The organism is Streptomyces sp. NPDC091682 (assembly GCF_044756625.1).
GTDB lineage: Bacteria > Actinomycetota > Actinomycetes > Streptomycetales > Streptomycetaceae > Streptomyces.
The window spans coordinates 1-55717 of record NZ_JBIVTH010000020.1; the positions used below are offsets into that span (position 1 = coordinate 1).

Here is a 55717-nt window from a genome sequence, read left to right on the forward strand (position 1 = left end):
GAGGCGCTACCACCGGGCACAGCCGAGACATGCCCGCACGCGCCGAGCCGAGGAGACACCCCACCACGGCCCCCCGGACCGACCCGTGCCGACAAACCCGCCGCATCGAGCCCCGCTCACCCACTGTGGCGCGGGCCCGCATTTTCAGCCTCGCCGGCGTTTGAGGCGCGGGTCCGGGCAGCGCCCGGCACGGATCCGGACCCGCCGCACAAAGCCGAGCCGCCCGCAGGGCAACGGTGCGGGTCCGGACCCGCCGCACACCGCCGAGCAAGCCCGCAGGGCAATCGCACGGATATTCGAATTGCTCTATGGTGGAGACCGGGGGAGGTGTTCATTCGAGCGAAGCAGGAGGCCGCGGGTGCCCGGTTTTACGCATCTGCACACCGTTTCGGGGTTCTCCGTGCGCTACGGAGGCGCACACCCGCAGCGGCTGGCAGAGCGCGCCGCCGAGCGGGGCATGGACGCCCTGGCCCTGACCGATCGCGACACCCTCGCGGGCGCGGTCCGGTTCGCGAAGGCGTGTGCGCAGGCGGGCGTCCGGCCGTTGTTCGGAGTGGACATGGCGGTTCCGCCCGCGCCGGGCCCGGTCGGGTCGGGGGGTCCGACCGGGTCCGGCGAGGCCTCGTACCGGCGGCGCACCCCCGTCAAGGGCGGGGCCTTCGTCGACGAGTCCGCCGCGCGCGCCGTCTTCCTGGCACGGGACGGGGCCGCCGGCTGGGCCGAGCTGTGCCGGATGGTCACCGCCGCCCACGCGGGGGGCGCCGAGGTTCCGCTGGTGCCCTGGGAGGCCCTGCGCGGGGAGGGCGTCTTCGTCCTGCTCGGGCCCGGCTCCGAGGTGGGGCGGGCCCTCGCCGCGGGCCGCCCCGATCGGGCCGCCCGGCTGCTCGCGCCGTGGCGGGAGGTCTACGGCGACTCCCTGCGCCTGGAGGCCGTCCACCACGGCCGCACCGGTACCGGGCCCGGCTCGCTCCGGCTGGCCGCCCGTACCGTCGGCTTCGCCGCCGAGCAGGGTGTGCCGGCCGTGCTGACCAACGCCGTCCGCTACGCCGACCCCGGCCAGGGCCCGGTCGCCGACATCCTCGACGCGGCCCGCCGGCTGGTCCCCATCGACCCGCGCAACCCGGCGTACCCGCTCGACAGCGGCGAGCGCTGGCTCAAGGGACCTGCCGCCATGGCCGAGGCCGCCGACCGGATCGCGCAGGCGGCCGGCCTGCGCCCCGCCGACGCCAGGCGCCTGCTCGCGGAGACCCGGCGCACCGCCGAGGCCTGTTCCGTGGACCCCGAGGACGACCTCGGCATGGGTTCCGTCCACTTCCCCGAGGCCCGGCTCGTCGGCGCGGCCCGCCGCAGCGCCCAGCGGGTCCTCACCTCCCGGGCCTCGGCGGGCATGGTGGTGCGCGGCTACGCGGGCGACCGCGCGTACTGGGAGCGGATGCACCAAGAGCTCGACGTCATCGCCTACCACGGCTTCGCCTCGTACTTCCTGACGGTCGCTCAAGTGGTGGACGACGTGAGGGAGATGGGGATTCGGGTGGCCGCCCGGGGGTCCGGCGCGGGTTCCCTCGTCAACCACCTGCTCGGGATCGCGCACGCCGACCCCGTCGCCCACGGCCTGCTGATGGAGCGGTTCCTCTCCAAGCGGCGGCGCGTCCTGCCCGACATCGACATCGACGTGGAGTCCGCCCGCCGGCTGGAGGTGTACCGGCGGATCATGGACCGGTTCGGCACCGAGCGCGTCGCCACCGTCTCCATGCCCGAGACCTACCGGGTTCGGCACGCCATCCGCGACGTCGGCGCCGCCCTGTCCATGGACCCGGCCGTCACCGATCGGCTCGCCAAGGCCTTCCCCCACATCAGGGCCCGCGACGCCCGTGCCGCGCTGGAGGAACTCCCCGAGCTGCGCGACGTACGGGGGGAGTCGTACGGGCGGCTGTGGGAGCTCGTGGAATCGCTGGACGCGCTGCCGCGCGGGATCGCCATGCACCCGTGCGGGGTGCTGCTCTCCGACGCCTCGCTGCTCGCCCGTACGCCGGTGGTGCCCACCAGCGGCGAGGGCTTCCCCATGTCCCAGTTCGACAAGGACGACGTGGAGGAGCTCGGGCTGCTCAAGCTGGACGTGCTGGGCGTGCGGATGCAGTCCGCGATGGCCCACGCGGTCGCGGAGATCCGGCGCGGCACGGGGCGGGAGCTCGACCTGGACGACCCGGCGCAGGTGCCGCCGGGCGACCGGGCCACGTACGAGCTGATCCGCTCGGCCGAGACCCTGGGCTGCTTCCAGATCGAATCGCCGGGTCAGCGGGACCTGGTGGGGCGGCTGCAGCCGGCCACCTTCCACGACCTGGTCGTCGACATCTCGCTGTTCCGGCCGGGGCCGGTGGCCGCCGACATGGTGCGGCCCTTCATCGAGGCCCGGCACGGGCGGGCCCCGGTTCGCTTCCCGCACCCGGACCTGGCCGACGCGCTGCGCGAGACGTACGGGGTGGTGGTCTTCCACGAGCAGATCATCGAGATCGTGCACGTCATGACCGGTTGCGGGCGGGACGAGGCGGACCGGGTGCGGCGCGGGCTGTCCGACCCGCAGTCGCAGCCGCGGATCAAGGTCTGGTTCGCGGCGAAGGCCGCCGAGCGCGGCTATCCGGTGGAGGTGATCGGCCGGACCTGGGAGATCGTGGAGGCCTTCGGGTCGTACGGCTTCTGCAAGGCGCACGCGGTGGCCTTCGCCGTGCCCACGTACCAGTCGGCTTGGCTGAAGGCGCACCACCCGGCGGCCTTCTACGCCGGGCTGCTGACCCACGACCCGGGGATGTACCCGAAACGGCTGCTGCTGGCGGACGCGCGGCGGCGGGGCGTGCCGGTGCTGCCGCTGGACGTGAACCGGTCGGCGGCCGCCCATCATATCGAACTGGTGTCCGATGACGGGGTGTGGGGGCTACGGCTCGGACTGTCCGACGTCCACGGCATCAGCGGGGCCGAGGCGGACCGGATCGAGGCGGGGCAGCCGTACGCCTCCCTGCGCGACTTCTGGGACCGGGCGCACCCGGGCCGCCCGGTCGCCGAACGGCTCGCGCAGGTGGGGGCGTTGGACGCCTTCGGCGCCAACCGGCGGGACCTGCTGTTGCACGTGTCAGAGCTGCACGGTGCGCAGCGGGCCGCAGGCGTGCGCGGTCCTCAACTCCCCCTGGAGGGCGGCAGGTCCACGGCTACCATCGGACTGCCCGACCTGACCGAGGCGGAACGGCTCAGCGCCGAACTGGGCGTCCTCGGCATGGACGCCTCGCGGCACCTGATGGGGGACCACCACGCCTTCCTGGCGGAGTTGGGGGTGATTCCGGCGCGTCGGCTGCGGGACACCGAGCACGGACAGACCGTGCTGGTCGCAGGGGCCAAGGCGGCCACCCAGACCCCGCCGATCCGCTCCGGGAAGCGGGTCATCTTCACGACGCTGGACGACGGGACGGGCCTGGTCGACCTGGCCTTCTTCGACGACAGCCACGAACGCTGCGCGCACACCGTCTTCCACTCCTTCCTGCTGCTGGTGCGGGGCGTCGTGCAGCGGCGGGGCCCGCAGAGCCTGAGCGTGGTCGGGGCGGCGGCGTGGAACCTGGCGGAGCTGGTGGAGCTGCGGGCGGCGGGCGGCCTGGACGCGGTCGCGGCCCGCCTCGCCGAACCGGCCGGCAATGCCTCCGGCAATTCCTCCGGCGACGGCATTGGCGACGGCTTTGGCGACGGCTTTGGCGACGGGGCCGACGGGAAGCCGGCGGCGAAGGGGCCCGGCCGCACGATCCGCATGTCCACGGGGTACGAGATGAACCCCTGGGCCGACCTCCAGCCGCCGGGCACCGGCCCCGCGACCGGCCGCAAGCTGTGGCACTCCAGCCCGGGGAGCGCGGGATGACCGCCGGGGCGGCCGGAACCGCCGCGCCCGCCGCCGAGCGGGTCGTGATGTGCCTGCGCCCGTACCCCGCCGACGGGGGCCCGCTCGGGGCGCGGGAGTACGCCGGGGTGCTCGCACTGCTCGGGGGCATCACCCCGGCCGTGCAGGCCCTGGCGCCCGATGCCGTCCTCGCCGAAGTCCGGGGCGCACTGCGCTACTTCGACTGCGACGCGACCCGGCTGGCCGCCGTGATCCGGGTCCGGGCCCTCGCCCTGTACGGCGTGGACGCCGCCGTCGGGGTGGCCGGCAACCCCATGCTGGCCCGGGCGGCGGCCCGCGAGGCCCGGCCCGGGCAGACCCTGGTGATCCCCGGGGAGCCCGCCGCCGTACGGGAGTTCCTGGCGGGCAAGCCCGTCACCGCCCTCGACGGGGTCGGGCCGAAGGCCGCCCGCACCCTGTGCTCCTACGGCCTCGATTCCGTCGGCCGGATCGCCGCCGCCCCGCCCGCCGCCCTACGGCGGATCCTCGGCGCCCGGCTCGGCCGCGAGGTGCACGAGCGCGCCCTCGGGATCGACCGGACCCCCGTCCGGCCGGGAGCTGCCGCCCGCGCCGTCACCGCCGAGCGGCTCTTCGATCTGGACGAGCTGGATCCCGTACGGCACCGGCGGGCGCTGCTCTCGCTGACGGAGGAGCTCGGCGCGAAGCTTCGTACACAGGAACGGGGTCGGGGTCAGGTCTGCCGCGCACTCTCGCTCACCGTCCGCTGTGCCGACCGCACCACGCTCACCCGGACGCGCACCCTGGCCGAGCCCACCGCGCACTCGGCCGCCCTGACCGCCGCGGCCTACGCCCTCTACGCGGGCCTCGGCCTCCAGCGGGCCCGGGTCCGCGCGCTGTCCCTGCGCGCCGAGGACCTGACCTCGGCGGAACGGGCCGCGCGGCAGCTCAGCCTCGACCCCGAGGACGAGAAGGCCCGACGCCTGGAGGCCGTCACGGACCGGGTCCGCGCGCGCTTCGGGCCGCACGCGATCGCCCGCGGCACGCTGGCGGCCTGACGGTCCGTCCGGCGCCGTACCGGCAGTCGCCCGGGCGACGCGCGAGTTTTTACTGACGCGTAACTTCCCTGTATTGCTACTCGCCCGTAATTTAGCGGCAGCAGCTCCCCCTTGTGATCCGGATCACGGGACGAACCCCCACGCTCATCCCCCTGAGTCGACCCGCGAGGAGATCACCCGATGCTGCCCTGGAGACGTCTGCTCCGCCCACTCGCCGTCCTCGTCCTCACCGCCGCCGCACTCGTCGCCCCCACCGGCGCAGCGCAGGCCGCGGCCGCCCCCAGCAGCGGCTGGAACAACTGGTCGTGCAAGCCGTCCGCCGCGCACCCGCGCCCCGTCGTGCTCGTGCACGGCACCTTCGGCAACTCCTGGGACAACTGGCTCGGCCTCGCCCCGTACCTCGTGCACCGCGGGTACTGCGTCTACTCGCTCGACTACGGTCAGCTGCCCGGCGTGCCCCTCTTCAACGGGCTCGGCCCCATCGACAAGTCCGCCGGACAGCTCGACGTCTTCGTCGACCGGGTCCTCGCCGCCACCGGCTCCGCCAAGACCGACATCATCGGGCACTCGCAGGGCGGCATGATGCCGCGCTACTACCTGAAGTTCCTCGGCGGCGCGGAGAAGGTCAACGCGCTGGTCGGGCTCGCCCCCGACAACCACGGCACCACCCTGCTCGGATTCACCAAGCTCCTGCCCTACTTCCCCGGGGCCGAGGACCTGATCAGCACCGCGACCCCGGGCCTCGCCGACCAGATCGCCGGATCCGCCTTCCTGCAGAAGCTGAACGCGGGCGGGGACACCGTGCCCGGGGTGAAGTACACGGTGATCGCGACCAAGTACGACGAGGTGGTGACGCCGTACCGGAGCGGCTTCCTGGAGGGGGCGAACGTACGCAACGTCGTGCTCCAGGACCTGTGCTTCCTGGACCTCTCGGAGCACGTCGCCATCGGCCTCACCGACCGGATCGCCTGGCACGAGGCGGTCAATGCCCTCGACCCGGCCAACGCCGAACGGACCACCTGCGCCTCCGTCTTCGACTGACGGGGCGCAGGCGGTCCGGCACGGACGGGGCCTAGCGGCCGTGGCGGCCCGTCGTCGTACGCGCGGTGCGGCGGCGGGCGGCTGCGAACAGCGCGGCCGCGCCGACGGCCAGGGCGGCGGCCCCGGCGATCGCGATCGTCGGGGTGGCGCTGTTGCCGCCCGTCTCCGCGAGGTTGTCCTTGGCCGGGGCCGGCGAGGGGGAGCCGGCCGCGATCGGGACGGCGGCGGAATCCTTCGTGCCGTTCGTCTTCGGGTCGTTGTTGCCGTGGCCGTTGTGCTCCACCGTGGACTTGCCGGCGCCGTCGGAGATCTGCTGGTCGGTCGGGGCCGAGGGCTTGTCCGCCGGCTTGTCGGACGGCTTGTCGCCGGGCTTGCCGCTCGGCTTGGCACCCGTACCCGTACCGGTGCCGGTGGTCGGAGCGGTACCGGAGCCGCCGCCGTTGCCGTTCCCGCCGTTCCCGCCGCCCGTGCCCCCGTTGTCCTTGCCGAAGACCACGTCCGAGCAGGTGTAGAAGGCCTCCGGGCTGTCGGAGCGCTGCCAGATGCTGTAGATCAGGTGGCGGCCCGACTTGTTCGGGACGGTCCCGGAGAAGACGTAGTCGCCGTTCTGCATGCCCGGGTCGGTGACCTTCGCGAACGGTGCCGGCTCCAGGTCGGACCAGGCCAGGGGCTTGGTCGGGTCGTAGCCGTCCTTCGTCACGTACAGCTCGAAGGAGCCCTTGTGCGGGGCCGTGCCCTTGTAGCGGAAGGTGTGCGCCCCGGCGGCCATCGGGCTGGCCGGCCAGTCGGCACGGGCCAGGTCCAGCCCCCGGTACTTGTCGTTGCCGGCCGAGCAGAGCTGGCCGTTCGGGATCAGCGACCGGTGGTTGCCGGCAGCGTTGGCGATGTTCACCGCGTTCCAGTCGTAGAACGCCTGCGTGCCGGAGGCCGCGACCGCCGCCTTGCACGCCGCCGACTTCGGGGACTCCGGCCCCTCGGCGTAGCACGCGGCCACCCGGCTGACCGGGTCCGTCATCGAACCGTGGGCGACCGCCGGAGCCGCCGCGTACGCGGCCAGCGCGAGCGGGGCCAGGGCGGCGGAGGTGATACGCGTCAGCGTGACGGCGGTGCGGCGGCGGCGTGCGGGCATGGGTGATCTCCTTCGGGCACAAGGCAGGGGCGTGCCGGCGGAATCGGGCTCCGCGGTGCGCCGCCCCCCGGCGGCGCGACAACGGGCCCTTCCTGTCCTGGCCCGGCCAAGCTAGCCGCCCCGACCACGCCTTTTGCCCCCTCGAGCCCGCCGCAGCGGATCCTTAGGGCCCCCTTAAGCCGGGGACAAGCGCCGCCTCAGGAAAGGAGGTCTCTCACCTGTGCGGGTGTCCAGTTGCCGGCGGCGCCGGGGCAGGACGCGAGGTAGCCGGCGATGTCCTGCTCCTCCCAAGGGCCGGACTCCAGGAGGCCGGAGGCCAGGTAGCGCAGGTAGGCGCCCGACGGGTTGAGCACCTCGACGTCCTGGAGGCTCCACGGCGCGGTGAAGGTCAGCAGGGGGATTCCCTCGATCGTGCCCGGGCAGATCAGGGTCTCGTACCGCCCCGGGCCCAGCTTGTCACGGCCGTCCCGTAGGGCCGCCGTCAGGTCCAGGTCCGCCCCCGGCTCCGCGTACATCTCCTGGGCGGCGATGTCGGACATCTGGCCCACCGTCACCAGGTGCGCCCGTCCGCGCGTGCGCCCGGGGGCCGTGGGGTCGTAGAACGCCCGGCCCCCCGTCCACACCGGAGACTCCGTGGCGAAGTACAGGCGGCCTTCCAGCTCGACCGCGATCGAGCGTTCGGGCGCCCTGTGGTCCCGGCAGCCCGGGTACGTGCGTGCCGCGCCCGGCGGGGTCCCGCCGACGATGTACGTGGCGAGGCGGTCCATGTGCATGTTGGACCCGTAGGAGGCGTACCAGACCCTCTCGAGCACGGGGATCGCCCCGACGAGCGGGGTGGCGGTGTGGACGGACACGCTCAGCTCCTCGCAGCCGGGGGTAGGGGATCGGGGATCCGGAATCTCCCCTGTCATATGCCTATCGGGTCGCTGGGGCCCGTGCGTATGGTGTGGCCCCGGACCATCCCGGGCCCGGCGCCCTCCCGGCTCCCCACGGGAGGGCCGCCGCGCGCCCCGCCTCCCGCCTCACCGGACTACGGGAGGAGCGCGGAAAGGCCGGCCGCGGACCGGGCCTGGTCGTCCAGCGCGTCGAGGGCCCGTACGGCCTGGGCCGCGGCCTCCGGGTCGCTCTCGGCGAGCCCGCTCTCGGCGAACTGGTCCTCGTCCAGCCGCAGCACGGAGCTCCCGTCCGCCGAGACCCATAGGTCGAGGTCCAGGTCCTCCACGAGGATCTCCCCGCTCTGCACCAGAGCCGGGCGCGTGACGTCGCAGTACCAGCCCTTGAGGTCACCGCCAGCGGTCCACACCTCCTTGACCGCGTACCAGCGGGTCCGCCAGAAGTGCTCGACGAACACGTCGCCCGGCTCGAAGCGCACGAAGCCGAAGTCCCGTACGCCCTCCGCCGCCCAGGGGGCGCGCACCGAGATCCGGTCGCCGTCGTCGGCGACCTGCGCCGCCGGGTAGCGGATCTTGGTCCGTCCGGCCTTGGTCAGGACGACGGTCAGCTGTGCGGTCACGGGGTCTCCAGCTTCTTCGTGTAGCGCGTCTCGGTCGCGCAGATCTCGTAGCCGAACCAATCGTTGATGGCGAGCATCGGGTCGTTGCCCGCGTCGTTGCCGGTGAATGCCTCGGTGTACCCGGCCGCGCGGGCCCGGTGCAGGGAGGCCGTCTTGGCGAGCTTGGCCAGCCCCCGGCCGCGGAAGGCGCGCAGGGTGCCGGTCATCGCCGAGGCGTAGCGGGTGGCGCCGTCGGTCTGCGCCGCGGTGAAGGAGGCCACGACGCCGTCGACCAGGGCGACGGTGGTCAACTCCTTGTCGAGGGTCGGGCTGTTCCAGGTGTGCGCGAGCCAGTCCTCGTAGTCGTCGAACTCCACCGCGACATCGCTCGGTTCGTCGGAGGTGGTCTCGGCGTCAGCCTCGAACAGTGGCCGCGGGTCGGCCGCGAAGGCGGAGCCGGGGCGCAGTTCGACCCCGGCCGGAAGGTCCCGCGGAAGCTCGGGCAGCGTGGCCGCCGCCAGGTCCAGGCGCAGGAAGTGCGCCGACCGGCTGGGGAGGTACCCGCGCCGCTCGGCGAAGGCGCGCGGGGCGGGCTCGTCGAGCACCCAGGCGAACACGTCCACCGCGTCCCGCGCGGCGAGGTGCTCCTCGGCGGTGCGGAGCAGGAGGGCGCCGGCGCCGAGGCCGCGGTGGGCGGGATCGACATAGACGTTGACGTACGACTGGCCGGGCTCGGGGCTGTCGTACGCGATGCCGACCTGGGCGGCGCCGATCACCCGGCCGTCCGCGGTCTCGGCGACGAGGATCCGGTGGTGTTTCGCCGGGTGGGCGGAGGAGAGCTCGAAGGCCACGCTCTCAGCGGTGATGATCATGAACGGCAGGGCGGCGCGGCGTACGCGCGCGACGGAGCCCGCGTCCGAGGGATCGCCGGGGCGGAGATCACGGATCGATACGGTCATGGGGCAGACGCTACGTGCGCCTTCGCGACGGGCGCCTCCCAATTAACCGCCGATGAGGGACAATCACCCGCGTGACCTCGACAAACCTGAAGATCACCATCGACGGCTCGGCCGGGTCGGCCGCCCCGTACGAACAACTGCGCGCGCAGATCGCCGACCGGGCCCGGTCGGGGAAGCTCCCGGCGGGCTTCAAGCTGCCGACGGTACGGGGCCTCGCGGAGGAGCTGGGGCTGGCTGCCAACACGGTTGCGAAGGCGTACCGGGCGCTGGAGGCGGATGCGGTGATCGAGACGCGGGGCCGGAACGGGACCTTCATCGCGGCTGCCGGGGACGCGGTGTCCCGCGAGGCGGCCGCGGCGGCCCAGGCGTACGCGGACCGCGTCCACCGGCTCGGCCTGACCCAGGCCGAGGCCCTGGACGCGGCCACGGATGCCCTCCGGGCCCGGTACGCCGCGAAGTAGCCGGCCCGCGGGCCGGCTGCCGGGGGCTCCCCCCCGGGACCCCCGCGCCTCAAACGCCGGCGGGGCTGGATCTTGTCCCCGTCGCAGGTGGCAAGGGCGCGCACCGCCGGAGGCTAGAGGTACAACCCGGCCTCCGGGGCGTGCGGCTGTGGCGGCAGGATCGCCGCCGGGCCCGTGCCGCGGCGCAGGGCGAACAGCTCCGCCAGGCTGGCGCCCTCGCGGGAGACGCCCTCGTCCGTGCCCAGCCAGTCCACCGCCTCCCGATGGGTCAGCCGGCCGACCTCGATGCGGGCCAGGCAGCGCCCCGGGCGGACCACCGCCGGGTGGAGCCGCTCCAGGTCCTCGTTGGTGGTGACCCCCACCAGGACGTTGCGGCCCTGTCCCAGCAGCCCGTCCGTCAGGTTCAGCAGCCGGGACAGCGCCTGCCCGGCCGTGTGGCGGGCCTCGCCCCGGATCAGTTCGTCGCAGTCCTCCAGCAGCAGCAGCCGCCAGCGGCCCTTCGCCGTGCCCTCGTCCTCGCCGATCGCGATGTCCATCAGGTAGCCCACGTCGTTGAACAGCCGCTCCGGGTCCAGGACGCAGTCCACCTGGCACCAGTCGCGCCAGGACCGGGCCAGCGTGCGCAGCGCGGAGGTCTTGCCCGTGCCGGGCGGCCCGTGCAGCAACAGCAGCCGGCCCGCGATGTCGTCCGGGGTCACCTTCATCAGCCGGTCCATCGCCCCGGCCACCGGCGCGGTGTAGTTGGGCCGCACCTCCGCCCAGGTGCCGGCCGCGATCTGGCGGGTCGTCCGGTACGGGCCGCGGCGCGGGGAGACGTACCAGAAGCCCATCGTGACGTTCTCGGGCTGGGGTTCGGGCTCGTCCTGCACGCCTTCCGTGGCCCGGCCGAGCACGCCGGCGGCGAGTTCGTCGCTGACCGCCGTCACGGTGACGTCCGCGCCTCGGCTCCAGCGCGAGACGAGCACGGTCCAGCCCTCGCCCTCGGCGAGGGTGGCGCTGCGGTCGCTGTCGCGCGCCGAGCGCAACACCGTGGCCCCCGGCGGCAGGAGCGTGGCCTCCGCCTTGACCCGCTCGATCGACACGCTGTGCGAGTACGGCTGCTCGCCGGACGCGAACCGGCCGAGGAAGAGCGCATCGACGACGTCCGACGGCGAGTCGCTGTCGTCGACGTTGAGCCGGATCGGCAGCGCGTCCTGCGGGTTGGCTGACATGGCGCCCATGATCCGGCACGCGGTGGCCCCGTGCACCCGTGTTTCGCCGGATCGGGTGCCCAAGTTCCCTCTTCAAACGCCATCGGAGTGAAGGTTCGGGTCGCAACTCTGCCCCGAACATTCTTGGCATGGACACTTCCGGCCATTCTCGGCTGCTTGTACCACGGACTCAGGAGTAACCCCCACAAGGAGCCGCACACATGAGCATGAACCTGTCGCGCTTCGCTGCCCTGACCTCCTCCCTCTTACTCGCCGCGGGCGCCACCCTGTTCGGCGCGGGCCAGGCGGCCGCCACCGCCCGGGCCGACTTCGGCTACGTCGCCCTCGGCGACTCGTACTCCTCCGGCGTCGGCGCCGGCAACTACGACGGCGCGAGCGGCAACTGCAAGCGCACCAACCGCGCCTACCCGGCCCTGTGGGCCGCCGCCCATTCCCCCCAGACCTTCTCCTTCACCGCCTGCTCGGGCGCTCGTACGGGTGATGTCCTCGCGAGCCAGCTCACCCCGCTCAACTCCGGCACCGACCTGGTCAGCATCACCATCGGCGGCAACGACGCCGGCTTCTCCGACGTCATGACCACCTGCGTCCTCCAGTCCGAATCCACCTGCATCAGCCGCGTGAACCAGGCCAAGGCCTATGTGGACTCCACCCTCCCGGGCCAGCTCGACCAGGTCTACAACGCCATCGACAGCCGCTCGCCCGGCGCGCACGTCGTCGTCCTCGGCTACCCCCGCTTCTACAAGCTGAACGGCACCTGCACCACCGGCCTGACCGAGGGCGAGCGGGCCGCCATCAACGGAGCCGCCGACCACCTCAACGCCGCCATCGCCAAGCGAGCCGCGAACCACGGCTTCACCTACGCCTCGGTCGTCGGCACCTTCACGGGTCACGAGATCTGCTCCAACAGCGCGTGGCTGCACAGCGTCAACTGGCTGAACATCGGCGAGTCGTACCACCCGACCGCGGCCGGACAGTCCGGCGGCTACCTGCCGGTCCTCACGAACGCCGCCTGATCGGCCCGGTCCGGTTCGCCGGTCTCGGGAGTCGCCGGAGCCGCCGGAGTCGCCCGGGCGCTCGCCGTCGGCGAGGCCGGTGACGGACTCGGTCCGGGGGAGGGGGCCCCGCTCGTCGGGGTCTCCTTCCGGCACGTCACCGAGGTGGCCACCCACTGGGTGGCCACCTCGGCCGCTCCCCGCACCTCCAGTCGGACCGCGTCCGCGAAGACCCCGTCCGGTTCGTGCGTGAGCTCCGTGTGCTCCAGTCGCCGGCTCTTCGGCCCGCCCTCCTCGTACGTGACGGAGCGCCAGTCGGGGCCGGACGTCCGCCCGCTCCGCGTGGCCCAGCGGTACTCCAGCACGACCGGGGTGCGCTCCACCTCGACGGTGGCCGTGAAGGCGGGCGCGTGCTCGGCGGGCGGCGGGCAACTGCCCGAGTAGGAGGAGCGCACCGTGTCCACGTACACCGAGACGTGTTGCCCCGGCGTGGCCGGGGCGGACACCGACGCCGACGCCGGGGGAACCGCCGAAGGGGTCGTGGTGACGCTCTGGGCGGTGGTGGTGGCCGAGCCGGTCGGGGCGCCGCCGTTCCCGCCGCCCTTCCCACCCGTGTCCTCGCGGTCCTTGAGCAGCAGCCACCCCACCGCGACGAGGGCCAGCAGCATCAGCACGATCCCGATCGTCAGCACCAGCCCGGCGCGGCCCTCGCGCGCTCCCGGACCGGACGCGGGCAAGGGCGGCGGCGTCCCGTACGGCTCCGCGTGCGGTGACCCGGGCCGTGATCCGTACGGAGCCCCGTGCGGTTCGTGTGCCCCCTGCCCGTGGTGCGCCGCCGTCGTTGCCCGCCCGTCCGGCCCCGACGCCGGCCTGCCGGGGGCCCGTACGGTCCCGCCCGCGCCCACCACGCGCAGCATCCGGGCCGCCTCCGCCGCGGGCAGCCGCTCGGCCGGGTCCTTGCGCAGCAGCCCCTCCAGCACGGGCTCCAGCGCCCCGGCCCGGCGCGGCGGCGGCAACTCCGCGTCCACCACGGCCCGTAGCGTGTCCAGCGCGGTGGCCCGCCGGAAGGGCGAGACCCCCTCGACAGCGGCATAGAGCATGATCCCGAGCGCCCACAGGTCCGACGCGGGTCCCGGATCGCGCCCCATCGCCCGCTCCGGGGCCAAGAATTCGGGGGAGCCGACCACTTCGCCCGTCATGGTGATCGCCGAGGAGCCCTCCAGGGTCGCGATCCCGAAGTCGCCCAGCACCACCCGGCCGTCGTTGGCGATCAGGACGTTGCCCGGCTTCACGTCCCGGTGCAACACCCCCGAGTCGTGCGCGGAGCGCAGCGCGGCGAGCACCTGTTCGCCGATGTGCGCGGCCCGCTGAGGGGCCATCGGCCCCTCGGCCTCCAGTACGTCCGCCAGCGAGAGCCCGCGCACCAGCTCCATCACGATCCAGGGGCGCCCGCCATCGGACGCCACGTCGTAGACGGTGACGACCCCGCGGTGCGAGACCCGGGCCGCGGCCCAGGCCTCCCGCTCCAACCGCCGGTACAGCCGCTCCAGTTCGGCGGGTTCCAGCCCGGCCGGCGCCCGTACCTCCTTGACGGCGACCTCGCGGGCCAGCACCTCGTCCCGGGCCCGCCACACGACGCCCATCCCACCCCGGCCGATCGGTTCGAGCAGCCGGTAGCGGCCCGCGATGACACGATCGGAGTTCGATTGGTCACTCACGTGCGCCCCCGAGTGTGCTCCCGTGCGCCCGCGTGTCATCGGGCGATCACTCCAAGTTAGCGCAGTGCGAGCCGTGTGACCCCTGTCGTGACGGGACTCGTGCAGAGGCCTTTCTCAGCGTGACGTCTGTGCGGAGAGTAATCGGCGACTCCGTTGAGTAATCGTCAACTCCCCGTCGCCGCAGGGGTAATTCACACCACCGGGATACCCGGGGGCGATGCGGGGGCGATAGGGTTAACCTGCCCGGGCCGGGTGCCCTCGTACGGGTGGGGAGAGATCATGGAACAGATAGCAATGCGCAGCAGGCCGCCACGCGTGCCTGCCATCACCTGCGGCAGTAGTGCGACCAGTTCGCGCCTCGACCGCCACCTCGCCGTGCTGGGCGGTCCCGCCATCCCGCACCGGGAAGCGGCCGAGGCGACGCTGCTGATGCGCGAGCTCACCTCCCGCGACCACACGCACCGTCTGCGGAGCCGGAGTGCGCGCGTCTCGCTCTTCGCGCCGCTGCGTCGTCTGCGTCGCACGCTCTTCGGCAGCCGCCGCTCGTAACCTTCCCCGTACCGCAGCCGTCGGCCCCCGGGCCGCCGGCTCCCCGGCCCTACCCGATCACACCGTCCCGGCGCAGGTCCGAGATCTGTGCGTCCGCCATCCCCAGGGCGCGCAGCAGGGGCTCGGTGTGCTCGCCCAGCGCGGGCACCGCACCCATGTGCGGTGCCGCGCCGCCCGGCAGTCCGATCGGCGGCAGCAGGGCCCGCAGCGGACCGACCGGTGAATCCACCTCCTGCCAGCGGTCCCGGGCCGCGAGTTGCGGATGCCCGGCCAACTGGGCCACCGAGTTCAGTCGCGCGCACGCGATGCCCGCCGCCTCCAGCCGCTCGATCGCCCCGTCCGCACGGAGCCTGCCCAGCGCCTCTGCCACCACCGCGTCGGTCTTCTCCCGGTTCGCGGTGCGCGCCGCGTTCGTCGCGTATGCCGGATCTTCTGCCAACTCGGGTCGCTCCAATACCTGTTCGGCCAGCCGCCGCCACTCGCGGTCGTTCTGCACCGATAGCAGCACCCGGTCCCCGTCGGCCGTCGCGTAGGCGTCGTAGGGTGCGATCACCGCGTGCGCGAGGCCGGTGCGCACGGGCTGCTCCCCGCCGTGCATCGTGTGGTGCAGCGGGTGGCCCATCCACTCGGCGAGCGCGTCCAGCATGGACACCTCCACCCTGCCCCCGCGCCCGGTGACCCCACGGCGCAGCAGGGCGGCCAGGACCCCCGAGAAGGCGTACATGGCCGCCGCGATGTCCGCCGCCGGGATGCCCGCCTTGACGGGTTGCTCCGGAGTGCCGGTCACCGAGACCAGGCCCGCCTCGCACTGGACGAGCATGTCGTAGGCGCGCTTGTGGGCGTACGGGCCCTCGGGGCCGTAGCCGGAGACGTCCACGGCGACCAGCCGGGGGTAACGCGCGCACAGCGCGGCCGAGTCGAGCCCGAGGCGGGCCGCGGCCCCCTGCGCGAGGTTCTGCACGAAGACGTCCGCGTCGGCCAGCAGGCCGTGCAGGACCTCGCGGCCGCGCGGGTCCTTCAGGTCGAGGGCGATCGACTCCTTGCCCCGGTTGGCCCACACGAAGTGCGAGGCGAGGCCGTGCGCGGCCGTGTCGTAGGCACGCGCGAAGTCGCCGCCGTCGGGGCGCTCGACCTTGATCACCCTGGCGCCCAGGTCGGCGAGCTGACGGGTGGCGAAGGGGGCCGAGATGGCCTGTTCGACGGCGACGACGGTGATGCCGTCCAGGGGGAGCGGTTCGGTAGCCATGCGCCCTGCCTACCCGGTCGGACGGGCCGCTGTCACCACACCGGCGGCGATGCGCGCCATTGGTCACATGAGGCGGCCGCTGCGCGGGCGGTCACCGGCCGCGCGCGAACCTGCCGGTCGCCAGCGGCACGAACAGCGCGAGCAACAGCCCCGACCACAGCAGCGCCCCGGCCACGGGATGGGCCGCGGGCCAGGCGGCGCCCGCCGCGGCCCCGCCCCCGGCGTTCCCGCACAGTGCCCGTACGGCGGTGGCGACGGCGCTGATCGGGTTCCACTCGGCGACCGCGCGCAGCCACCCGGGCAGCCCCGCGGTCGGCAGGTACGCGCTGGAGAGCATCGGCAGGACGAAGGTGGCGCTGCCGAGCTGGCCGGCCGCCTCCTCGCTGCTGCTCAGCAGGCCGAGGTACGTGCCCACCCATGCCGTGGCGAAGCGGAACAGCAGCAGCACGCCCAGGGCCCCCAATGCACCGGGCAGGCCGTTCTCGATGCGCCAGCCCATCGCCAGCCCCACCAGCATCAGCGGCACCATCGACACGCCGGTGGTCAGCAGATCGGCGGCCGTTTGCCCGAGCGGTACGGCGGTGCGGCTCATCGGCAGGGTCCGGAAACGGTCCATCACCCCGCGGTGGGCGTCCTGCGCGGCCGTGAACATGCCGGTCATCAGGCCGTTCGCGGCGGTGGCGGCCAGTAGCCCGGGGACCAGGAACTCCCGGTACTCCGCGCCCGGCATGGCGAGCGCGCTGCCGAAGACGTAGCCGAAGAACAGCAGCATGGTGATCGGCATGGTCTGGGTGAGGATCAGCAGCGCCGGGGCGTGCCGGGCCTTTTGGAGCTGGCGGGTGAGGACGGCTCCGCCGTCGGACAGCAGGGTGCTCATGCGGCGTGCTCCTGATCGGCGCTGGCGCCGGCGTTGGGGACGTCGGCTGGGGTGTCGGCTTCTTCGGCGGCGTCGAGGGACCGGGCCCGGGTGAGGCGCAGGAACACCTCGTCGAGGGTGGGCGGGCGCAGGGCCGCGTCCGTGACCGGAACCCCGGAGGTGTCGAGTTCCCGGATGATCCGCGGCAGGGTGAGGGCGTCGTCGAGGACGGTGACGCCGACGGTCAGCCGCTCCTCGTCGAGCGCGGGCCGACCGCCGGTGAGCCGGTCGAGTACGGCGGCGGCGCGGGCGAGCGCCCCGCGCTCCGCGACCGTGACCTCGGCGCGCGCGCCGATCCGGGCCTTCAACCGGGCCGGGGTGCCGGTGGCGGCGACCCGGCCGCGGTCGACGACCACGATCTCGCCGGCCAGCCGGTCGGCTTCCTCCAGGTACTGGGTGGTGAGCAGCACCGTGGTGCCCCCGGAGCCCTCCCCGACGAGTTCCCGCACCGCCGTCCAGATCTGCTCGCGGGCCGCTGGGTCCAGGCCGGTGGTGGGCTCGTCGAGGAACAGCACCCGAGGGCGGGTGACGAGCCCGGCGGCCAGGTCGAGGCGCCGCTTCATGCCGCCGGACCAGGTGGTGGTCACCCGGTCCGCGGCCTCGCCGAGTCCGAAGCGCTCCAGCAGCTCGTCCGCGCGGGCCCGGCCCGCGCGGCCGCGCAGCCCGGCCAGCCGGGCGAAGAGCCGGAGGTTCTCACGGCCGGTCAGGTCCCCGTCGACGGAGGCGTACTGGCCGGTGACGCCGATGGCGCGGCGGACGGCCGCGGGATCCCGGGTGACGTCGTGGCCGGCGACGAGGGCGTGGCCGCCGGTGGGTGCGGTGAGCGTGGTGAGGACCCGGACGGCGGTGGTCTTGCCCGCGCCGTTGGGGCCGAGGAGGCCGCAGACCGTGCCCTCGGGGACGGCGAGATCGAGGCCGCGCAGGGCGTGGACCTCCCCGTAGCTCTTCTCCAGACCCTCACTAAGTACAGCGTACGTAGTTGTCATGTGCGCCACCGTACCTCACTACGTACGATGTACGTAACTAAGATGGTGGGGAGACGACGAGGTGATCTGAGCCATGACAGCCGGCGGGCGACCCGCTGAACCCGAAGTGATCTGGTCCCGCCCCCAGCGGGCCGGCCGCGGCCCCAGGCCCGCGCACAGCCGCGAGTCCATCGCGTCCGAGGCGGTGCGGATCGCCGACGAGGAGGGGATCGAAGCCGTCTCCATGCGGCGCGTGGCGGCCGGGATCGGCGCGGGGACGATGTCCCTCTACAACTACGTGCCGCGCAAGGAGGACCTGTACGAGCTGATGGTCGACGCGGTCAGCGGGGAGTACGAGTTCCCCCGGCCGACCGGTGACTGGCGGGCCGACCTGCTCGCGCTGGCCCGCGGGACGCGCGCGCTGATGCACCGCCATCCCTGGCTGCCGCGCCTGCTGAGCCCGGTCTACGGCTTCGGCCCGAACGCCCTGCGCTACCTGGAGTACAGCCTGGACTGCCTGGCTCCGCTCGACGTGCCGGACGGCGAGAAGCTGGAGCTCGTCGCCGCCGTCAACGGGACCGTCGCGACGCACGTGGCCAGTGAGCTGGCGCTGGCCGAACGGGCCCGGTCGCTGCCCTGGGGCGAGGCGGAGGAGCAGCGAGTGCGGACGGCCTGGCTCGGCTCCCGGCTGGCCACCGGGGAGTACCCGAGGTTGGCGGCGGCCCTCGGTGGTGGTGGCCCGGTCCCGGGTGCCGGGCTGGACATGGACGAGGTCTTCGGCCGCACGGTGTCCCGGCTGCTGGGGGCCTGGGGGGCGTAGGTCCGACGTCCGGCCGACCCGGCTCAGAGGAGGGCGAACTGCCCGCCCGGGCCTTCCTCCTGGTGGTCCAGTACCGAAGCCGGGTGCCGGGCCCAGGTCGGCGGCGGCAGCACCCCGGCCGTGCGCAGCGCGTCCACCGACAGCCCCGGACCTGCCTCGAACGCGGCCCGCTCGGGGGCCAGTTCGGCCAGCAGCGCCAGCGTGGTCACCAGGGCCAGCAGCTCCGAGGTCCAGCTCTGCGGCCACTCGGCCGGCCCCAGCGCGGCCAGGCCGTCGGCGCCTTCGCCCCGGTGTGCGGTGCGGGCGGCGAACCAGGCCGGGAGCACCTGCACGCCCTGCGCCTCGTACTCCCAGGCCCCGGCCGGCACGGGGGAGACCGTCCCGCTCCCGAGGCTCAGCGTCTCGTTCTCGGCGTCGTACGCGAGCTCGCGCGGCCAGCCCGCGACCGCCGAGCGGACGTACGGGCGGCGCCCGCCGGGCAGCCGGGGCGGCTCTCCGCCGCGCGCGCCGCGCAGCTGCACGCCCAGTAGTCGGTGCCCCAGCTCCAGTCCGGCCCGCCAGCGCTCGGGATCGGCGGCGAGCGGGACCTCGTACCCGCGCGGGCCCGGGCGGCCCGCCGCGAGGATCCAGCCCAGGACGTCCTCGGGGGAGACGCGGCAGCCGTGGCGCGCGCCGAGCAGGGCCAGCAGACTGGGGGCGAGGTTCGGCTCGGCGCCGCCGGGGCGCCGGTGCAGGGGGCGGATCCGGCCGAGGCGGCCGATCGGGAGGTGTGCGGTGACCAGCGGATCCGGGGTCAGGGCGAGGAACAGCTGGTGCTCGTCCCGCACCCGCCAGAGCTCGGGGCGGGCCGCGTCGATGAGTCGCTGGTCGGGCAGCAGCCACTGCTCGTCGAAGGGCTCGCGGAGCACCCGTACGGGGTCGGGGCAGGGGCCCGGGGCGTCGGCGAAACGGGCCGTGGCCGCCGAGCGCTGCCCCGGCAGGGCGGCCGCCCCGGCGCCGGGCCTGCGGCTGCGGCTCGGACGGAACAGCCGCTCCTGCTCGGCGCCTTCGGAGCCGGTCAGGGCGGCCCAGCGGGTGCGCAGGGCTGCCGGATCGGGTGCGGCCACCCAGTCCCGTCCCAGGCGCAGGCCGCCCACGGACCAGGGCATCAGATCATCGAGCAGCGGTACGTCTTCGCTCACGCCGCCGATGGTAGCGACGGGATCCGATGGCCGGGCTGCGTCCAGGCCGAAGAGCTAGGCTCCTTATGTACACATATGTGCGGTATCGACCGAGGAGGCGGTCATGAGTCAGTACGACGAATACACGACCCCGTCACAGGCCGAGGGCGAGCGCCTCGACGAGGACATGGACGAGACCCAGCGCAAGCAGCGGCACCCCCAGACGATGCGGACCACACCGTCCCAGGCGGAGGGCGAACGCACCAGGGAGGACGACGAGAAGTAGTCACGGCGCGGCGCCAGAAGGGCGTCGGGGGCCGTGAGGGGGGCCATCGGGGGACGTCGGTGCGTCGCTGGTGGAGCGCCCGGGCGCCGTCAGTGCGCGTCGACCGTCACGGTGAAGGAGAACCGGTCGCCCCGGTAGCGGATCCGGGCCACGTCCACCACCCGGCCGTCCTCGTCGTAGGTGACGCCCGTGTAGTGCAGGATCGGGCTCAGCAGCGGCACCTGGAGCAGCTCGGCCGTCTCCGGGTCGGCCAGCCGGGCCTCCACCGTGTCCGTGATCCGGCTGATCCGTACCCCCACGATGTCCCGCAGGACCTTCGTCATCGGCCAGCGTTCGAGATCGGCGAGATCCACCGTCTCGGCGAATTCCGGGAGGACGGCGTTCTCGGCCCAGTTGGTCGGCTCACCGCTCTCCCGGTCGTGGCGCAGGCGGCGGTAGGTGATCACCTCGGCCGTGTCCGGGAAGTGCTCCAGCAGCTCCCCGGACACAGCCGTGCGGCCGTGCCCGAGGATCGTCGTGCGGTCGCCCGACTGCTGGGCCACGATCGCGTCGACCGAGCCCAGGAGCCGGACCGGGGTGCTGCGCAGCGCGCCCGGCTCGATGAAGGTGCCGCGCCGCCGGTGCCGGCTGATCAGCCCCTCGCCCTCCAGCTCCTTGAGCGCCTGCCGCATGGTCAGCACGCTCACCCCGTAGTGCCCGGCCAGCTGCTCCTCGGTGGGCAGGCGCAGCGAGGCGTCCGGGGTGCGCCCCAGTATCGAGGCGCGCAGTGACTGTGACACCTGGTACCAGAGCGGCAGCTTCCGGTTCAGTACCAGAGAGTCGGGGGCGAAGGCGGTCACGGGTGGTTCTCCGAAGGCTGGACAGGGGGGAGGTGCGGCGCATGCAGGGTACGGCGCATGCAGCGTATGCAGTGCAGGTCAGGCGCGGAAGTGGCGCTGCAGACCCTGCCACACGTCGTCGTAGCCGCGCTGGAGGTGATCGGCGCCGGCCGCCTGCGCGGTGGCGGTGATCGGCCAGCGGGTCTCGAACATGAAGGCCAGGCCGTCGTCGATCTTCTGCGGCTTCAGCTCGGCCGCACTCGCCCGCTCGAAGGTCTCGTGGTCGGGTCCGTGCGCGGACATCATGTTGTGGAGCGAGCCGCCGCCGGGGACGAAGCCTTCGGCCTTGGCGTCGTAGGCCCCCTCGATGAGGCCCATGTACTCGCTCATCACGTTGCGGTGGAAGTAGGGCGGACGGAAGGTGTCCTCGCCGACCAGCCAGCGCGGGGCGAAGACCACGAAGTCCACACCCGCCAGTCCCGGGGTGTCGGAGGGCGAGGTCAGGACGGTGAAGATCGACGGATCGGGGTGGTCGTAGCTGATCGAGCCCAGGACGTTGAAGCGGCGCATGTCGTACACGTACGGGACGTGGCTGCCGTGCCAGGCGACCACGTCGAGGGGGGAGTGGTCGTAGGTGGCGGACCAGAGGTTGCCGCAGAACTTGTTGATCACCTCGGTCGGACGCTCGATGTCCTCGTACGCGGCGACGGGGGCCTGGAAGTCCCGTGCGGCGGCGAGGCCGTTGGCGCCGATCGGGCCCAGGTTCGGCAGCTCGAAGGGCTGGCCGTAGTTCTCGCAGATGTAGCCGCGGGCGTCGGCGTCGAGCAGCTCGACGCGGAAGCGGACGCCGCGGGGGATCAGGGCCATGTCGCCCGGGCGGGCGGCGAGCAGGCCCAACTCGGTGCGCAGGAGCAGCCCGCCGCGCTCGGGGACGATGAGCAGTTCGCCGTCGGAGTCGCTGAACACCCGGTCGGTCATGTCGGCGTTGGCGGCGTAGAGGTGGATGGCCATGCCGGCGCGCTGGGCGGCGTCGCCGTTGCCGCCGAGGGTCCACAGGCCGGAGAGGAAGTCGGTGCCGGGGGCCGGCTCGGGCAGCGGGTTCCAGCGGAGCCGGTTCGGGTCCGCCACGGACTCGGTGAAGGGCGCCGAACGCAGGGCCCCGTTGTCGATCCGGGTGAAGGGCGGGTGCGCGGCCGAGGGGCGGATCCGGTAGAGCCAGGAGCGGCGGTTGTGGGTGCGGGGCTCGGTGAAGGCGCTGCCGCTGAGCTGTTCGGCGTAGAGGCCGAGGGGGGCGCGCTGGGGCGAGTTCCGGCCGATCGGCAGTGCACCGGGGACGGCCTCCGAGCTGTGCTCGTTGCCGAAGCCGGTGAGGTACTCCAGTGCCTCTGCCGTCTTCCTGGCTTGCTCGCTCATGTGCTGCTCTCCCGCTCCGTCGAAGGAATCCTATGGCTGACAGTAGGATTCCGCGGCCCGCACGTCAACGGCGGATCCGTGCCCGGTGCAGAGATCGGCGGGAAAGGGTGGGAATGGGGGAGGGGCTGCGGGTGGGGGTGGGGGTGGGGGGTGCGGATGGGGGGCGGGGCGGGGCGGGTGCGGTGATCGGGTGAGGCGACCGGCACCGCCGGTCGGCACCGGCGGTCGAAATCGGCGGACGGGAACACGGATTCGGTCGAAGGGGATCCCAAAAGATGAACATTGCTCTACTCTCACGCGCATGTCGTGGACCCGCAGGTTCCCTGCCGTGCCGGCGGCGCTCCTCGCCGCCCTTCTCGCCCTCCTGTCCCTCCTCGTCGCGGCACCCGCCGCCAGCGCACACGAGGAGCGCCCGGTCACCCTCCCGGACGGCTCCGGATCGGTACCCGAGTATCGCGCCGCTGAGCCCGACCTGATCGTCTGCAAAACCGACCGGCCCGCCTTCGAGCGCCGGATATCCGCCTTCCCGGACGAGCTCAAGCAGCGCAACCTCGCCCTGTACGAGCGGTGCGAGAAGAGCGGCTACCGACACCTGCAGGAGGCCGTCGACGCCGTCGACCGGCCCGGCATGAACATCGCGATCCTCCCCGGCCTGTACGAGGAGGAGCCCTCGCTCCCCGCACCGACGGGGGAGTGCGCCGCGCTCAAGGCCCCCCAGTCCTCGCTCGGGTACCAGATCCTGTCCTACGAGCAGCAGGTGCAGTGCCGTCACAACCAGAACCTCGTCGCCATCCTCGGCAAGACGAGCCTGCAGATCGAGGGCACGGGGGCGTCACGGCTCGACGTGGTCGTCGACGCCAAGTACCAGAAGCTGAACGCCATTCGTGCGGACAAGTCCAACGGGATCTACTTCCGCAACTTCACCGCCCAGCGCACCACCTTCAACTCGCTCTACGTGCTCGCGGGCGACGGCTTCGTCATCGACGACGTGCTGACCCGCTGGAACGACGAGTACGGTTTCCTGACCTTCGCCAGCGACCACGGGCTCTACAAGAACTGCGAGTCGTACGGGAACGGCGACTCCGGCATCTACCCGGGCAGCGCCTCGAACATCAACGACGGCCGCGGCTACGAGGTCCCCCGGTACTCCATCGAGATCACCGGCTGCCGCAGCCACCACAACATGGTCGGCTACTCCGGCACCGCGGGCGACTCGGTGTGGGTGCACGACAACGAGTTCGACCAGAACATGGGCGGCGCCTCGATGGACAGCGCCTTTCCCGGCCACCCCGGACTCCCGCAGAACCACGCCAAGTTCGAGCGGAACCTGATCCACGACAACAACCAGGACTACTACGGGTACGTCGCCGACGGCACCTGCGCCAAACCGCCGATCGAGCGCGGCTACGAGCGCGGCGTCGTCTGCCCTCAGATCTCCATGCCGCCGGGCACCGGCATCATCACCGCGGGCGGCAACTGGAACCTCTACGAGAACAACTGGGTGTACGGGCACCAGCGTGCAGGCTTCTTCCTCAGCGCGGTCCCCGCCTTCATCCGCGGCGAGGAGGCGTGGTCGAAGCAGACCGACACCTCCCACCACAACCGGTACGCCGGGAACGTCATGGGCAAGGACAAGTCCGGCGCCGCGCGCCCCAACGGCATGGACGTGTGGTGGGACGGCCAGGGGCGCGCCAACTGCTGGCAGGACGGACCCGACGGCTCCACCCCCGGCACGGTCCCGCAGTGCGGTGACCGTCGGGGCGAGGTCTCGGGGGCGTCCGCCCGCCTGGTCGGCGAGCCGGTCAAGCTGGCCCAACTCCTCGTTTGCGCGGACTACAACGTCCAGGCGCGCAAACTCCCGTCCGGCTGCGACTGGTACGGCGCGCGCGGACTCGAGCGGGTGGAGACCCAGCTCGCGCTGGCCGTGGCCGCGGTGCTGCTGCTCGTCGGCGGCGTCCTGTGGTGGCGCCGCCTGCGCGGCTCCCGCCTGGGCACGGCCGCCACGCTGGCCGGGCTGGCGGGTCTGGTCCTGGACGTGGCGGGCTCCACCATGTCCCTGACCGCCACCTTCGTCCCGGCGCTCGCCCTCCTCCTGCTCGGCCTGTGGTGGACGGGCGCCGGCCTGGTCCTGCGCCCCACCCGCCCCTGGCTGGCCCGCCTGACCCTGCTGCTGGCCGGGCTCACCCTGCTGGACGCCTTCGACAAGGCCGTCCTGATGATCCCCTGGACCCCCCTGAGCCCCGCCTGGGTACGGGCCCTGGTCGCCGTGATCTGGGTCCTGTGGGCGGTGGTGGCCTCGGCCCGCCCGGGCACCCCGGCCCGCCCGTCCGGCCCGGGCGGCGACCCCGCGGGCGACCGCGCCCCGGTCCCCGCCGGCCCCGCCCCGGCGCTGAGGGCGGCCGCCACCGAGCCCCCGGCGGCCCCGACGACCCCGGACCCCGCGCCGTGACCCCCGCCCAGGCCGCCCCGACCACAGGAGGCCAGCCGTGACCGACCGGCCCGACGACGACCACCGGTGCGACGCCTGCGGTACGCCGCCCCGCGCGGCCCGCAGGCTCGCCCGAACCGCCCGAACCGCGGCCATGCTCGCCCTCGCCCTGCTCCTTGCGGGCGGCGCGGCGACGGGCTGCGGCGGGCGGGCCACCACCCACCACAAACCCGGCACCAGCCACGAGCAGGCATCCGGAGGCGTGGGCACCCTGCTGACGACCACCGACGCCACCGGTCACCGGCTCCGCGAGGTCCCGGCCCAGGGCGCGCCGGAGGTCCAGCTGACCGTCCGCCCGGACTCGGAGGATGGCTGGAACCTCCAACTGGCAGTGAAGAAATACCGCTTCACCCCCGACAGCACCGGCGGCGCCGCCCTCCCGGGCGCGGGCCACGCCCACCTGGAGCTCGACGGGCGCAAGCTGGCCCGGCTGTACGGCCCCTGGTTCCACCTGCCCGCGGCGCAGGTCCCTGAGGGCACCCACACCCTGACCGTCCGCCTCTACGCGGACGACCACACCGCCTGGGCGGTCTCGGGCAAGCCGGTCGAGGGCACGGCCCAGCTGACCGCCACCGCCCCGGGCCAGCCGGGCGGACACAGCCACGGGGACACTCCGCCGCCGGGCCAGACCCCGGCGCCGGAGCAGGCCGACCGCACGGTCACCATCACGGTCCGGGACGGCAAGGTCAGCCCAGCTCCCGCCCGCACTGAGCTACGGCGCGGAGAGCGCGTGGCCCTGCGCGTCACGAGCGACCGCGCGGACACCCTGCACGTCCACGGCTACGACAAGGAACTCGCCCTGCCGGCAGGCCAGGAGGCCACCCTGATCCTGACGGCCGACCGCACGGGCCTCTTCGAGGTCGAGACCCACGAGTCCAGCCTCGTCCTCACCCAACTCCTCGTCCGATGACCCCACCCCGCCCCGAACCGAGCCCCCAACCCAGCCCCGCACCCCGACCTGAGCTCGGGCCGACGCCTGCGCACCCGGCCCAGCCGGCACAGGGCCCTGTGCCGGCACCCGGCCCCGTGCGCGCATCGGGCCTCATGTCCGCGCACGGCCCCGGAGTGGTGCCCAGGCCTGCGTGGTTCGGCGGTCCGTTCGCGTTCCGGCTCGGCGCCCGGTCCCGGCCGTCCGCACCCGGGCCGGAGTCCGGGCGGACGGGCCGTGTCGCCGACGGGACCGCGCTCCGGGCGGGGAGATGGTGAGCCCGCTCGGGCCGGATCTCGCCCCGGGCGCCACCGAGGGGAGCCACGGCCAGGGCGTGGTCCTTCACCCGGCCGATCCGTTCACCTCGCTCGCGCACGGGATCGGGTCCCAGCACGATCTGCCGATCTCTCCCTTCTACGCCTTCGCCGGCGCTTTCGCCGCGCTGTTCGTCTCCTTCCTCGCACTCGGCCTGCTCTGGTCCACCTCCCGCTTCCGCGGAGCGCGCTCGGGCCTCGCCCTACCCGCCGCCCTCCAGAGGGTGGCGGACGCGCCCGCCGTCCGGACCGCCCTGCACGGACTAGGACTCGCCGTCGCGGCGGCCGTCCTGCTCCACCTCCTCCTCGGGCCCGACGATTCCGCGCGCAACCCCGCTCCCGGCGCCGTCTACGTCCTCCTCTGGGTCGGACTCGTACCCGCCTCCCTCCTCCTCGGCCCCGTCTGGCGCCTGCTCAACCCGCTCCGCACCCTGCACCGCCTGCTCTCCCGCTTCCTGCCCCGCCGCGGCGCAGGCCGCCCCCTCCCCTCCCGGCTCGGCCAGTGGCCGGCCGCTGCCGGCCTGTTCGGCTTCACCTGGCTCGAACTCGTCGCTCCTGATCCCGCATCAACCACCACCCTCCTCATCGCCATCACGGCCTACGCCACCGCCCACCTCCTGCTCGCCGCCCGCTTCGGCGAGCGCTGGTTCGACGAGGGCGATGCCTTCGAGGCGTACTCCGCCCTCTTGGCGCGGCTCGCCCCCCTCGGCCGTCGCAGCGACGGCCGCCTCGTGCTCCGTAACCCCTTCCACGGACTCGACGCGACACCCGAGCGGCCCGGACTCGTCGCCACTGTCTGCGTCCTCCTCGGCTCCACCGCCTACGACGGCTTCTCCGACAACCCCTCGTGGATCAACGCAATACAGACCTCCCCCCTCGGCCGCATCCCCACGGCCACACTCGGACTGCTCGGTTCCATCGCCCTCGTCGCCGGCCTCTACTGCCTTTGCGCCGCCGCCACCCGCCTCGTCAGCGGCCCGCACCCCGGCCCGCTGACCGCCTTCGCGCACTCACTCGTACCGATCGCGCTCGGCTATCTCATCGCCCACTACTTCTCCCTCCTGGTAGTCGAAGGACCACGCACAGTAAGCATGGCACTCGGCACTGACAACGCCCCCGAACCCGTGCCACCCCTGGGCCCGGGCGGCCTCGCCGCCCTCCAGGTCATCGCCGTCGTCACCGGTCACGTCCTCGGTGTCGTCGCGGCCCACGACCGGTCCGTGCGGCTCTTCCCGCCGGCGAAGGCGGTGGCCGGACAGCTACCGCTGCTGGTGCTGATGATCACTTACACCGTCGGAGGGCTCAGTCTTCTGCTGAACTGAGACCCCCGAAGAACCGAGAAGCGAGGAGCGGCATGATGGACCCCGTGCCCCCCGTCCACTCCCTGCGCCGAGCGCCGATCCAGCAGCGCAGCGCCGACCGGCTCGCCCGGATCCTCGACGCCTGCGCCGAGCTGCTGGACGAGACCGGGTACGAGAACCTCAGCACCCGTGCCGTGGCCCAGCGTGCCGGTGTGCCGATCGGTTCCGTCTACCGCTTCTTCGGGAACAAGCGGGCCATGGCCATCGCCCTCGCCCACCGCAACCTGGACCGCTACGTCGACGGCATCGCGGACCGGCTCGCCGAACTCCCGGCCACCCACTGGCGGCCCGTCGTGGACGCGGTGCTGGACGAGTACCTGGCCATGAAGCGCAGCGTCCCCGGCTTCGCGCTCGTCGACTTCGGCGTTCCCGCCCCTCCGGCCGAGGGGCCGGAGGCGGATCCCAACCACCAGGTCGCCGCCCGGCTGACGGAACTGCTCTCCGCGCATCTCGTCCTGACCCCCGACGCCGCCCTGGAGCGGGCCGTCCTCGTCGCGGTCGAGGCCACCGACGCGCTGATACAGCTCGCCTTCCGGGCCGACCCGGCCGGGGACCCCGGCATCGTCGCCGAGACCCGCGCGATGATGCACGCGTACCTGGCCGGCGTGCTGGACTGACCCCTTCCGGGTCCGGCGCCGGTCCCGGCTCGCTGCCGCTGCCGCTGCCGGGTCGAGGGTGGTGCGGGTCGAGGGCGGTGCTGGTCGTCACCCGTACCCACTCGTGCCACACACCCCTCCCGTCCGTGCGTACCGGTCGGTATGCTCGATGTGTTCCGTGTGCCCGTGCCCGTGCCGCAGACCGCCGCCCCTGGAGGGCCCATGTCACGCACCGCCCTGCGCATCTGCCCCCTGTGCGAAGCCACCTGCGGCCTCACCCTCACCCTCGCGGACGGCGCGGTCACCCGAGCCCGCGGTGACCGCGAGGACGTCTTCAGCCGCGGCTACATCTGCCCCAAGGGGGCTGCGTTCGGAGCGCTCGATTCCGACCCCGACCGGCTGCGGGGCCCCCTCGTCCGCCGCGACGGCCGTTTGCGGGAGGTCACCTGGGAGGAGGCCTTCGAGGCCGTAGCGGCCGCCGTCCCCGCCCTGGTACGGGAGTACGGGGCCCAGTCGGTCGGGGTCGTCCTCGGCAACCCGAACGTCCACACCATGGCCGGCGCCCTCTATCCGCCCCTGCTGCTCAAGAGCCTCGGCACCCGCAACCTCTTCACCGCCAGCACCCTCGACCAGATGCCCAAGCACGTGTCCAGCGGGCTGCTCTTCGGCGACCCCTTCGCCATTCCGGTCCCCGACCTCGACCGGACCGACTTCCTGCTGCTCCTGGGCGCGAACCCGGTCGAGTCCAACGGCTCCCTGTGCACCGCCCCCGACTTCCCGGGCCGACTCAAGGCCCTGCGCGCCCGCGGCGGCACCCTGGTCGTCGTCGACCCGCGCCGTACGCGCACCGCCGCGCTCGCCGACCGTCACCTCGCGCCGCGCCCCGGCAGTGACGCGCTCCTGCTCGCCGCCCTCGCGCACACCCTGATCGAGGAGGAGCTCGCCGACCCCGGAGCGCTGGAAGAACAATGCGACGGCATCGGGGAACTCGGCGCCGCGCTCGGGAGTTTCACCCCCGAGGCCGTCGCACCCGCATGCGACCTCACCGCTGCCGAGATCCGCACCCTCGCCCGCGAGCTGGCAGCCGCACCCACCGCCGCCGTCTACGCCAGGATCGGTAGCTGCACCGTCGAGTTCGGCACGCTGGCGAGCTGGCTGGTCGACGTACTGAACATCCTCACCGGCAACCTCGACCGGCCGGGCGGAGCCTTCTTCCCGCTCTCCGCGACGGCCTCCGCGGGCCGCCCCGCGGGCCCGGGCAAGGGGTTCGCCCTCGGCCGCTGGTCGAGTCGGGTCGCCGGCCACCCCGAGGTCAAGGGCGAGCTGCCGATGGCTGCCCTCGCGGAGGAGATCGAGACCCCGGGTGACGGGCGGATCCGGGTCCTGCTGGCCATCGCCGCCAACCCGGTCCTGTCCGCACCCGACGGCGATCGGCTGGACCGGGCGCTGGCCGGGCTGGACTTCATGGTCTCGGTCGACCCCTACCTGAACGAGACCTCACGCCATGCCCACGTCGTCCTGCCACCGCCGCCGCCCTCACAGAGCGCGCACTTCGACTTCGCGTTCAACGGGTTCGCCGTGCGCAACCAGGCGCGCTACTCGCCCGCCGCCCTCCCGCTGGCGGACGGACGCATGGACGAGTGTGAGATCCACGCGCGCCTGATCCTCGCGGTTTCCGGCCTGCACGGAACGCCGCCGGGGGCGGTGGACGAGCGCGTCATTGCCGACAGCCTGGCCCGGGCCGTCAACGATCCCCACTCACCGCTCCACGGCGGCGACCCGCAGGAGTTGGCCCGCCTACTGACCGGCCGTACCGGCCCCGAGCGACGCCTCGACCTGATGCTGCGCACCGGCCCGTACGACCTGACGCTCGAAGATCTGCGGCAGGCGCCGCACGGCATCGACCTCGGTCCGCTACGGCCCCGGCTCCAGGGCGTGCTGAAGACCCGCAGCGGCAGGATCGAGTTGCTCCCGGACCCGATCGCGGCCGAGCTCCCCGGGCTGCGCGCGGCGCTCACCGACCGCCCCGCCGCCCTGGTGCTCGTGGGCCGCCGCCATCTGCGGTCCAACAACAGCTGGTTGCACAACGTTCCGGCCCTCACCGGAGGTTCCAACCGCTGCACCCTTCAGGTCCATCCGCAGGACGCGGACCGGCTCGGCCTCGTCGACGGAGGGCACGCCAAGATCACCGCCGACGGTGGGAGCCTGGAGGTGCCCGTCGAGGTCACCGACGCCATCCGCAGCGGTGTGGTGAGCCTTCCGCACGGCTGGGGACACGACCGGGCCGGCGCGCGGCTATCGGTGGCCGCCGAGGCGCCCGGGGCGAACGTCAACCAGCTGCTCGACGGCACCCGCATGGACCGGCTGTCCGGCACCGCGGTGCTCAACGGCTTCCCCGTAGAACTCACGCCACTGCCCTGAGCTGGGGTTTTGCTCGTATTGCTCACGCGTGGACGTCTTGTTGACGCGAGGAGGCGGCACCTACCTTCCCCCCATGCTGACCTTCCTCGGCTTCGCCATGATCGCGACGTTCCTGGTCCTGATCATGATGAAGAAAATGTCGCCCATCGCGGCGCTCGTCCTCATCCCCGCACTCTTCTGCGTGTTCGCAGGGAAGGGCACGCACCTCGGCGACTACGTCATCGACGGCGTCGGCAAGCTCGCCCCGACCGCCGCCATGCTGATGTTCGCCATCGTCTACTTCGGCGTGATGATCGATGTCGGCCTCTTCGACCCGATCGTCCGCGGCATCCTGCGCTTCTGCAAGGCGGACCCGATGCGGGTGGTGGTCGGCACCGCCGTCCTCGCCGCGATCGTCTCGCTCGACGGCGACGGCTCGACCACCTTCATGATCACCGTCTCAGCCATGTACCCCCTCTACAAGCGGCTCGGCCTGAGCCTCGTGGTGATGACGGGCGTCGCGGCCACGGCCAACGGCGTCATGAACACCCTGCCCTGGGGCGGTCCGACCGCGCGCGCCGCCACCGCCCTCAAGCTCGACGCCGCCGACATCTTCGTCCCGATGATCCCGGCGCTCGCGGTGGGCCTGTTGTTCGTGTTCGTACTGGCGTACGTCCTCGGCGTGAAGGAACGCCGCCGGGTCGGCACGCTGGTGCTGCCCGGCCAGGCGGGTCCGGAGGCCGCCGCGGCGGAGCTGGTTACGGCCGGCCCAGGCACGGCCGCCGCGGTCGTCGCGGACCTCGCCGTGACGTCCGCGCCCGTCGAGGGCTCAGCCGGATCCACTGCTTCCGTCGGACGTGTGGCTTCCACCGGGTCCACGGCTTCCACCGGGTCCACGGCTTCCGCCGGATCCGCGGCCTCCGCCGCTTCCGCCGCTTCCGACGCAGGTGCGGCCGACGCCGCCCCGGTCGGGAACGTTTCGCTCCCCGCGCCCGAGGACGGTTTCCAGGGGCTGGACCCGGACCGTCCCACTCTGCGGCCCCGTCTCTACTGGTTCAACGCCGGCCTCACCGTGGCCCTCCTCACCGCGATGATCATGGAGCTGCTGCCCATCCCGGTGCTGTTCCTGCTCGGCGCCGCCCTCGCCCTCACCGTCAACTTCCCGCACATGCCCGACCAGAAGGCCCGGATCGCCGCCCACGCCGACAACGTCCTGAACGTCGCCGGCATGGTCTTCGCCGCCGCCGTCTTCACCGGGGTCCTCACCGGCACCGGCATGGTCAAGCACATGGCCGACTGGCTCGTCGGTGCCATCCCCGAGGGCATGGGCCCGCACATGGCGCTCGTCACCGGCCTGCTCAGCCTGCCGCTCACCTACTTCATGTCCAACGACGGCTTCTACTTCGGCGTCCTGCCCGTCCTGGCCGAGGCCGGAGCCGCCCACGGGGTTTCCCCGCTGGAGATCGCCCGCGCCTCCCTCGTCGGCCAGGCCCTGCACATGTCGAGCCCGCTGGTTCCGGCCGTCTACGTCCTCGTAGGCATGGCCAAGGTCGAGTTCGGTGACCACACCCGGTTCACCGTGAAATGGGCGGCCCTGACCTCACTCGTGGTCCTCGCGGCAGGGATGCTTTTCGGCATCATTTGAAATCCGGCACCCTCTGGCCGGCAAAAACTACCGACGCTAGTTTGTAGGGTGTTCGCGAGGTCGGATCTACGCGCTCGTGCGTGCTCGGGAGGAATGCCATGAAGGCCCACGACGGGATGTACATCGACGGCGCGTGGCGGCCCGCCGCCGGCCGCGATCTGATCGAGGTCGTGAACCCGGCCGACGGCCAGGTCATCGCCCAGGTCCCGGCCGGTACCGCAGAGGACGTGGACGCGGCCGTACGCGCGGCCCGTACGGCCCTGCCCGGCTGGGCGGCCACGGCTCCGGCCGAGCGGGCCGCCTTGATCGGCGCGCTCCGCGACGCACTGTCGGCCCGCACGGGCGAGCTGACCGAGACCATCACCGCCGAGCTCGGGTCCCCGCTCGGCTTCTCGAAGGCGATCCACGTCGGAGCCCCGATCGCCGTGGCCACCTCCTACGCCGAACTCGCCTCCTCCTACGCCTTCGAGGAGCGGGTCGGGAACTCCACCGTGCTGCTGGAGCCCATCGGGGTGGTCGCGGCCATCACGCCCTGGAACTATCCGCTGCACCAGGTCGTTGCAAAGGTGGCGCCCGCTCTCGCCGCCGGCTGCACCCTCGTCCTCAAGCCGGCCGAGGACACCCCGCTGACCGCACAGCTCTTCGCCGAAGCCGTGCACGAGGCGGGCATCCCGGCCGGAGTCTTCAACCTGGTGACCGGAACCGGTCCGGTCGCCGGCCAGGCCCTGGCCGCGCACGAGGGAGTCGACCTCGTCTCCTTCACCGGCTCGACCGCGGTCGGCAAGCAGATCGGCGCCACGGCCGGCGCCGCTGTCAAGCGGGTCGCGCTCGAACTGGGTGGCAAATCGGCCAATGTCATCCTGCCCGGAGCCGACCTGGTCAAGGCCGTCGCGGCAGGCGTCGGGCACGTCATGAACAACAGCGGCCAGAGCTGCAACGCGCTGACCCGGATGCTCGTCCACCGGGACCACTACGAGGAGGCCGTCTCGCTCGCGGCCGCCACCGTCGCCGACTATCCCATCGGCGACCCCCGCGAGGCCGGTGTCCGCGTGGGCCCCGTCGTCAACGCCAAGCAGCACGAGCGCGTCCGCGGCTTCATCACCAAGGGCCTGGAGGAAGGCGCGCGCCTCGTCGCCGGCGGGCCCGACGCGCCGCTGGAGCAGGGGTACTTCGTGGCGCCGACGGTGTTCGCCGACGTCACGCCCGACATGGCCATCGCCCAGGAGGAGATCTTCGGCCCGGTGCTGTCGATCCTCCGCTACGAGGACGAGGAGGAGGCCCTGACCATCGCCAACGGCACTGTCTACGGTCTGGGCGGCGCCGTCTGGGCCGCCGACGACGCGACGGCCGTGGCCTTCGCGCGCCGGATGGACACCGGGCAGGTGGACATCAACGGCGGCCGCTTCAACGTGCTCGCGCCCTTCGGCGGATACAAGCAGTCAGGTGTCGGCCGTGAGCTGGGCGCGCACGGCCTGGCGGAGTACCTCCAGACCAAGTCCCTGCAGTTCTGATCCTCCTGATTCACCTGCCCGACCCGCCGCACCTGCCCGACCTGCCGCACCCGCCCGCACCGGAAAGACGAGATGACGACCATGGTCCGCGCCGCAGTCCTGCCCGCCGTCGGAGCACCGCTGGAGATACGGGACATCGTGCTGCCGGATCCGGGCCCCGGGCAGGTCCGGGTGCGGCTCGCCGCAGCCGGGGTGTGCCACTCCGACCTCTCCCTCACCAACGGCACCATGCGGGTTCCCGTGCCCGCCGTCCTCGGCCACGAGGGCGCGGGCACGGTCCTCGCGGTGGGGGAGGGCGTCACCCACGTCGCCCCCGGTGACGGCGTGGTGCTCAACTGGGCCCCGTCCTGCGGAGAGTGCCACCACTGCACGATCGGTGAGGTCTGGCTCTGCGCCACGGCGCTCACCGGGGTCGGGGCCGTCTACGCGCACGACGCACAGGGCACGGCACTGCACCCCGGGCTGAACGTGGCCGCCTTCGCCGAGGAGACCGTCGTCGCGGCCAACTGCGTGCTGCCCGCCCCCGCCGGGATCCCGCTCGCCGAGGCCGCCCTGCTCGGCTGCGCCGTCCTCACCGGCTACGGGGCCGTCCGCCACAGCGCCCAGGTCCGTCCGGGCGAGTCGGTGGCCGTCTTCGGAGTCGGCGGTGTCGGCCTGGCAGCCCTCCAGGCCGCCCGGATCGCACAGGCGGGCCCGGTCATCGCCGTCGACGTGTCCCCGGTCAAGGAGGAACTGGCCCGTGCGGCCGGGGCCACCGAGTTCGTGTTGGCCTGCGACACCACCGCCAAGCAGATCCGTGCACTGACCGCCGGGCAGGGCGCCGACGTCGCCGTCGAGTGCGTCGGCCGCGCCGAGACCATCCGGGGCGCCTGGGAGTCGACCCGGCGCGGCGGCCGCACCACGGTCGTCGGCATCGGTGGAAAGGAGCAGCAGGTCACCTTCCACTCCATGGAGATCTTCCACTTCGCCCGAACCCTCACCGGCTGCGTCTACGGCAACAGTGACCCGGCCCGCGACCTCCCGGTGATCGCCGAGCACGTCCGTGCGGGCCGTCTCGACCTCGGCGCCCTGGTCACCGACCGCATCACCCTCGACGACATCCCGGCCGCCTTCGACGCCATGCTGATGGGCAAGGGCGGCCGCTCCCTCGTCGTGTTCTGACGCCGTCAGCCGGGCGCGCCCGCCGCCTCGCGCAGCCGCAGGTGGCGGTGGGCTGAGCCGGTCCAGCGCCTCCTGGCCGCGCGGGTCGTCGAGCAGCACGAGGGCCCGTACCGCCTGGATCTGGATCTCGACCGAGGGATCGGCTTCGCGGGGTCCGGCCGTCGGGGCCGACGCGATCGGGCTGCGCGCCGTGGCTGATCAGCGCCTCGACCACCGGCTACGAGCCGCGCGCCGCTGCGATGGCCAGCGCCGACGGGCCGTCCGCGCCGCGTCGTCGGCCCGTACCGCGGTGATCAAGTCGGCGCCCCTCGTCACGCCACCTCCTGCAACGCCTCGTACCGCAGGGCCAGTCCGTCCAGCAGCGCAGCCAGGCCCGTCTCGAAGGCGTCCTCGTCCACCTCGCGGCCGCGCTCCGCGAGCAGGTGGGCCTGGCCCAGGTGTGGGTAGTCCGACGGGTCGTATGCCGTGCGGTCGTCCACGAATCCCCCGGCGAAGGAGGCCACCGCCGAGCCCAGGATGAAGTACCGCATCAGTGCGCCGATCCGGGTCGCCTGTGCCACCGGCCAGCCCGCCGCCGTCATCGCCCCGAACACCGCGTCCGCCACCCGCAGTCCGGCCGGCCGGCGGCCCGGCCCGCGCGCCAGCACCGGCACGATGTTCGGGTGGTCCGCCAGGGCGTCCCGGTAGGAGTGCGCCCACGCGTGCAGGGCCGCCCGCCAGTCCTGGCCGCCGTCGAACATCGACAGGTCCACCCGTGCGCTCACCGCGTCCGCCACCGCGTCCAGGATCTCGTCCTTGGTGCGGAAGTGGTTGTAGAGCGAGGGCCCGCTGACCCCGAGCGCGGCCGCCAGCCGCCGCGTCGACACCGCCTCCAGTCCCTCCGCGTCCACCAGGGCGCCGGCCGCCTCGATGATGCGGTCCCGGCTGAGGAGGGGCTTGCGCGGTCTGGCCATGCGCCACATAGTAGGGCCTGCCCGCCGTAAACTACCGGTGCTAGTTAAAGGCGCCGATCCCGCCCCGGAGGTGCCCGGTGAATCTGGAGCTGAGCGAGGAGCAGACCGCCGTCCGCAGGCTCGCCCGCGAGTTCACCGAGCGCGAGGTCGTCCCGTACGCCGCCGAGTGGGACCGCGTCGAGAGCGTGGACCGGGCCATCGTGAAGAAACTGGGAGCGCTCGGCTTCCTCGGTCTGACCGTCCCCGAGGAGTACGGCGGCTCCGGCGGTGACCACCTCGCCTACGTGTTGGTCACCGAGGAGCTCGGACGCGGCGACTCCGCCGTGCGGGGGATCGTTTCCGTCTCCCTCGGCCTCGTCGCCAAGACCATCGCCGCCTGGGGTACCGAGGAGCAGAAGCGCGCCTGGCTGCCCCGCCTGTGCTCCGGCGACGCGCTCGGCTGCTTCGGCCTGACCGAACCCGGCACCGGCTCCGACGCCGGCAACCTCACCACCCGCGCCGTGCGCGCGGGGGACGCGTACGTCCTCGACGGCAGCAAGATGTTCGTCACCAACGGCACCTGGGCCGACGTGGTGCTGCTCTTCGCCCGGACCGGCGACGAGCCCGGCCACCGCGGGGTCTCCGCCTTCCTCGTCCCCACCGACACCCCGGGACTGACCCGCCGCGAGATCCACGGCAAACTCGGCCTGCGCGGCCAGGCCACCGCCGAGCTCGTCCTCGACGGCGTCCGCGTGCCCGCCTCCGCGATGCTCGGCCCCGAAGGCAAGGGCTTCTCGGTCGCCATGTCCGCCCTGGCCAAGGGCCGGATGTCGGTCGCCGCCGGTTGTGTCGGCATCGCACAAGCGGCCCTGGACGCGGCCGTCTCGTACGCCGCCCAGCGCGAGCAGTTCGGCCGGCCGATCGCCCACCACCAGCTGGTCCAGGAGCTCATCGCCGACATCTCGGTCGACGTGGACGCCGCCCGCCTGCTGACCTGGCGGGTGGCCGACCTCATCGACCGCGGGCAGCCCTTCGCCACCGAGTCCTCCACCGCCAAGCTGTTCGCCTCCGAGGCCGCCGTGCGCGCCGCGAGCAACGCCCTCCAGGTGCACGGCGGGTACGGCTACATCGACGAGTACCCGGCGGGGAAACTGCTGCGCGACGCCCGCGTGATGACCCTGTACGAGGGAACCAGTCAGATCCAGAAGCTGCTCATCGGGCGCGCCCGCACCGGGGTCTCCGCCTTCTGAGGCCGCCCGGGCCTTCCGGGCCGCCCGGGCCTTCCGGGCCGCCCGGGCCTTCCGGGGTCGACTGAGTACCCGCATGAGTACGCGTGCGGATGTGCTCGCGCGCGCTCCGCCCGATGCTCGACCCATGAACGAGACACCGGTCAAGCAGCAGAGCACGGGGGCGTACTACGGCCAGGCCGTCGCCTCCTTCGGCATCGCCATCGGCGCCGTGGCCGTGGGGATCTACAACCTGGAGGCGAACGGCTGGGTCCGGGCCTTCCTCGGCATCGCGGTCCTCTACCTCACCACCTCGGCCTTCACCCTCGCCAAGGTGATTCGCGACCGCCAGGAGGTCACGCAGATCGTCAGCCGGGTGGATCAGGCCAGGATGGAGAAGATCATGGCCGAGTACGATCCCTTCGCGCCGAAGTAGTCGGCCCGGTGCAGCCGGCTCGCCGGGCCCGGTCGGCCCGACACCGGGCTCGGTCGGCCGGACATCGCTAAGCGCTTGCTCACCCTCCGGTAGGGTGTTCACTTCCACACGGTGAAGGGTGAGTGAGCGATGGGCAGCGCGGAGGAAGCGGTCGACGGCTACCGGCCGTGGTCCGAGGTCACCCCCGACGCCGCGCGGCGGCTGCTCGTCGCCGCCGTCGACGCCTTCGCCGAGCGCGGGTACCACGCCACCACCACCCGTGACATCGCGGGCCGTGCCGGGATGAGCCCGGCCGCGCTCTACATCCACTACAAGACCAAGGAAGAGCTGCTCCACCGGATCAGCCGGATCGGCCACGACAAGGCGCTGGAGATCCTGACCGTCGCCGCCGACGGCCCCGGCAGCGCCGCCGACCGGCTCGATGCCGCCGTACGGTCCTTCGTGCGCTGGCACGCGGCGCACCACACCACCGCGCGCGTGGTCCAGTACGAGCTCGACGCCCTCGCTCCGGAGCACCGGTCCGAGATCGTGGAGCTGCGCCGGCAGAGCGACGCGGCCGTGCGCCGCATCATCGCCGACGGGGTGGCCGCGGGGGAGTTCGACGTTCCCGACGTGCCGGGCACCACGCTCGCCGTGCTGTCGCTGTGCATCGACGTGGCCCGCTGGTTCAACGCGGTCGGGCAGCGCACGCCCGACGAGGTCGGCGGGCTCTACGCCGACCTCGTGCTCCGCATGGTCGCCGCGCGGCCGGGCCCCGCGCAGTAGCACCACCGGTTCCGGACCTGCGCAGCAGCTAGTACCGGACCTGCGCAGCGGCGCCCGACCCTGCGCAGCAGTCCGGGCCGGCTTCAGAAGTAGTAGCGCGACACCGACTCCGCCACGCACACCGGCTTGTCGCCGCCCTCGCGCTCGACCGTGACGGTGGCCGTGACCTGTACGCCACCGCCCGCCTCCGTGACCTCCGTGATCACGGCGATGGCGCGCAGCCGCGAACCGACCGGCACCGGCGCCGGGAAGCGGACCTTGTTCGTCCCGTAGTTGAGGCCCATCCGCATGCCCTCGACCCGCATGATCAGCGGTACCAGGCTGGGCAGCAGCGACAGCGTCAGATAGCCGTGCGCGATGGTGGAACCGAAGGGTCCGCCCGCTGCGCGCACCGGGTCCACGTGGATCCACTGGTGATCGCCGGTGGCGTCCGCGAAGAGGTCGATCCGCTTCTGGTCCACCTCCAGCCACTCGCTGGGGCCGAGCGGTTCGCCGATCCCGGCGTGCAGCTCCTCGGCGGACGTGAAGACCCTCGGCTCGGGCATGCCCTGTTCCTGTCTCTCGCGGACGACTGGCGGACGAATAAGCGCTTGCTCAGCATGCTGGGGGCGTATGCGTATGTCAACGGACCCCCGACTACGCTCGGCCGGGTGCCTCAGATTCCCGAGAAAATCCACGAGCTCACCGTCGGTCAGCTGTCCGCCCGTAGCGGCGCGGCCGTCTCGGCGCTCCACTTCTACGAGGCCAAGGGCCTGATCAGCAGTCGCCGCACCTCCGGAAACCAGCGTCGCTACACGCGTGACGCGCTGCGCCGGGTGGCCTTCGTGCGCGCCGCCCAGCGCGTGGGCATCCCGCTGGCCAGCATCCGCGACGCCCTGGCCCAACTCCCCGAGGAGCGCACCCCCAACCGCGAGGACTGGGCCCGTCTTTCCGAGGCCTGGCGCGCCGAACTCGACGAACGCATCACCCGACTCGGCCGTCTGCGCGACCACCTGACCGACTGCATCGGTTGCGGCTGCCTGTCGATGGAGACCTGTGCGCTGTCCAACCCGGACGACGCCTTCGGCGAGCGGCTCACCGGCTCGCGGCTGTAGCCACCGTCCGCACCACCAAGTCCCGGGCCGTCGAGACCAGTTCGGCGTTCGACCGGGCCGGCCGCCCGTCGGGCAGGTGCGTCACATCGCCCACGCCGGTCCGCACGCCGGTGCCGCACCGCGCGGCCAGCCGCAGCACCGGCCAGGAGGCTGCGTCCCGCCCGTACAGCAGCACCGGTACGGGAGGCAGCGCGCGCAGCCCCGCGACCAGAGCCGGATCGGCTGCCGCCAGCTCGGCCGAGAGCCGGACCCGCCGGGGATCGCGCACCGGCCAGGCCAGGAACCCGGCCAGTGGCTCCGGCCCGGCCGCACCGCCCAGCGGCACCACCGCGTCCACCGCGACCCCCCGTGCCAGCAGGGCCTGCGCGAGCTCCGCGGCGCCCGGCTGCCCGAAGCGGACCTCCGCCCGGTCCGGCAGCACCGTCCACGAAGCCACCCGCTCCAGCCGCCCCGCGGGATCGGGCTCGGCCGCGATCGACACCGGCACCGACAGCGCTACGCCGACCCCCGTACGCCGCAGCTCTTCCAGCACCGGTCCGACCACCCGCGGCGAGAGGCTCTCCCGCCCGCACGGCGTCCGCGGATGCACCAGCACCTCCCCGGCCCCTGCGCCGACGGCCGCGCGTGCCGATTCCGCCAGGGCCTGCGGCGACAGCGGCACGGCCGGGCCGTCCGCGGCGTTCCGCGAGCCGTTCACCGACGCCGACGCCGACGCCGACGCCGACGCCGACACCGACGCCGACACGCGCAACGGGCGCGACATCGGCGGCGGCCTTCTCACGCGGCTCCCGCCGAGGGGATGTCCAGCAGCGCCGGGGTGTCCACCAGGGCCGGTCTGGGCACCACGATCCCGCAGCCCGCGCACACCGGCCCGTCCCAGGCCAGCGCCCCCGCCCAGGGGCCGACCGGAGCCACCTCCGGCCAGTGCAGTTCGGTGTCCCCGCACACCGGACACGCCGTGCCCGGCGCCGACTCCAGTGCCCGCACCAGCCTGCGCAGCACCTCGCCCAGCGCCCCCTCCGGCCGAAACCCCGGATCCGCGCACCGCACCACCGCGTCCCCGCTCCCGCCCCACGCCCACTCCGGGCGGCGCAGCCCGTGGTGCTTCTCGCGCCGGCGGCGTTCCGCGAACTGGCGCTCGTACTCCAGCCAGACCGCCCGTGCGTCCTCCAGCTCCTCCAGGGCGGCGACCAGCCGCAACGGATCGGCCCCCCGGTCCTCCGGGGCGATCCCGTGCCGGTCGCACAGGTGCCACCACGTGGCCCGGTGCCCGTACGGCGCGAACCGCTCCAGGCAGCGGCGCAGCGAATGGCGCCGCAAGGCCCGGTCGTTGCGCGCGTCGCGCACTTGGTAGGCCAGACTCCGGAATCCCGCCATCACACCATCACCTCCGCCGATGTGCCCAACATGCCCGGCCGGAGGCGGGCGCATGCGGGGGCGGACGAGGCGTGCGGGTGGCACATGGCCAGAACTCAGCGCCCCATGCGCCCCGCTGTCACCACCACCCGGGCCAGTTCCTCGTGGCAGATGTCGCTGTGCGCCCCCGACGGAGCGCCGCCGCGCCGCACCACGGAGCCCGCGTCCACACTGACGCAACCGGACGTGGGCAGCCCCTCGCGCAGCACGGTGTCCAGGCCCAGCCGGGGCGCACCCGGGACCGCCTGGACTCCGTCGTGCCCGATGGCGCCCCACCGCTCGTTGAAACCCAGAAGTCCGGCCGAATCGCCTGCCATCCGGGAGGCCAGCGGGTAGAAGACCTTGAGGGCCGAGTCGTGCGCAGAATGGCAGGCGACCACCGGCCCGTCGACCCGGCGCTGGAGCCCGCGCAGGGCGCCGCCGTTGCCCTTGTCGTGCGGCAGCCGGTCGGCGAACGCGTAGTGGGAGAATGCCCCCTGGAGCAGGGTCACGGATTTCACGTACCGGGCCCGGTCCGGCACCGCGCGCAGGGAGAAGGAAACGACGCGCGCCCCGAAACTGTGCCCGATCAGATGGAACCGCAGGGCGGGACGGGCGGCCGCCAGCTGGGCCAGCACGGGGCCGAGGCCACGTTCACCGACCACGCCCGCCCGCTTCTTCATCTTGTAGTACGCGGCCTGCCGCAGCAGTTCCTTGGCGCCGCCCCACAGCCCGCGCAGCCCGCCGCCGACCGTGAGCCCCGGACCGTCGGTGCCCGCCGGATCAGCCGCGCCCGGCGCGCCCGCCCTGACCAGGGCGACGGAAAGGGCCCGGCAGACCTCCAGCACATCGTCCGTGAAGATCGCGGGTACCGACGGCGCGATCGCCGCGGGTACCGCGTCCACCCCCGCCAACTCGCGCACCAGGGCCCCGAACTCGATGAACGCGGCCGCGGAATCCGGCTGCTCCGCCAGCAGTTCCGCCACCCTGTCCAGCTCTGCCCGGCGCTCCGGCCAGAACTCCCCGAGCGCCCGGCGGGTGAGCGGGTCCAGTGCGCTGGCGGAGCCCGGTTCCGCGAGGACGCCCGGCGGGTCGAAGTCCGGTATCGGCTCGTCGGGGAACCGGATCGCGGGCCATACGACACCCACGTACCCCAAGCGCACCCCCGACCCCACCAGCTCCTGGAAGGGCGTGAAGAACCTCTCGTACAGGCGCGTCGCCGTGGACCGGTCGCTGTTCCAGCCGTGCGCGAACACCAGCAGGTCGGTCGCCTCCATCCGGGACACCGCGCCCTGCGTGACCCGGTCCACGTCCCCTTCGGAGTCGAAGGTCAGCTCCGCGTACGGCCGGACCCCGATTCCGATCCCGATCCCGAACCCGCCACCGACGTCCGCCATGACGTCCCCCTTCACGCCGTGCCTCCGGTGCAGCCAGCATCCTGCTGCGACGCCCGCCCGGCCAGCCCCCGGGCACGGTCGGATCACGGATACAGCAGGTACCCCTCGCGCACCGCCTCGAAGCGCGCCAGCCCGGCCGCCCAGTCACCCGCGACCTCGTCCACGTCCGCCCCGGCGTCCACCAGCGTCCGCACTCGGTCCGAGCCCGTGAGCCGGTCGATCCAGTGGTCCGCGCGCCAGCCGAAGCCGCTCCACGCCCGCCGCGCCGTGATCAGCAGGCCGACCCCGGCCCGTACCGGGTCGAAGGCCGCCCGGTCGTGCACGATCAGCCGGACCCCGCCGCACGCCTTCCCCACGTGCTTGGAGAAGGTCGGCGTGAAGTACGTCTCCCGGAACCACACCCCGGGCAGCTCCAGCGCGTTCGCCGCCTCCGCCCACCGCCGGTCGATCCCCTCCGCGCCGACCACCTCGAAGGGCGTGGTCGTCCCGCGTCCCTCGGAGAGGTTCGTCCCCTCGAACAGGCAGGTACCGGCGTACGCGAGGGCCGTGTCCGGGGTCGGCACGTTCGGGCTCGGCGGCACCCAGGGCAGCCCGGTCTCCCCGAAGAACGACCCCCGCCGCCACCCGGACATCGCCACCGTGCGCAGCCCGACCGGGCGGTCCGCCAGGAACTCGCCGTTGAAGAGCCGGGCCAGTTCGGCCACCGTCATCCCGTGCGCCAGGGCGATCGGCTCCCGGCCGACGAAGCTCGCGTACGGCCGCTCCAGCACGGGTCCCGCGACCCGCCGGCCGCCCACCGGATTGGGCCGGTCCAGCACCACCACCGTCTTGCCGGCGAGCGCGGCCGCGCGCATGCAGTCGTAGAGGGTCCAGATGTAGGTGTAGAAGCGCGCCCCGACGTCCTGGATGTCGAAGACGACGGTGTCGATCCCGGCCGCCGTGAACACGTCCGCGAGCCCCTGCCCGCTCTTGCCGTACGTGTCGTACACCGCGAGCCCGGTCGCCGGATCCCGGGAGGCCCCCTCCGAGCCGCCCGCCTGCGCCGTTCCGCGGAAGCCGTGCTCGGGCCCGAACACCGCAACCAGGTCGACCCGTTCGTCCGCGTGCAGTACGTCGACCAGGTGTCGGGCGTCGGCGGTGATCCCGGTGGGGTTGGTGACCACTCCGACCTTCTGTCCGGCCAGTGCGGCGTACCCGTCCGCGGCCAGCCGCTCGAATCCGGTACGCACCCGTCCGGCCGCCGCCGTGGCTCCGGCTGACCCGGCCGCCCCGCCCCCGGCTGCCCCGCCGGCCTCGGCTGCCCCGCCGGCCTCGGCTGCCCCGCCGGCCTCGGGTGCCCCGGCGGCCCTGGCGGAGCTGAGTTGCCCGGCCGCCCCCAGCACGCCGCCCGCCGATCCGATGGCCCCCGCCAGTCCCAGCACCCCGCGTCGCGACACCGTCATCCGGCCACGCTAGGCGTCGCGCCCCTTTCCTCCTGACATACCGACCGATTAGTCTGCCCGCGATCCGGCATCCGGCCGCAGGAGAGGTGGACCCCGTGAGCGCGTACCAGGACCAGCGAGTCGTCGTCACCGGCGCGGGCGGCGGCATCGGCGCCGCCCTCGCGCACCGCTTCGCGGACGAGGGCGCCACGGTGGTGGTCAACGACCTCGACCCAGCCAAGGCCGCCGCGGTCGCGGCCGCGATCGGTGCCCGGGCGATCCCGGTGCCGGGCGACGCCTCGGCGATCGTGGCCGAGGCCCGCGAGGCCCTCGGCGGCAGGGTCGACGTCTACTGCGCCAACGCCGGGCTCGCCTCGGGCGGCGACGCCTTCGCCGAGGAGGCCGTTTGGGAAGCGGCCTGGGACACCAACGTCATGGCCCACGTCCGCGCCGCCAGAGCGCTGCTGCCGGACTGGCTGGCGCGGGAGAGTGGCCGCTTCGTGTCCACCGTCTCGGCCGCCGGGCTCCTGACCATGATCGGAGCGGCCCCGTACAGTGTCACCAAGCACGGTGCGCTCGCCTTCGCCGAATGGCTCTCGCTGACCTACCGCCACCGCGGGGTGCAGGTCCATGCCATCTGTCCGCAAGGGGTGCGCACCGACATGCTGACCGCCGCGGGCTCGGCGGGCGAACTCGTGCTCGCTCCGACCGCGATCGAGCCGGAAGAGGTCGCGGACGCACTGTTCGACGGCATGGAGAAGGGCCGGTTCTTGATCCTCCCGCACCCCGAGGTCGCCGATTTCTACGCCGCCCGCGCCACCGGGCCGGACCGCTGGCTGAGCGGCATGAACCACCTCCAGCAGAAATGGGAGACCCGGTGACCCCTTCCCGGTACGCCGCCAAGCCGTGGCGCGGGCTGCTCGCCCCGGCCCAGCGGGCTCCCGTCGCACCGCCGCCCACCGTGCTGCACGCCTTCCGCGAGGCCGTCGCCCGGGCCCCCGAGCGCACCGCCCTGGCCTACTTCGACGGCCGGATCGGCTACGCGGAGGCCGACGAGCTCTCCGACTCCGTCGCCGGCCACCTCGCGGCGCGCGGCATCCGCCGCGGGGACCGGGTCGCCGTCATGCTGCAGAACACCCCGCACTTCGTGCTCGCCGTCCTCGCGGCATGGAAGGCCGGGGCCGTCGTCGTCCCGCTCAACCCCATGTACAAGTCCGGGGAGGTCGGGCACATCCTCCGCGATTGCGGGGCCGCCGCCCTGGTCTGCGACGGCGGCGCGTGGACGGCGTACCTGCGCGCGGCCGCGCGGGACACCGCCGTACGGATCGTGCTGACTGCGTCGGACCTGGACTTCCAGACGCGCGACGACCCGCGCGTCTTCGGCACTGCGCCGGACCGGGCCGCGGCCCCCGCCAGGCCGTTCGTACCCGCCCAGGCGGCCGCGCCCGACGCTGTGCCGGACGCCGCGCCCGACGCTGTGCCCGACGCTGTGCCCGACGCCGCGCCCGACGCTGTGCCCGACCGGGACCACCCGGCCGATCCGGACACCGCCGGCATGGCCGCGGACCTCAAGGTCGCCGACCTCTTCGCCGTGGCCAGCAGCAGGCGCCCCGCGCCGGACGACCCGGACCTCACCGCCGTCGACACCGCCCTCATCAGCTACACCTCCGGCACCAGCGGCACCCCCAAGGGCGCGATGAACCCGCACGGCGCGCTGACCTACAACGCCGTCCGGCAGGTGACCTCCCACCCCCTCCCCGAGGGCGCCACCTACTTCGCCCTCGCACCCCTCTTCCACATCACCGGCATGGTCTGCGAGCTCGCCGCCTGCCTCGCCAACGCCGGCACCCTGGTCCTCGCCCACCGCTTCGACGCCGGCGCCGTCCTCGACGCCTTCCTCGAACACCGCCCGGCCTACACCGTCGGCCCGGCCACCGCCTTCATGGCCCTCGCCGCCCACCCCGGGGTCACTCCGGAGCATTTCGCCTCGTTCCAGGTGATCTCCTCCGGCGGCGCCCCGCTCCCGCCCGCGCTCGTCGAGCGCCTGCGCGCCGCATTCGGCTTCTACCTCCGCAACGGCTACGGCCTCACCGAGTGCACCGCCCCGTGCGCCAGCGTGCCCGTACACCTCGAAGCCCCCATCGACCCCGCCTCCGGCACCCTCTCCGTGGGCCTGCCCGGCGCCGACACGGTGGTCCGCATCCTCGACGAGCGGGGCGCCGAGGTCCCCTTCGGCGAGACCGGTGAGATCGCCGTCCGCGGCCCGCAGGTGGTGGCCGGCTACTGGGGCCTGCCCGCGGAGTCCGCCAAGGCCTTCCCGGACGGCGAACTGCGCACCGGCGACGTCGGATTCATGGACTCCGACGGCTGGCTCTACGTCGTCGACCGCAAGAAGGACATGATCAACGCCTCCGGCTTCAAGGTCTGGCCGCGGGAGGTCGAGGACGTGCTCTACACCCACCCCGCCGTCCGCGAGGCCGCCGTGGTCGGCGTCCCCGACGCGTACCGCGGTGAGAGCGTGAAGGCGTACGTGAGCCTGCGCCCCGGCACCTCGGCGGAGCCGGCGGAGCTCGCCGCCTACTGCGCCGAGCGCATCGCCGCGTACAAATACCCGCGCCAGGTGGAGATCCTGCCTGTTCTTCCGAAGACGACCAGTGGCAAGATCCTGCGACGGGAACTGCGCGATCGAGGCTGAAAACAGTCGGACGGTCGTACAGCCGGTCGCAGTGACCAGGCAGGAACGAGGAAGGGAAGGTCAGCGCCATGGCGGCACGGACCACGGAACCCGCAGGCACGCACGAGGCCCCGGTACCGCAGCGGCTGCTGGCCGTCGCCACCCGGCTGTTCGCCGAGCGCGGCTACGACCGCACCTCGGTCCAGGAGATCGTCGAGGCGGCCGGCGTCACCAAGGGTGCGCTCTACCACTACTTCGGGTCCAAGGACGACCTGCTGCACGAGGTGTACGCACGGATGCTGCGGCTGCAGCAGCAGCGCCTGGACGCGGTGGCCGATTCCGACGCGCCCGTCGAGGAGCGGCTGCGCACAGCGGCCGCCGACGTGGTCGTCACGACCATCGAGAACCTCGACGACGCGATGATCTTCTTCCGGTCGATGCACCAGCTCAGCCCGGAGAAGTCCAAGCAGGTGAGGGCGGAGCGCCGGCGCTACCACGAACGCTTCCGGGCGCTGGTCGAGGAGGGCCAGCGTACGGGCGTGTTCTCCAGCGCCACCCCCGCCGACCTGGTCGTGGACTACCACTTCGGGTCCGTCCACCACCTGTCCACCTGGTACCGGGCGGACGGCCCGCTCACGCCGCAGCAGGTCGCCGATCACCTCGCCGACCTGCTGCTGCGCGCGCTGCGTCCGTAGCCCGAAGCCGAGGGCCCGTAGCCCCTCCGGCGCCCGACGGGTACGGGCCGGGGAACTACGGGCCGGGGGACTACGGGCTGCCGGCTAGGGGCCTTCGACTACGGGGCCACCTTCAGGAGCTTGTTCGCCGTGCCCGCCGACGGGTTGGTGACCGCTCCGGACGTGGCCGCCCCCGTCAGCGCCGCGGCCGCCTGCGCCGGAGTCGCGGACGGGTGCCCCGCCAGGTAGACCGCTGCGGCGCCGGCCGCGTGCGGGGCCGCCATGGACGTGCCGGAGATGGTCTTCGTCCCCGTGTCGCTGTCGTTCCAGGTGGACGTGATGTCCGAGCCCGGCGCGTACAGGTCCACCACGGAGCCGAAGTTCGAGAACGAGGACTGCTCGTCGTCGATCGTGCTGGACGCCACCGTGATCGCCTCGGTGACCCGGGACGGCGAGCCCTGGCCGGCGTCGGCCGACTCGTTGCCGGCCGCCACGGTGAAGGTGACGCCCGCGGCGACGGCCCGGCGCACCGCCTCGTCGAGGGCCTCGTCGGCACCGCCACCCAGGCTCATGTTGGCCACCGACGGCCCCGAGTGGTTCTTGGTGACCCAGTCGATCCCGGCGACCACCTGCTCGGTGGTGCCGGAGCCGTTGTCGTCCAGCACCCGCACCGCGACCACCTTCGCCTTCTTGGCGACCCCGTGCGAGGTCCCCGCGATGGTGCCGGCCACGTGCGTGCCATGGCCGTTGCCGTCGTCGGCGCTGTCGTCGTTGTCCACCGCGTCGAACCCGGACGTCGCGCGGCCGCCGAAGTCCTTGTGGGTGGTGCGCACGCCGGTGTCGATGACGTACGCCGTCACGCCCTCGCCGCCGCCGTCGGGGTAGGTGTACTTCTTGTCGCCCGCCTGTGCGGTCTGGTCGATCCGGTCCAGACCCCATGACGGCGGGTTGGTCTGGGTGGCGTTGATGGTGAACTTCTTGTTCTGCACGACCTTGCCGACGGCCGGGTCCGCGGCGAGCCGCTTCGCCTCGGTTTCGCTCAGGCCCTCGGCCGAGAAACCGTTGACCCCGGAGCCGTAGGAGCGCTTCAGTTCGCCGCCGTACTTGCGGGCGAGCTGTTCCTTGTTCGCGGATGCGTCGAGTATGACGACGTAACTCCCGCTGATCGCGCCGGGTGCGCCGAGGCCGTACACCGTGCCTTCGGCCGGGGTTGCCGCTCCCGCGAGGGGGGTGGCGAGCAGGGCCACGGCGGCCGCTGTGGCTGCTCCCGTACCGACTGCCGCGTACCGGAAACCGCGCGAGCGCTTGTGAGTTGCCATCTGGAGGGTTCTCCTCGTGTTGACGTTGGGGGCGTCAGACCTTCTGGAGAACCCTCTTCCGATTGACAGGCGCAAATCAAGAACGCTTTGGGGTTATGGGGTTGTTCAACAAGGTTTCTTAAAGGGTCCGCCGCACCGCCTTCACCTCGTACACAGGTTCCCGTGAACTCCCGCACGATTCCGACACGTTCACGAGCGGCCGACCGCGTACCGCTTCAACTCCCGCCGCGCCAACGACCGCTGGTGCACCTCGTCCGGCCCGTCGGCCAGCCGCAGGGTCCGCGCCGCCGCCCACAGTTCGGCCAGCGGGAAGTCCTGGCTCACCCCGCCCGCGCCGTGCAGCTGCACCGCGTCGTCCAAGATCCGCACCACCGCCCGCGGGGTCGCGATCTTGATGGCCTGGATCTCGGTGTGCGCGCCCCGGTTGCCGACCGTGTCCATCAGCCAGGCCGTCTTCAGCACCAGCAGCCGCAGCTGTTCCACCGTCACCCGGGCGTCGGCGATCCAGTTCTGTACGACGCCCTGGGCGGCCAGTGGCTTGCCGAAGGCGGTACGTTCCACCGCGCGCCGGCACATCAACTCGATGGCCCGCTCCGCCATCCCGATCAGCCGCATGCAGTGGTGGATGCGGCCCGGGCCGAGCCGGGCCTGGGCAATGGCGAAGCCGGACCCCTCTTCGCCGATCAGGTTCGCCGCCGGGACCCGGGCCCCGTCGAAGACCACCTCGGCGTGGCCGCCGTGGTCGTGGTCCTCGTACCCGTACACCGTCATGGCCCGGCGCACCTCGACCCCGGGGGTGTCACGCGGCACCAGGACCATCGACTGCTGGCGGCGCGGATCGGCGCCCTCGGGGTCCGTCTTGCCCATCACGATGAAGACCTCGCAGTTCGGGTTCATCGCCCCGGAGATAAACCACTTGCGGCCGGTGACCACGTACGCGTCACCGTCCGCCGAGCGCTCGATGCGGGTCTCGATGTTCGTCGCGTCCGAGGAGGCCACCTCGGGCTCGGTCATCGCGAAGGCGGAGCGGATCTCCCCGGCCAGCAGGGGCTCCAGCCACCGCTTCCTCTGCTCCTCGTTCCCGAACTGGGCGAGCAGCTCCATGTTCCCGGTGTCCGGGGCCGCGCAGTTGGTGGCCGTCGGAGCCAGGTGCGGGCTGCGGCCGGTGATCTCGGCGAGCGGCGCGTACTGGAGGTTGGTCAGCCCCGCGCCGTGCTCGGCATGGGGGAGGAAGAGGTTCCACAGGCCCTGGCGGCGTGCCTCGGCCTTCAGTTCACCGAAGACGGCCGGGGTGTCCCAGGGCGAGGCCAGCCGTGCGCGCTGCTCGGCGGCGACGGGCTCCGCCGGGTAGACGTACTCCTCCATGAACGCGAGCAGCCGCTCGCGGAGTTCCTCGGTCCGGGCGTCGAATGCGAAATCCATGGGTGGGTGCCTCAGCCTTCCTGGCGGTTCTGGAGCGTGGTCAGTCCGTGCTCGATGAAGACCGGGACCAGTTCGCCGATCCGGTCGAAGCCCGCCCCGACGGTCTGGCCCAACGTGTAGCGGTAGTGGATGCCCTCGAGGATCACGGCGAGCTTGAACCAGGCGAAGGCCGTGTACCAGGCGATCGCCCCGGTGTCCCGGCCCGAGCGGGCGGCGTACCGCTCGACGAGTTCGGCCGGCGTCGGATGGCCCGGCGCACCGCTCGTCGTACTGACCGGCGATCCGGTCAGGCCCAGGTCCGAGCTGTACATCACCAGCAGCCCGAGGTCGGTCAGCGGATCCCCGAGCGTGGACATCTCCCAGTCCAGCACCGCGCGGACGGTGTCGGGGCCGGACGGGGATCCGCCGATCAGGACGTTGTCGAGGCGGAAGTCCCCGTGCACCACGGTCGGGGCGGGGGAGTCGGGCAGCGTCCGGCCGAGCGCGCCGTGCAGCTCGTCGATCCCGGCGAGCTCCCGGCCCCGGGAGGCCGCGAGCTGCTTGCCCCAGCGGCGCAGCTGCCGGTCCAGGAAGCCCTCGGGCCGGCCGAAGTCGGCCAGGCCCACCGCTTCCGGGTCCACCGCGTGGAGGTCCACCAGGGTGTCCACCAGGCCCAGCACCGCCCGCCGGGTCCGCTCCGGGCCGATCGCGGCGAGCTGCTCGGCCGTCCGGTACGGCACCCCGTCCACGAACTCCATGACGTAGAACGGCGCCCCGAGCACGGCCTCGTCCTCGCACAGGAGCAGCGGCTCGGGCACCGGCACCGCCGTGCCGTGCAGCGCCTCGATGACCCGGTGCTCGCGCCGCATGTCGTGCGCGGTGGCCAGTACGTGGCCCAGCGGCGGCCGGCGGACCACCCAGCGGGCACTCCCGTCGGTGATCTCGTACGTGAGGTTCGACCGGCCGCCTTCGATGAGCCGGCCGCGCAGCGTCCCGGTCACGAGGCCCGGCCTGACCCGGTCGAGATGACCGCGCAGCCGCTCCAGATCCAGACCGCGCGGGTCGGCCGGGGCTGAGGTCATGGTGCGCACCTCCGTGCGATTCGACGAGACGGGAAGAAGGGCGACGGCGCGTCGGAGCGTCGTCGCGAGCCATCATGCCGACCAGTCGGTATGTCGTCTAGAGGTCGGGCGGAAAGAAAACTCCCCGCCCGCCGGCATCCACCGACATCCGGCGATGCCCGGTGCCGTCAGGCGTGGCAGAGGATCGGTGTTCCGCCGTTCATCACCGTCATGTCCGTCAGGACCGCCAGGATGTCCAGCGGCGCGCCCTCCGGCCGGCCGGCCAGTTCCGCGTACGCCCGGTGCACGTTCGCCACCAGCCGCTCGCTCTCCCGCCAGGAGCCGAACTCGCCGAGGTCGGCCTGCTGGGCCACCTCCAGCGGCGACAGCCCCTTCGCCCGCCCCTCCCGGGCGAGTTCGGCCACGTACCGCAGGTAGCGCTCGGTGGAGTCGTAGGCCGAGGGGTCGGTCAGGGGTCCGTGGCCCGGTACGACGGTCTCCGCATCCAGCGAACGCAAGCGCTCCAGCGCCCGCAGCGAGCCGGCGAGGGAACCCATCGCCAGGAACGGCGTCCCCCCAGCGAAGACCAGGTCGCCGGTGAAGACCACCCGCTGCCCGGGCAGCCACACGACCGAGTCCCCGGTGGTGTGCGCGACGCCCGGGTGGATGACCTGCACCTCCGTCGCGCCGACGTGCAAGGTCGCCCGGTCGCTGTAGGTGAGATCGGGCGGCACGATGTCGATCGCGCCGAAGTCCGTGGCGGGCCAGATCAGCTCCAGCTGGTGCCCGGCCGCGAGCTGCTCGGACCGTGCGTTGTCGTGCCCGAGGACCAGTGCCTCGGGGGCGAACACGCCGTTCCCGTACGTGTGGTCGCCGTGGTGGTGGGTGTTGACCACGGTGCGGGGGAGCGGCGCCCCGGCCGCCTGGACGGCGGCGCGCAGGGCCAGGGCCCGGCGCTCGGTGGCGGCGGTGTCCACGAGCAGGGTCCGGCCCCCGTCGGTCACGAATCCGGCGTTGTTGAGGCACCAGCCGCCGTCCGGCTGGACGTAGGCGTACACCCCCGGTGCCGGCTGGACGAGGTACGGCTCTTCGGCGGACATCTGCGCTCTCCCCGGGTCGCTTCCACGAACGGTCGGCATCCTGCCAGCCGTTGCCGCGCCGGGGGAGGGCGGGTGCCGCACCCGACCGGACCTCCAGCCGGCGGTCCGGTCGACGGTCCGGTCGGGAGCCGCTTCGGGAGTCCGGTCAGTGGTACCGGTCAGTGGTCGTCGTAGTGCCCGTCGTGCTCCGCGTGCCGGTGCCCGTCGTGCAGGTAGTCCACGTGATCGCCGTGCCGGACCGTTTCGTGCCCGCAGTCCGCCCCGTGCGCGTGCGCGTGGCCTTCGTGCGCGGTGTGCCCGCTGGGCTCGCACTCGTCCCAGTGCCCCGAGTGCTCCCGGTGCAGGTGGCCGTCGTGCGCGTAGTCGACGTGGTCGCCGTGCGAGACCGCCTGGTGCCCGCAGTCCGCGCCGTGCGTGTGCTGGTGCGTGGGGTGTTCGTGGTGCAGGGTCGTCATGGCGCCGAGGTTAGTGTGAATTGCCGGGTATCGCCCGTTCTGTCGTAGTGGCGCGGCGAAACGTGATCATCGCACCGGCCGGTGGCTCAGAAGATCACCGTGATCGCGAAAGCCGCGAATGCCACCGTGCACGCCACCACCGCCAGGGCCGCCCGCGGCGCGAGGTCCCGCGGCCGGCCGGCCGCCAGCGCCCGGATCCGCCGGTGCGCCACCCACAGGAACGCCAGCCAGATCAGCGCGATGGCCGCCGCCCCGGCCAGCTCCACCGGCGCGCCCGTCCCGCGCAACGCCTGCCGCACCGCCAGCACCGCCACCACCGAGGAGGCCAGCGTCGTGCGCCGCCATGCGAGCCGGGTCCGCTCGGGCTGGAGTCCGGCATCGCGGTCCGTGCCCGAGGTGCTCACCGGCCCGCGGTCCAACCCAGCAGCACGACCACCACCATCATCACCGCCACCAGCCCCACGCCCAGGCTCAGCAGCACCGGGAAGCGCGACAGCGGCAGGTCCTCACCCCGCCGCATCGCCCGCTCGCACCGCACCCAGTGGTTCACCGCCCGCAGCGCGCAGGCCGCGCCCACCGCGAGCAGCGTGAAGGCCATCCCGACCCGCACCCCCCAGCGCAGGTCCGGCAGGAACTGGTCGACGGCGAAACCGCCGCCCACCAGGGCCAGCGAGGTCCGGATCCAGGCGAGGAAGGTCCGCTCGTTGGCCAGCGAGAAGCGGTAGTCCGGGGTCTCGCCCTCGTCCCTCAGCCGCGAGGGTGCGAACCAGAGGCGCACGTCCTTGACGAAGTCGATCACCCGATAAATCTACAAGCGGGATTCCGGATGCGCGCGCAGCCGCCGGTACGCCTCCAGCCCGTCCGGCACCCAGGCCCACTTCCCGCCGTCCACCCGCCGGTCCAGTTCCTCCTGGGTGAGGTACGCGTGCCAGTCGACCTCCGAGACCTGCGGGTCCACGGGCAGCTCGCACCGCACCTCGTGCACGTACGACCACCAGGCCCCGCCCGGGCCCTCGTACAGGAACTTGAACAGCGGCGTCGGCTGCGCCAGCCCCCGCACCCCTAGCTCCTCCTCGGCCTCGCGCAGCGCGGCCTGCGGGTAGTCCTCGCCGGCGCCCAGCACCCCGCCCACGAACATGTCGTAGTGCGCGGGGAAGACCAGCTTCGAGGCGGTCCGCCGGTGTACGAAGATCCGCCCCTCCGCGTCCCTTGCCAGCACGAACACACAGCGGTGGAGGAGCCCGCGGGCGTACACCTCGCCCCGCGGGGCCCGTCCGACGACCCGGTCGTCCCGGTCCACCACGTCCAGCACTTCGTCAGCTGCACTCATACGGGTCATCCAACCACCGCTGTTGACTGGTTACCGCTCCGTAGCCAAGGATCTGCCCCACCACCGACGGAGGACGGGTAACCGCATGACGTACGACGCAGACGTGATCGTGATCGGAGCCGGACTCGCGGGGCTCGTGGCCACCGCCGAGCTCGTCGACGCGGGCCGCAAGGTCATCCTGCTCGACCAGGAGCCGGAGCGGTCCATCGGCGGCCAGGCGCACTGGTCCTTCGGCGGGCTGTTCTTCGTGGACTCGCCCGAACAGCGCCGGATGCGGATCAAGGACAGTCACGCGCTCGCCCTCCAGGACTGGCTGGGCACCGCCGGGTTCGACCGCGAGGAGGACGCCTGGCCGCGCCGCTGGGCCGAGGCCTACGTCGACTTCGCGGCCGGCGAGAAGCGATCCTGGCTGCACGCCCGGGGCGTCCGCTTCTTCCCGGTGGTCGGCTGGGCGGAGCGCGGCGGCTACGACGCGGGCGGCCCCGGGAACTCCGTACCCCGCTTCCACATCACCTGGGGCACCGGCCCCGGCCTGGTGCAGCCCTTCGAGCGGCGGGTGCGGGCGGGCGTGGCCCGCGGCCTGGTCCGGTTGGCGTTCCGCCACCGGGTCACCGGGCTCTCCGCCACGGCCGGCGCGGTGGACACCGTGACGGGCGAGATCCTCGAACCCTCCGACGCCGTGCGCGGCACCGCCAGCAGCCGCGAGACCACCGGCACCTTCACTCTGCGGGCCCAGGCCGTGATCGTCACCAGCGGCGGCATCGGCGGCAACCACGACCTCGTCCGCGCACAGTGGCCGGACCGGCTCGGCACCCCGCCGCAGCGGATGCTCTCCGGGGTCCCGGCGCACGTCGACGGTCTGATGCTCGGCATCGCGGAGCGGGCCGGTGCCAGCCACATCAACAAGGACCGGATGTGGCACTACACCGAGGGCATCCAGAACTGGGACCCGATCTGGGCCCGGCACGGCATTCGCATCCTGCCCGGCCCCTCTCCGCTGTGGCTGGACGCGACGGGCAAGCGGCTACCCGTGCCGCTCTTCCCGGGCTTCGACACCCTCGGCACCCTCGACCACATCATGAAGACCGGCCACGACCACACCTGGTTCGTGCTCAACGAGCGCATCATCGGCAAGGAGTTCGCCCTCTCCGGCTCCGAGCAGAACCCGGACCTGACCGGAAAGTCGGTGCGCGGCGTCCTCACCCGCGCGCGCCAGGCCGTACCCGGCCCGGTCCGGGCCTTCATGGACCACGGCGCCGACTTCGTCGTCGAGCGGGACCTGTCCGCCCTGGTCCGCGGGATGAACACGGTCACCAAGGAGGACCTCCTCGACGAGGCCACCGTCCGGGGCGAGATCGTGGCCCGCGACCGGGAGATCGCCAACCCCTTCACCAAGGACCTCCAGGTCACCGCCATCCACGGCGCGCGCAGATATCTGGGCGACAAGCTGATCCGCACGGCCGCCCCGCACCGGATCCTCGATCCCGGCGCCGGTCCGCTGATCGCGGTACGGCTGTCCATCCTGACCCGCAAGTCCCTGGGCGGCCTGGAGACCGACCTCTCCTCCCGCGTCCTGACCGCGTCGGGCGATCCGCTGCCGGGCGTCTACGCGGCGGGCGAGGCGGCCGGATTCGGCGGTGGCGGGGTGCACGGCTACCGGGCCCTGGAGGGCACCTTCCTCGGCGGGTGCATCTTCTCGGGCCGGGCGGCGGGCCGCGCCGCGGCGCAGGCGGTCGGCTGAGTCCGACTCCGCCGCGCGGCCGGTCGTACGGGGCCGGCCCGGTGCGTACGGTCCGTCGCGAGTCGGGGGGACGTCAGACGAGCCGCTCGGTGACGCGGAACCGTTCCGCGATGACGAGGGTGTCGTCGGCCACCGTGAATCCCGGGTCGCCGATCACCGTGCGCACCGGCTCGCTGTGCCAGAACTCCTCGTGCGCCGTACGCCATTCGGCCACCGACGTGTACCCCTCGCCCTCGTCGAGGGCGTGCTCCAGCCCCACGTCAGCGAGCCGTAGCACCTCCACGGCCGTCACCTCCACCACCGCCACCCCGCGCTCGTCGGAGTCGACGAGCAGGGACCGCGCGCCGGGCTCCGGCAGCGGTTCCCGCTCCGCCTCGTACTCCGCGAGCAGGCCGGTGGTGCTGGTCTTCGCCCCGCTCAGCACGGCCGCGACCAGCTGGTCGCGCAAGGGTCCGGGGAACCCCAGCAGGTACGGGGGAAGATCGTCGTGTGCAGTCATGCGGCCACCCTACGGCGCCGCCCGCGGCCCACCGGAACGATTATCGCCACCCAACTGGCACGACCGTCAGAGCAGTTGAAACGCGCCACGCAGTGGACTGGACCTTGACTCGGAGCTGCGCATACCGCTTTGCTGTGCGTGATCACCAGAGTGCTCAACGGAGTTCCGATCGGATTCCGCACGCACGTCGGAGACCCGAACCAGCGCCACCGCCGTTCCTCGCCGTTCCTCCGCAGTTCTCCGGAGCCCCCACGGGGCCCCACCGGCACGATCCCCCGACCTCACGGT

The 55717-nt window shown here is 73.0% G+C and carries 51 protein-coding genes; 24 read left to right on the forward strand and 27 right to left on the reverse strand.

Annotation, left to right across the window (positions count from 1 at the left end; genetic code table 11):
• The first annotated feature begins 358 nt into the window (after positions 1–358).
• The 3 genes from ACIQK6_RS33755 to ACIQK6_RS33765 all read left to right on the forward strand — a co-directional run bounded on the left by ACIQK6_RS33755 (position 359) and on the right by ACIQK6_RS33765 (position 5970).
• Complete coding sequence (locus ACIQK6_RS33755; protein ID WP_402696438.1) at positions 359–3895, forward strand: DNA polymerase III subunit alpha; 3537 nt, start codon at positions 359–361, stop codon at positions 3893–3895.
• Entirely contained in the window at positions 3892–4929 is a 1038-nt protein-coding gene (locus tag ACIQK6_RS33760; protein WP_402696439.1) for a hypothetical protein, read from the forward strand. Before ACIQK6_RS33755 ends, ACIQK6_RS33760 begins: the two co-directional genes overlap by 4 nt.
• 180 nt (positions 4930–5109) lie before the next feature.
• Positions 5110–5970: an esterase/lipase family protein gene (locus tag ACIQK6_RS33765; RefSeq protein ID WP_376113845.1), complete on the forward strand. Its 861-nt coding sequence runs from the start codon at positions 5110–5112 to the stop codon at positions 5968–5970.
• A 31-nt stretch (positions 5971–6001) separates the two neighbouring features.
• Here the strand turns inward: ACIQK6_RS33765 and ACIQK6_RS33770 are convergent, their stop codons facing one another.
• The 4 genes from ACIQK6_RS33770 to ACIQK6_RS33785 all read right to left on the reverse strand — a co-directional run bounded on the left by ACIQK6_RS33770 (position 6002) and on the right by ACIQK6_RS33785 (position 9550).
• Positions 6002–7099 (reverse strand): lytic polysaccharide monooxygenase, encoded by a 1098-nt coding sequence (locus ACIQK6_RS33770; RefSeq protein WP_402696442.1) that lies wholly within the window; start codon positions 7097–7099, stop codon positions 6002–6004.
• Positions 7100–7296: 197 nt separating this feature from the next.
• On the reverse strand, positions 7297–7953 hold the full coding sequence (locus tag ACIQK6_RS33775) for a histone deacetylase (protein ID WP_402696443.1): 657 nt from the start codon (positions 7951–7953) through the stop codon (positions 7297–7299).
• Positions 7954–8129: 176 nt separating this feature from the next.
• Positions 8130–8612, reverse strand: a complete 483-nt coding sequence (locus ACIQK6_RS33780) for a DUF402 domain-containing protein (RefSeq protein WP_402696445.1) — start codon at positions 8610–8612, stop codon at positions 8130–8132.
• Positions 8609–9550 carry a GNAT family N-acetyltransferase gene (locus ACIQK6_RS33785; protein ID WP_329103611.1) on the reverse strand — a complete coding sequence of 314 codons (942 nt, stop codon included), beginning with the start codon at positions 9548–9550 and terminating at the stop codon, positions 8609–8611. Before ACIQK6_RS33785 ends, ACIQK6_RS33780 begins: the two co-directional genes overlap by 4 nt.
• A 71-nt stretch (positions 9551–9621) precedes the next feature.
• On the opposite strand from ACIQK6_RS33785, the gene ACIQK6_RS33790 reads away from it, so the two are divergent.
• Entirely contained in the window at positions 9622–10011 is a 390-nt protein-coding gene (locus ACIQK6_RS33790) for a GntR family transcriptional regulator (RefSeq protein WP_402696448.1), read from the forward strand.
• 113 nt (positions 10012–10124) lie between these two features.
• Here ACIQK6_RS33790 and ACIQK6_RS33795 read toward each other — a convergent pair whose 3' ends face one another.
• A complete protein-coding gene (locus tag ACIQK6_RS33795) occupies positions 10125–11222 on the reverse strand; it encodes a DUF5925 domain-containing protein (protein ID WP_402696450.1) in 1098 nt (365 codons plus the stop codon).
• 206 nt (positions 11223–11428) lie between these two features.
• Between ACIQK6_RS33795 and ACIQK6_RS33800 the strand changes: the two genes are divergently transcribed.
• Positions 11429–12235 carry an SGNH/GDSL hydrolase family protein gene (locus ACIQK6_RS33800; RefSeq protein ID WP_329108085.1) on the forward strand — a complete coding sequence of 269 codons (807 nt, stop codon included), beginning with the start codon at positions 11429–11431 and terminating at the stop codon, positions 12233–12235.
• Here ACIQK6_RS33800 and ACIQK6_RS33805 read toward each other — a convergent pair.
• The gene (locus ACIQK6_RS33805) at positions 12205–13932 is read right to left on the reverse strand and encodes a protein kinase (protein WP_402696451.1); all 1728 of its coding nucleotides are present in this window, start codon (positions 13930–13932) and stop codon (positions 12205–12207) included. The genes ACIQK6_RS33800 and ACIQK6_RS33805 overlap by 31 nt on opposite strands.
• Positions 13933–14211: 279 nt before the next feature.
• On the opposite strand from ACIQK6_RS33805, the gene ACIQK6_RS33810 reads away from it, so the two are divergent.
• A complete protein-coding gene (locus tag ACIQK6_RS33810; protein ID WP_329103619.1) occupies positions 14212–14481 on the forward strand; it encodes a hypothetical protein in 270 nt (89 codons plus the stop codon).
• A gap of 49 nt (positions 14482–14530) precedes the next feature.
• Here ACIQK6_RS33810 and ACIQK6_RS33815 read toward each other — a convergent pair whose 3' ends face one another.
• The 3 genes from ACIQK6_RS33815 to ACIQK6_RS33825 all read right to left on the reverse strand — a co-directional run bounded on the left by ACIQK6_RS33815 (position 14531) and on the right by ACIQK6_RS33825 (position 17629).
• On the reverse strand, positions 14531–15727 hold the full coding sequence (locus tag ACIQK6_RS33815; protein ID WP_329103621.1) for a CaiB/BaiF CoA-transferase family protein: 1197 nt from the start codon (positions 15725–15727) through the stop codon (positions 14531–14533).
• A 91-nt stretch (positions 15728–15818) separates the two neighbouring features.
• Positions 15819–16604 carry an ABC transporter permease gene (locus tag ACIQK6_RS33820; protein ID WP_329103623.1) on the reverse strand — a complete coding sequence of 262 codons (786 nt, stop codon included), beginning with the start codon at positions 16602–16604 and terminating at the stop codon, positions 15819–15821.
• Positions 16601–17629, reverse strand: coding sequence for an ATP-binding cassette domain-containing protein (locus ACIQK6_RS33825; protein WP_402696453.1), 1029 nt, complete (start codon positions 17627–17629; stop codon positions 16601–16603). The genes ACIQK6_RS33820 and ACIQK6_RS33825 overlap by 4 nt, the downstream gene beginning before the upstream one ends.
• Before the next feature lie 73 nt (positions 17630–17702).
• Between ACIQK6_RS33825 and ACIQK6_RS33830 the strand changes: the two genes are divergently transcribed.
• Positions 17703–18428 carry a TetR/AcrR family transcriptional regulator gene (locus ACIQK6_RS33830; RefSeq protein ID WP_402696455.1) on the forward strand — a complete coding sequence of 242 codons (726 nt, stop codon included), beginning with the start codon at positions 17703–17705 and terminating at the stop codon, positions 18426–18428.
• Between the two features lie 23 nt (positions 18429–18451).
• On the opposite strand, the gene ACIQK6_RS33835 is transcribed toward ACIQK6_RS33830, so the two are convergent.
• Positions 18452–19618 (reverse strand): type ISP restriction/modification enzyme, encoded by a 1167-nt coding sequence (locus ACIQK6_RS33835; protein ID WP_402696497.1) that lies wholly within the window; start codon positions 19616–19618, stop codon positions 18452–18454.
• 94 nt (positions 19619–19712) lie between these two features.
• Between ACIQK6_RS33835 and ACIQK6_RS33840 the strand changes: the two genes are divergently transcribed.
• Positions 19713–19874, forward strand: coding sequence for a hypothetical protein (locus ACIQK6_RS33840; RefSeq protein ID WP_329103630.1), 162 nt, complete (start codon positions 19713–19715; stop codon positions 19872–19874).
• 89 nt (positions 19875–19963) lie between these two features.
• On the opposite strand, the gene ACIQK6_RS33845 is transcribed toward ACIQK6_RS33840, so the two are convergent.
• Both ACIQK6_RS33845 and hmgA read right to left on the reverse strand, forming a co-directional pair.
• The gene (locus tag ACIQK6_RS33845) at positions 19964–20713 is read right to left on the reverse strand and encodes a GntR family transcriptional regulator (protein WP_329103632.1); all 750 of its coding nucleotides are present in this window, start codon (positions 20711–20713) and stop codon (positions 19964–19966) included.
• Positions 20714–20791: 78 nt separating this feature from the next.
• Complete coding sequence (hmgA, locus tag ACIQK6_RS33850; protein WP_329103634.1) at positions 20792–22105, reverse strand: homogentisate 1,2-dioxygenase; 1314 nt, start codon at positions 22103–22105, stop codon at positions 20792–20794.
• 301 nt (positions 22106–22406) lie between these two features.
• Here hmgA and ACIQK6_RS33855 point away from each other — a divergent pair, with 301 nt between their 5' ends.
• The 8 genes from ACIQK6_RS33855 to ACIQK6_RS33890 all read left to right on the forward strand — a co-directional run bounded on the left by ACIQK6_RS33855 (position 22407) and on the right by ACIQK6_RS33890 (position 34509).
• The gene (locus tag ACIQK6_RS33855) at positions 22407–24554 is read left to right on the forward strand and encodes a right-handed parallel beta-helix repeat-containing protein (protein ID WP_329103637.1); all 2148 of its coding nucleotides are present in this window, start codon (positions 22407–22409) and stop codon (positions 24552–24554) included.
• Between the two features lie 133 nt (positions 24555–24687).
• Positions 24688–25503, forward strand: a complete 816-nt coding sequence (locus ACIQK6_RS33860) for a hypothetical protein (protein ID WP_329108089.1) — start codon at positions 24688–24690, stop codon at positions 25501–25503.
• Positions 25504–25855: 352 nt separating this feature from the next.
• The gene (locus ACIQK6_RS33865) at positions 25856–27157 is read left to right on the forward strand and encodes a hypothetical protein (protein WP_329108090.1); all 1302 of its coding nucleotides are present in this window, start codon (positions 25856–25858) and stop codon (positions 27155–27157) included.
• A gap of 35 nt (positions 27158–27192) precedes the next feature.
• On the forward strand, positions 27193–27813 hold the full coding sequence (locus ACIQK6_RS33870; protein WP_329108092.1) for a TetR/AcrR family transcriptional regulator: 621 nt from the start codon (positions 27193–27195) through the stop codon (positions 27811–27813).
• A gap of 201 nt (positions 27814–28014) precedes the next feature.
• On the forward strand, positions 28015–30213 hold the full coding sequence (locus ACIQK6_RS33875; RefSeq protein WP_329103638.1) for a molybdopterin-dependent oxidoreductase: 2199 nt from the start codon (positions 28015–28017) through the stop codon (positions 30211–30213).
• 73 nt (positions 30214–30286) lie between these two features.
• Positions 30287–31837, forward strand: a complete 1551-nt coding sequence (locus ACIQK6_RS33880) for a citrate:proton symporter (protein ID WP_329103640.1) — start codon at positions 30287–30289, stop codon at positions 31835–31837.
• 98 nt (positions 31838–31935) lie between these two features.
• The gene (locus tag ACIQK6_RS33885; RefSeq protein WP_329103642.1) at positions 31936–33348 is read left to right on the forward strand and encodes an aldehyde dehydrogenase family protein; all 1413 of its coding nucleotides are present in this window, start codon (positions 31936–31938) and stop codon (positions 33346–33348) included.
• 81 nt (positions 33349–33429) lie between these two features.
• Complete coding sequence (locus tag ACIQK6_RS33890) at positions 33430–34509, forward strand: Zn-dependent alcohol dehydrogenase (protein WP_329108094.1); 1080 nt, start codon at positions 33430–33432, stop codon at positions 34507–34509.
• Positions 34510–34820: 311 nt separating this feature from the next.
• Here ACIQK6_RS33890 and ACIQK6_RS33895 read toward each other — a convergent pair whose 3' ends face one another.
• A complete protein-coding gene (locus tag ACIQK6_RS33895; RefSeq protein WP_329103644.1) occupies positions 34821–35471 on the reverse strand; it encodes a TetR/AcrR family transcriptional regulator C-terminal domain-containing protein in 651 nt (216 codons plus the stop codon).
• Between the two features lie 68 nt (positions 35472–35539).
• On the opposite strand from ACIQK6_RS33895, the gene ACIQK6_RS33900 reads away from it, so the two are divergent.
• The 3 genes from ACIQK6_RS33900 to ACIQK6_RS33910 all read left to right on the forward strand — a co-directional run bounded on the left by ACIQK6_RS33900 (position 35540) and on the right by ACIQK6_RS33910 (position 37868).
• Entirely contained in the window at positions 35540–36691 is a 1152-nt protein-coding gene (locus ACIQK6_RS33900) for an acyl-CoA dehydrogenase family protein (RefSeq protein ID WP_329103646.1), read from the forward strand.
• A 124-nt stretch (positions 36692–36815) separates the two neighbouring features.
• Complete coding sequence (locus tag ACIQK6_RS33905; RefSeq protein ID WP_030011866.1) at positions 36816–37103, forward strand: YiaA/YiaB family inner membrane protein; 288 nt, start codon at positions 36816–36818, stop codon at positions 37101–37103.
• A 129-nt stretch (positions 37104–37232) separates the two neighbouring features.
• A complete protein-coding gene (locus ACIQK6_RS33910) occupies positions 37233–37868 on the forward strand; it encodes a TetR/AcrR family transcriptional regulator (RefSeq protein ID WP_329103648.1) in 636 nt (211 codons plus the stop codon).
• Between the two features lie 83 nt (positions 37869–37951).
• On the opposite strand, the gene ACIQK6_RS33915 is transcribed toward ACIQK6_RS33910, so the two are convergent.
• Entirely contained in the window at positions 37952–38413 is a 462-nt protein-coding gene (locus ACIQK6_RS33915) for a MaoC family dehydratase (RefSeq protein ID WP_329103650.1), read from the reverse strand.
• A gap of 105 nt (positions 38414–38518) precedes the next feature.
• On the opposite strand from ACIQK6_RS33915, the gene soxR reads away from it, so the two are divergent.
• Positions 38519–38962, forward strand: coding sequence for a redox-sensitive transcriptional activator SoxR (soxR, locus tag ACIQK6_RS33920; RefSeq protein ID WP_329103652.1), 444 nt, complete (start codon positions 38519–38521; stop codon positions 38960–38962).
• Here soxR and ACIQK6_RS33925 read toward each other — a convergent pair.
• The 4 genes from ACIQK6_RS33925 to ACIQK6_RS33940 form a co-directional block, all read right to left on the reverse strand.
• Positions 38943–39725 (reverse strand): 3-keto-5-aminohexanoate cleavage protein, encoded by a 783-nt coding sequence (locus ACIQK6_RS33925; protein ID WP_402696460.1) that lies wholly within the window; start codon positions 39723–39725, stop codon positions 38943–38945. The two genes, soxR and ACIQK6_RS33925, sit on opposite strands and share 20 nt — an antisense overlap.
• A 14-nt stretch (positions 39726–39739) precedes the next feature.
• Positions 39740–40339: a hypothetical protein gene (locus ACIQK6_RS33930; RefSeq protein WP_329103656.1), complete on the reverse strand. Its 600-nt coding sequence runs from the start codon at positions 40337–40339 to the stop codon at positions 39740–39742.
• 95 nt (positions 40340–40434) lie between these two features.
• On the reverse strand, positions 40435–41754 hold the full coding sequence (locus tag ACIQK6_RS33935) for a serine-threonine protein kinase (RefSeq protein WP_329103658.1): 1320 nt from the start codon (positions 41752–41754) through the stop codon (positions 40435–40437).
• An 83-nt stretch (positions 41755–41837) separates the two neighbouring features.
• Complete coding sequence (locus ACIQK6_RS33940) at positions 41838–43196, reverse strand: exo-beta-N-acetylmuramidase NamZ domain-containing protein (RefSeq protein WP_402696461.1); 1359 nt, start codon at positions 43194–43196, stop codon at positions 41838–41840.
• Positions 43197–43291: 95 nt separating this feature from the next.
• Here ACIQK6_RS33940 and ACIQK6_RS33945 point away from each other — a divergent pair, with 95 nt between their 5' ends.
• From ACIQK6_RS33945 to ACIQK6_RS33955, 3 genes are all read left to right on the forward strand, one after another.
• The gene (locus ACIQK6_RS33945) at positions 43292–44056 is read left to right on the forward strand and encodes an SDR family oxidoreductase (RefSeq protein WP_402696463.1); all 765 of its coding nucleotides are present in this window, start codon (positions 43292–43294) and stop codon (positions 44054–44056) included.
• Positions 44041–45870 (forward strand): class I adenylate-forming enzyme family protein, encoded by a 1830-nt coding sequence (locus ACIQK6_RS33950; protein ID WP_402696465.1) that lies wholly within the window; start codon positions 44041–44043, stop codon positions 45868–45870. Before ACIQK6_RS33945 ends, ACIQK6_RS33950 begins: the two co-directional genes overlap by 16 nt.
• A 68-nt stretch (positions 45871–45938) precedes the next feature.
• The gene (locus ACIQK6_RS33955; RefSeq protein WP_030010409.1) at positions 45939–46544 is read left to right on the forward strand and encodes a TetR/AcrR family transcriptional regulator; all 606 of its coding nucleotides are present in this window, start codon (positions 45939–45941) and stop codon (positions 46542–46544) included.
• A 98-nt stretch (positions 46545–46642) separates the two neighbouring features.
• Here ACIQK6_RS33955 and ACIQK6_RS33960 read toward each other — a convergent pair whose 3' ends face one another.
• The 8 genes from ACIQK6_RS33960 to ACIQK6_RS33995 all read right to left on the reverse strand — a co-directional run bounded on the left by ACIQK6_RS33960 (position 46643) and on the right by ACIQK6_RS33995 (position 53189).
• Positions 46643–47842: a S8 family serine peptidase gene (locus ACIQK6_RS33960; protein ID WP_402696467.1), complete on the reverse strand. Its 1200-nt coding sequence runs from the start codon at positions 47840–47842 to the stop codon at positions 46643–46645.
• Positions 47843–48031: 189 nt separating this feature from the next.
• Entirely contained in the window at positions 48032–49264 is a 1233-nt protein-coding gene (locus tag ACIQK6_RS33965) for an acyl-CoA dehydrogenase family protein (protein ID WP_329103666.1), read from the reverse strand.
• Positions 49265–49275: 11 nt separating this feature from the next.
• On the reverse strand, positions 49276–50325 hold the full coding sequence (locus tag ACIQK6_RS33970) for a phosphotransferase family protein (RefSeq protein WP_329103668.1): 1050 nt from the start codon (positions 50323–50325) through the stop codon (positions 49276–49278).
• Between the two features lie 167 nt (positions 50326–50492).
• Positions 50493–51404, reverse strand: coding sequence for an MBL fold metallo-hydrolase (locus ACIQK6_RS33975; protein WP_329103670.1), 912 nt, complete (start codon positions 51402–51404; stop codon positions 50493–50495).
• Positions 51405–51562: 158 nt separating this feature from the next.
• Positions 51563–51859 (reverse strand): hypothetical protein, encoded by a 297-nt coding sequence (locus ACIQK6_RS33980; RefSeq protein ID WP_329103672.1) that lies wholly within the window; start codon positions 51857–51859, stop codon positions 51563–51565.
• Between the two features lie 86 nt (positions 51860–51945).
• Positions 51946–52263: a DUF202 domain-containing protein gene (locus ACIQK6_RS33985; RefSeq protein ID WP_329103674.1), complete on the reverse strand. Its 318-nt coding sequence runs from the start codon at positions 52261–52263 to the stop codon at positions 51946–51948.
• Positions 52260–52658, reverse strand: coding sequence for a YidH family protein (locus ACIQK6_RS33990; RefSeq protein ID WP_402696471.1), 399 nt, complete (start codon positions 52656–52658; stop codon positions 52260–52262). The genes ACIQK6_RS33985 and ACIQK6_RS33990 overlap by 4 nt, the downstream gene beginning before the upstream one ends.
• Before the next feature lie 9 nt (positions 52659–52667).
• On the reverse strand, positions 52668–53189 hold the full coding sequence (locus ACIQK6_RS33995; RefSeq protein ID WP_329103678.1) for an NUDIX domain-containing protein: 522 nt from the start codon (positions 53187–53189) through the stop codon (positions 52668–52670).
• An 85-nt stretch (positions 53190–53274) separates the two neighbouring features.
• Here ACIQK6_RS33995 and ACIQK6_RS34000 point away from each other — a divergent pair, with 85 nt between their 5' ends.
• Positions 53275–54930, forward strand: a complete 1656-nt coding sequence (locus ACIQK6_RS34000; protein ID WP_329103679.1) for an FAD-binding dehydrogenase — start codon at positions 53275–53277, stop codon at positions 54928–54930.
• Between the two features lie 73 nt (positions 54931–55003).
• Here the strand turns inward: ACIQK6_RS34000 and ACIQK6_RS34005 are convergent, their stop codons facing one another.
• A complete protein-coding gene (locus ACIQK6_RS34005; protein ID WP_329103680.1) occupies positions 55004–55429 on the reverse strand; it encodes an ASCH domain-containing protein in 426 nt (141 codons plus the stop codon).
• Between the last annotated feature and the right edge of the window lie 288 nt (positions 55430–55717).

What these genes read in the sequence shown, in the direction of transcription:
- ACIQK6_RS33935 (WP_329103658.1), bottom strand. Translation starts at nt 41,754, where the DNA reads ATGGCGGACGTCGGTGGCGGGTTCGGGATCGGGATCGGAATCGGGGTC.
- ACIQK6_RS33965 (WP_329103666.1), bottom strand. Translation starts at nt 49,264, where the DNA reads ATGGATTTCGCATTCGACGCCCGGACCGAGGAACTCCGCGAGCGGCTG.
- ACIQK6_RS33770 (WP_402696442.1), bottom strand. Translation starts at nt 7,099, where the DNA reads ATGCCCGCACGCCGCCGCCGCACCGCCGTCACGCTGACGCGTATCACC.
- ACIQK6_RS33895 (WP_329103644.1), bottom strand. Translation starts at nt 35,471, where the DNA reads ATGTGGCGCATGGCCAGACCGCGCAAGCCCCTCCTCAGCCGGGACCGC.
- ACIQK6_RS33960 (WP_402696467.1), bottom strand. Translation starts at nt 47,842, where the DNA reads ATGGCAACTCACAAGCGCTCGCGCGGTTTCCGGTACGCGGCAGTCGGT.
- ACIQK6_RS33885 (WP_329103642.1), top strand. Translation starts at nt 31,936, where the DNA reads ATGAAGGCCCACGACGGGATGTACATCGACGGCGCGTGGCGGCCCGCC.
- ACIQK6_RS33875 (WP_329103638.1), top strand. Translation starts at nt 28,015, where the DNA reads ATGTCACGCACCGCCCTGCGCATCTGCCCCCTGTGCGAAGCCACCTGC.
- ACIQK6_RS34005 (WP_329103680.1), bottom strand. Translation starts at nt 55,429, where the DNA reads ATGACTGCACACGACGATCTTCCCCCGTACCTGCTGGGGTTCCCCGGA.
- ACIQK6_RS33925 (WP_402696460.1), bottom strand. Translation starts at nt 39,725, where the DNA reads ATGTCGCGCCCGTTGCGCGTGTCGGCGTCGGTGTCGGCGTCGGCGTCG.
- ACIQK6_RS33955 (WP_030010409.1), top strand. Translation starts at nt 45,939, where the DNA reads ATGGCGGCACGGACCACGGAACCCGCAGGCACGCACGAGGCCCCGGTA.
- ACIQK6_RS33905 (WP_030011866.1), top strand. Translation starts at nt 36,816, where the DNA reads ATGAACGAGACACCGGTCAAGCAGCAGAGCACGGGGGCGTACTACGGC.
- ACIQK6_RS33825 (WP_402696453.1), bottom strand. Translation starts at nt 17,629, where the DNA reads ATGACAACTACGTACGCTGTACTTAGTGAGGGTCTGGAGAAGAGCTAC.
- ACIQK6_RS33795 (WP_402696450.1), bottom strand. Translation starts at nt 11,222, where the DNA reads ATGTCAGCCAACCCGCAGGACGCGCTGCCGATCCGGCTCAACGTCGAC.
- ACIQK6_RS33970 (WP_329103668.1), bottom strand. Translation starts at nt 50,325, where the DNA reads ATGACCTCAGCCCCGGCCGACCCGCGCGGTCTGGATCTGGAGCGGCTG.
- ACIQK6_RS33860 (WP_329108089.1), top strand. Translation starts at nt 24,688, where the DNA reads ATGCTCGCCCTCGCCCTGCTCCTTGCGGGCGGCGCGGCGACGGGCTGC.
- ACIQK6_RS33840 (WP_329103630.1), top strand. Translation starts at nt 19,713, where the DNA reads ATGAGTCAGTACGACGAATACACGACCCCGTCACAGGCCGAGGGCGAG.
- ACIQK6_RS33930 (WP_329103656.1), bottom strand. Translation starts at nt 40,339, where the DNA reads ATGGCGGGATTCCGGAGTCTGGCCTACCAAGTGCGCGACGCGCGCAAC.
- ACIQK6_RS33910 (WP_329103648.1), top strand. Translation starts at nt 37,233, where the DNA reads ATGGGCAGCGCGGAGGAAGCGGTCGACGGCTACCGGCCGTGGTCCGAG.
- hmgA (WP_329103634.1), bottom strand. Translation starts at nt 22,105, where the DNA reads ATGAGCGAGCAAGCCAGGAAGACGGCAGAGGCACTGGAGTACCTCACC.
- ACIQK6_RS33760 (WP_402696439.1), top strand. Translation starts at nt 3,892, where the DNA reads ATGACCGCCGGGGCGGCCGGAACCGCCGCGCCCGCCGCCGAGCGGGTC.
- ACIQK6_RS33915 (WP_329103650.1), bottom strand. Translation starts at nt 38,413, where the DNA reads ATGCCCGAGCCGAGGGTCTTCACGTCCGCCGAGGAGCTGCACGCCGGG.
- ACIQK6_RS33820 (WP_329103623.1), bottom strand. Translation starts at nt 16,604, where the DNA reads ATGAGCACCCTGCTGTCCGACGGCGGAGCCGTCCTCACCCGCCAGCTC.
- ACIQK6_RS33880 (WP_329103640.1), top strand. Translation starts at nt 30,287, where the DNA reads ATGCTGACCTTCCTCGGCTTCGCCATGATCGCGACGTTCCTGGTCCTG.
- ACIQK6_RS33975 (WP_329103670.1), bottom strand. Translation starts at nt 51,404, where the DNA reads ATGTCCGCCGAAGAGCCGTACCTCGTCCAGCCGGCACCGGGGGTGTAC.
- ACIQK6_RS33950 (WP_402696465.1), top strand. Translation starts at nt 44,041, where the DNA reads ATGGGAGACCCGGTGACCCCTTCCCGGTACGCCGCCAAGCCGTGGCGC.
- ACIQK6_RS33830 (WP_402696455.1), top strand. Translation starts at nt 17,703, where the DNA reads ATGACAGCCGGCGGGCGACCCGCTGAACCCGAAGTGATCTGGTCCCGC.
- ACIQK6_RS33765 (WP_376113845.1), top strand. Translation starts at nt 5,110, where the DNA reads ATGCTGCCCTGGAGACGTCTGCTCCGCCCACTCGCCGTCCTCGTCCTC.
- ACIQK6_RS33870 (WP_329108092.1), top strand. Translation starts at nt 27,193, where the DNA reads ATGGACCCCGTGCCCCCCGTCCACTCCCTGCGCCGAGCGCCGATCCAG.
- ACIQK6_RS33815 (WP_329103621.1), bottom strand. Translation starts at nt 15,727, where the DNA reads ATGGCTACCGAACCGCTCCCCCTGGACGGCATCACCGTCGTCGCCGTC.
- ACIQK6_RS33940 (WP_402696461.1), bottom strand. Translation starts at nt 43,196, where the DNA reads ATGACGGTGTCGCGACGCGGGGTGCTGGGACTGGCGGGGGCCATCGGA.
- ACIQK6_RS33800 (WP_329108085.1), top strand. Translation starts at nt 11,429, where the DNA reads ATGAACCTGTCGCGCTTCGCTGCCCTGACCTCCTCCCTCTTACTCGCC.
- ACIQK6_RS33890 (WP_329108094.1), top strand. Translation starts at nt 33,430, where the DNA reads ATGGTCCGCGCCGCAGTCCTGCCCGCCGTCGGAGCACCGCTGGAGATA.
- ACIQK6_RS34000 (WP_329103679.1), top strand. Translation starts at nt 53,275, where the DNA reads ATGACGTACGACGCAGACGTGATCGTGATCGGAGCCGGACTCGCGGGG.
- ACIQK6_RS33855 (WP_329103637.1), top strand. Translation starts at nt 22,407, where the DNA reads ATGTCGTGGACCCGCAGGTTCCCTGCCGTGCCGGCGGCGCTCCTCGCC.
- ACIQK6_RS33785 (WP_329103611.1), bottom strand. Translation starts at nt 9,550, where the DNA reads ATGACCGTATCGATCCGTGATCTCCGCCCCGGCGATCCCTCGGACGCG.
- ACIQK6_RS33995 (WP_329103678.1), bottom strand. Translation starts at nt 53,189, where the DNA reads ATGAGTGCAGCTGACGAAGTGCTGGACGTGGTGGACCGGGACGACCGG.
- ACIQK6_RS33980 (WP_329103672.1), bottom strand. Translation starts at nt 51,859, where the DNA reads ATGACGACCCTGCACCACGAACACCCCACGCACCAGCACACGCACGGC.
- ACIQK6_RS33810 (WP_329103619.1), top strand. Translation starts at nt 14,212, where the DNA reads ATGGAACAGATAGCAATGCGCAGCAGGCCGCCACGCGTGCCTGCCATC.